Source organism: Streptomyces sp. AC558_RSS880 (assembly GCF_019049255.1).
Taxonomy (GTDB): domain Bacteria; phylum Actinomycetota; class Actinomycetes; order Streptomycetales; family Streptomycetaceae; genus Streptomyces.
Window position 1 is genome coordinate 1 of record NZ_JAGMUJ010000134.1, and the last position, 56639, is coordinate 56639.

50 protein-coding genes and 4 pseudogenes (1 of these 54 running past the window's edge) are annotated in these 56639 nt (G+C 71.2%); 21 read left to right on the plus strand and 33 right to left on the minus strand.

Annotated elements, in window-relative coordinates; translation table 11 throughout:
• The first annotated feature begins 145 nt into the window (after positions 1-145).
• The 4 genes from KUM38_RS32240 to KUM38_RS43085 all read left to right on the plus strand — a co-directional run bounded on the left by KUM38_RS32240 (position 146) and on the right by KUM38_RS43085 (position 3117).
• A protein-coding gene (locus tag KUM38_RS32240; RefSeq protein ID WP_374227115.1) for an IS5 family transposase occupies positions 146-941 on the plus strand; the annotation gives its coding sequence in 2 pieces (ribosomal slippage) (positions 146-478 and positions 480-941; 795 coding nt in all).
• 131 nt (positions 942-1072) lie between these two features.
• Positions 1073-1903 carry an aminoglycoside 6-adenylyltransferase gene (locus tag KUM38_RS32245; RefSeq protein WP_217134727.1) on the plus strand — a complete coding sequence of 277 codons (831 nt, stop codon included), beginning with the start codon at positions 1073-1075 and terminating at the stop codon, positions 1901-1903.
• A 454-nt stretch (positions 1904-2357) separates the two neighbouring features.
• Entirely contained in the window at positions 2358-2921 is a 564-nt protein-coding gene (locus tag KUM38_RS32250) for a DUF4240 domain-containing protein (RefSeq protein ID WP_217134729.1), read from the plus strand.
• A 61-nt stretch (positions 2922-2982) separates the two neighbouring features.
• Positions 2983-3117 carry a hypothetical protein gene (locus KUM38_RS43085; RefSeq protein WP_302181306.1) on the plus strand — a complete coding sequence of 45 codons (135 nt, stop codon included), beginning with the start codon at positions 2983-2985 and terminating at the stop codon, positions 3115-3117.
• A 99-nt stretch (positions 3118-3216) separates the two neighbouring features.
• On the opposite strand, the gene KUM38_RS32255 is transcribed toward KUM38_RS43085, so the two are convergent.
• Complete coding sequence (locus KUM38_RS32255; RefSeq protein WP_217134936.1) at positions 3217-3438, minus strand: hypothetical protein; 222 nt, start codon at positions 3436-3438, stop codon at positions 3217-3219.
• Between the two features lie 12 nt (positions 3439-3450).
• Between KUM38_RS32255 and KUM38_RS42435 the strand changes: the two are divergent.
• A pseudogene (locus KUM38_RS42435) lies at positions 3451-3618 on the plus strand (transposase); the annotation flags it as partial.
• Positions 3619-3771: 153 nt separating this feature from the next.
• Here KUM38_RS42435 and KUM38_RS32265 read toward each other — a convergent pair.
• Positions 3772-4434 carry a response regulator transcription factor gene (locus KUM38_RS32265; RefSeq protein ID WP_217134730.1) on the minus strand — a complete coding sequence of 221 codons (663 nt, stop codon included), beginning with the start codon at positions 4432-4434 and terminating at the stop codon, positions 3772-3774.
• A complete protein-coding gene (locus KUM38_RS32270) occupies positions 4431-5552 on the minus strand; it encodes a sensor histidine kinase (RefSeq protein ID WP_374227116.1) in 1122 nt (373 codons plus the stop codon). The genes KUM38_RS32265 and KUM38_RS32270 overlap by 4 nt, the downstream gene beginning before the upstream one ends.
• Positions 5553-6029: 477 nt before the next feature.
• Between KUM38_RS32270 and KUM38_RS32275 the strand changes: the two genes are divergently transcribed.
• Positions 6030-7520 (plus strand): dienelactone hydrolase family protein, encoded by a 1491-nt coding sequence (locus KUM38_RS32275; RefSeq protein WP_217134918.1) that lies wholly within the window; start codon positions 6030-6032, stop codon positions 7518-7520.
• A gap of 128 nt (positions 7521-7648) precedes the next feature.
• Here the strand turns inward: KUM38_RS32275 and KUM38_RS32280 are convergent, their stop codons facing one another.
• Positions 7649-8101, minus strand: coding sequence for a hypothetical protein (locus tag KUM38_RS32280; RefSeq protein WP_217134734.1), 453 nt, complete (start codon positions 8099-8101; stop codon positions 7649-7651).
• A 61-nt stretch (positions 8102-8162) separates the two neighbouring features.
• Here KUM38_RS32280 and KUM38_RS32285 point away from each other — a divergent pair, with 61 nt between their 5' ends.
• Together KUM38_RS32285 and KUM38_RS42440 are read left to right on the plus strand one after the other, a co-directional pair.
• Entirely contained in the window at positions 8163-9020 is an 858-nt protein-coding gene (locus KUM38_RS32285; RefSeq protein WP_217134735.1) for a hypothetical protein, read from the plus strand.
• 250 nt (positions 9021-9270) lie between these two features.
• Positions 9271-9495 (plus strand): annotated as a pseudogene (locus KUM38_RS42440) (DDE-type integrase/transposase/recombinase); the annotation flags it as partial.
• A 199-nt stretch (positions 9496-9694) separates the two neighbouring features.
• Here the strand turns inward: KUM38_RS42440 and KUM38_RS32295 are convergent.
• The 4 genes from KUM38_RS32295 to KUM38_RS32310 all read right to left on the minus strand — a co-directional run bounded on the left by KUM38_RS32295 (position 9695) and on the right by KUM38_RS32310 (position 13942).
• A complete protein-coding gene (locus KUM38_RS32295) occupies positions 9695-10174 on the minus strand; it encodes a hypothetical protein (RefSeq protein WP_217134939.1) in 480 nt (159 codons plus the stop codon).
• 228 nt (positions 10175-10402) lie between these two features.
• Positions 10403-11152 carry a hypothetical protein gene (locus tag KUM38_RS32300; RefSeq protein ID WP_217134736.1) on the minus strand — a complete coding sequence of 250 codons (750 nt, stop codon included), beginning with the start codon at positions 11150-11152 and terminating at the stop codon, positions 10403-10405.
• Positions 11139-12704 carry a VWA domain-containing protein gene (locus tag KUM38_RS32305; protein WP_217134737.1) on the minus strand — a complete coding sequence of 522 codons (1566 nt, stop codon included), beginning with the start codon at positions 12702-12704 and terminating at the stop codon, positions 11139-11141. Before KUM38_RS32305 ends, KUM38_RS32300 begins: the two co-directional genes overlap by 14 nt.
• Positions 12701-13942 (minus strand): hypothetical protein, encoded by a 1242-nt coding sequence (locus KUM38_RS32310; protein ID WP_308409107.1) that lies wholly within the window; start codon positions 13940-13942, stop codon positions 12701-12703. Before KUM38_RS32310 ends, KUM38_RS32305 begins: the two co-directional genes overlap by 4 nt.
• A 415-nt stretch (positions 13943-14357) precedes the next feature.
• On the opposite strand from KUM38_RS32310, the gene KUM38_RS32315 reads away from it, so the two are divergent.
• On the plus strand, positions 14358-15161 hold the full coding sequence (locus tag KUM38_RS32315) for an SAM-dependent methyltransferase (protein ID WP_217134738.1): 804 nt from the start codon (positions 14358-14360) through the stop codon (positions 15159-15161).
• Here the strand turns inward: KUM38_RS32315 and KUM38_RS43805 are convergent.
• On the minus strand, positions 15151-15585 hold the full coding sequence (locus KUM38_RS43805) for a helix-turn-helix domain-containing protein (RefSeq protein ID WP_374227112.1): 435 nt from the start codon (positions 15583-15585) through the stop codon (positions 15151-15153). The genes KUM38_RS32315 and KUM38_RS43805 overlap by 11 nt on opposite strands.
• Positions 15586-15909: 324 nt before the next feature.
• Here KUM38_RS43805 and KUM38_RS32325 point away from each other — a divergent pair, with 324 nt between their 5' ends.
• Complete coding sequence (locus KUM38_RS32325) at positions 15910-16521, plus strand: dihydrofolate reductase family protein (protein WP_217134739.1); 612 nt, start codon at positions 15910-15912, stop codon at positions 16519-16521.
• A gap of 651 nt (positions 16522-17172) precedes the next feature.
• A complete protein-coding gene (locus tag KUM38_RS32330; protein ID WP_217134741.1) occupies positions 17173-18234 on the plus strand; it encodes an ABC transporter permease in 1062 nt (353 codons plus the stop codon).
• Positions 18235-18773: 539 nt separating this feature from the next.
• Here KUM38_RS32330 and KUM38_RS32335 read toward each other — a convergent pair.
• The 3 genes from KUM38_RS32335 to KUM38_RS32345 form a co-directional block, all read right to left on the minus strand.
• Positions 18774-18998, minus strand: a complete 225-nt coding sequence (locus KUM38_RS32335) for a hypothetical protein (protein WP_254398092.1) — start codon at positions 18996-18998, stop codon at positions 18774-18776.
• A gap of 222 nt (positions 18999-19220) precedes the next feature.
• Entirely contained in the window at positions 19221-20696 is a 1476-nt protein-coding gene (locus KUM38_RS32340) for a cell wall metabolism sensor histidine kinase WalK (RefSeq protein ID WP_217134743.1), read from the minus strand.
• A complete protein-coding gene (locus tag KUM38_RS32345; RefSeq protein ID WP_217134744.1) occupies positions 20683-21363 on the minus strand; it encodes a response regulator transcription factor in 681 nt (226 codons plus the stop codon). Before KUM38_RS32345 ends, KUM38_RS32340 begins: the two co-directional genes overlap by 14 nt.
• A gap of 128 nt (positions 21364-21491) precedes the next feature.
• Here KUM38_RS32345 and KUM38_RS32350 point away from each other — a divergent pair, with 128 nt between their 5' ends.
• The gene (locus tag KUM38_RS32350) at positions 21492-23024 is read left to right on the plus strand and encodes a glycosyltransferase family 39 protein (protein WP_217134746.1); all 1533 of its coding nucleotides are present in this window, start codon (positions 21492-21494) and stop codon (positions 23022-23024) included.
• A 232-nt stretch (positions 23025-23256) separates the two neighbouring features.
• Here the strand turns inward: KUM38_RS32350 and KUM38_RS32355 are convergent, their stop codons facing one another.
• Together KUM38_RS32355 and KUM38_RS43090 are read right to left on the minus strand one after the other, a co-directional pair.
• On the minus strand, positions 23257-24201 hold the full coding sequence (locus tag KUM38_RS32355; RefSeq protein WP_217134748.1) for an NADP-dependent oxidoreductase: 945 nt from the start codon (positions 24199-24201) through the stop codon (positions 23257-23259).
• A gap of 97 nt (positions 24202-24298) precedes the next feature.
• Complete coding sequence (locus KUM38_RS43090; RefSeq protein WP_308409108.1) at positions 24299-24982, minus strand: NAD(P)H-dependent oxidoreductase; 684 nt, start codon at positions 24980-24982, stop codon at positions 24299-24301.
• Between the two features lie 30 nt (positions 24983-25012).
• Here KUM38_RS43090 and KUM38_RS32365 point away from each other — a divergent pair, with 30 nt between their 5' ends.
• A complete protein-coding gene (locus KUM38_RS32365; RefSeq protein ID WP_217134751.1) occupies positions 25013-25516 on the plus strand; it encodes a MarR family winged helix-turn-helix transcriptional regulator in 504 nt (167 codons plus the stop codon).
• A 112-nt stretch (positions 25517-25628) separates the two neighbouring features.
• Here the strand turns inward: KUM38_RS32365 and KUM38_RS32370 are convergent, their stop codons facing one another.
• Positions 25629-26267: a hypothetical protein gene (locus KUM38_RS32370; protein WP_254398094.1), complete on the minus strand. Its 639-nt coding sequence runs from the start codon at positions 26265-26267 to the stop codon at positions 25629-25631.
• 444 nt (positions 26268-26711) lie between these two features.
• Between KUM38_RS32370 and KUM38_RS32375 the strand changes: the two genes are divergently transcribed.
• Together KUM38_RS32375 and KUM38_RS32380 are read left to right on the plus strand one after the other, a co-directional pair.
• Entirely contained in the window at positions 26712-27212 is a 501-nt protein-coding gene (locus KUM38_RS32375; protein WP_217134753.1) for a cupin domain-containing protein, read from the plus strand.
• Between the two features lie 828 nt (positions 27213-28040).
• A complete protein-coding gene (locus KUM38_RS32380) occupies positions 28041-28289 on the plus strand; it encodes a hypothetical protein (protein WP_217134755.1) in 249 nt (82 codons plus the stop codon).
• A gap of 168 nt (positions 28290-28457) precedes the next feature.
• Here the strand turns inward: KUM38_RS32380 and KUM38_RS32385 are convergent, their stop codons facing one another.
• The gene (locus KUM38_RS32385; RefSeq protein WP_217134757.1) at positions 28458-29525 is read right to left on the minus strand and encodes an NAD(P)-dependent alcohol dehydrogenase; all 1068 of its coding nucleotides are present in this window, start codon (positions 29523-29525) and stop codon (positions 28458-28460) included.
• Positions 29526-29617: 92 nt separating this feature from the next.
• On the opposite strand from KUM38_RS32385, the gene KUM38_RS32390 reads away from it, so the two are divergent.
• On the plus strand, positions 29618-30211 hold the full coding sequence (locus KUM38_RS32390) for a TetR family transcriptional regulator (RefSeq protein ID WP_217134758.1): 594 nt from the start codon (positions 29618-29620) through the stop codon (positions 30209-30211).
• A 213-nt stretch (positions 30212-30424) separates the two neighbouring features.
• Here the strand turns inward: KUM38_RS32390 and KUM38_RS32400 are convergent.
• The 9 genes and pseudogenes from KUM38_RS32400 to KUM38_RS32435 form a co-directional block, all read right to left on the minus strand.
• Positions 30425-30645 (minus strand): annotated as a pseudogene (locus tag KUM38_RS32400) (IS256 family transposase); the annotation flags it as partial.
• A pseudogene (locus tag KUM38_RS43810) lies at positions 30641-30751 on the minus strand (aldehyde dehydrogenase); the annotation flags it as partial. The pseudogenes KUM38_RS43810 and KUM38_RS32400, both read right to left, overlap by 5 nt.
• Before the next feature lie 156 nt (positions 30752-30907).
• Entirely contained in the window at positions 30908-32038 is a 1131-nt protein-coding gene (locus KUM38_RS32405) for a helix-turn-helix transcriptional regulator (RefSeq protein ID WP_217134760.1), read from the minus strand.
• Between the two features lie 121 nt (positions 32039-32159).
• Positions 32160-32687 carry a hypothetical protein gene (locus KUM38_RS32410; protein ID WP_217134763.1) on the minus strand — a complete coding sequence of 176 codons (528 nt, stop codon included), beginning with the start codon at positions 32685-32687 and terminating at the stop codon, positions 32160-32162.
• Between the two features lie 659 nt (positions 32688-33346).
• Positions 33347-33787 (minus strand): VOC family protein, encoded by a 441-nt coding sequence (locus tag KUM38_RS32415; protein ID WP_217134765.1) that lies wholly within the window; start codon positions 33785-33787, stop codon positions 33347-33349.
• Between the two features lie 415 nt (positions 33788-34202).
• The gene (locus KUM38_RS32420) at positions 34203-35207 is read right to left on the minus strand and encodes a HEAT repeat domain-containing protein (protein ID WP_217134767.1); all 1005 of its coding nucleotides are present in this window, start codon (positions 35205-35207) and stop codon (positions 34203-34205) included.
• Between the two features lie 3 nt (positions 35208-35210).
• Positions 35211-35882, minus strand: coding sequence for a HEAT repeat domain-containing protein (locus tag KUM38_RS32425; protein WP_217134769.1), 672 nt, complete (start codon positions 35880-35882; stop codon positions 35211-35213).
• A gap of 719 nt (positions 35883-36601) precedes the next feature.
• Entirely contained in the window at positions 36602-37198 is a 597-nt protein-coding gene (locus KUM38_RS32430; RefSeq protein WP_217134771.1) for a hypothetical protein, read from the minus strand.
• Between the two features lie 480 nt (positions 37199-37678).
• Positions 37679-39673, minus strand: a complete 1995-nt coding sequence (locus KUM38_RS32435; protein ID WP_217134773.1) for an FAD-dependent oxidoreductase — start codon at positions 39671-39673, stop codon at positions 37679-37681.
• A gap of 291 nt (positions 39674-39964) precedes the next feature.
• Here KUM38_RS32435 and KUM38_RS32440 point away from each other — a divergent pair, with 291 nt between their 5' ends.
• The 3 genes from KUM38_RS32440 (at position 39965) to KUM38_RS32450 (ending at position 43720) form a co-directional block, all read left to right on the plus strand.
• Positions 39965-41863 carry an NAD-binding protein gene (locus tag KUM38_RS32440; RefSeq protein ID WP_217134775.1) on the plus strand — a complete coding sequence of 633 codons (1899 nt, stop codon included), beginning with the start codon at positions 39965-39967 and terminating at the stop codon, positions 41861-41863.
• Between the two features lie 493 nt (positions 41864-42356).
• Positions 42357-42974: a hypothetical protein gene (locus KUM38_RS32445; RefSeq protein WP_217134777.1), complete on the plus strand. Its 618-nt coding sequence runs from the start codon at positions 42357-42359 to the stop codon at positions 42972-42974.
• Positions 42975-43258: 284 nt separating this feature from the next.
• Positions 43259-43720, plus strand: coding sequence for a hypothetical protein (locus tag KUM38_RS32450; RefSeq protein WP_374227113.1), 462 nt, complete (start codon positions 43259-43261; stop codon positions 43718-43720).
• 259 nt (positions 43721-43979) lie between these two features.
• On the opposite strand, the gene KUM38_RS32455 is transcribed toward KUM38_RS32450, so the two are convergent.
• The gene (locus KUM38_RS32455; protein WP_217134782.1) at positions 43980-44222 is read right to left on the minus strand and encodes a DUF5302 domain-containing protein; all 243 of its coding nucleotides are present in this window, start codon (positions 44220-44222) and stop codon (positions 43980-43982) included.
• Positions 44223-44488: 266 nt separating this feature from the next.
• Complete coding sequence (locus KUM38_RS32460) at positions 44489-44971, minus strand: GNAT family N-acetyltransferase (RefSeq protein ID WP_254398097.1); 483 nt, start codon at positions 44969-44971, stop codon at positions 44489-44491.
• Positions 44972-45218: 247 nt separating this feature from the next.
• Here KUM38_RS32460 and KUM38_RS32465 point away from each other — a divergent pair, with 247 nt between their 5' ends.
• Complete coding sequence (locus KUM38_RS32465; protein WP_217134785.1) at positions 45219-45677, plus strand: SRPBCC family protein; 459 nt, start codon at positions 45219-45221, stop codon at positions 45675-45677.
• 217 nt (positions 45678-45894) lie between these two features.
• Here the strand turns inward: KUM38_RS32465 and KUM38_RS32470 are convergent, their stop codons facing one another.
• Positions 45895-46188, minus strand: a complete 294-nt coding sequence (locus tag KUM38_RS32470; RefSeq protein WP_217134786.1) for a WhiB family transcriptional regulator — start codon at positions 46186-46188, stop codon at positions 45895-45897.
• A gap of 341 nt (positions 46189-46529) precedes the next feature.
• Here KUM38_RS32470 and KUM38_RS32475 point away from each other — a divergent pair, with 341 nt between their 5' ends.
• Entirely contained in the window at positions 46530-46748 is a 219-nt protein-coding gene (locus KUM38_RS32475; protein WP_217134787.1) for an EF-hand domain-containing protein, read from the plus strand.
• Positions 46749-46953: 205 nt separating this feature from the next.
• Here KUM38_RS32475 and KUM38_RS32480 read toward each other — a convergent pair whose 3' ends face one another.
• The 5 genes in view from KUM38_RS32480 to KUM38_RS32500 are tightly spaced (at most 51 nt apart) and all read right to left on the minus strand, a layout consistent with a single transcriptional unit that may run on beyond the window.
• Positions 46954-48273, minus strand: a complete 1320-nt coding sequence (locus KUM38_RS32480) for a PLP-dependent aminotransferase family protein (protein WP_217134788.1) — start codon at positions 48271-48273, stop codon at positions 46954-46956.
• A complete protein-coding gene (locus KUM38_RS32485; RefSeq protein WP_217134790.1) occupies positions 48270-49382 on the minus strand; it encodes an alpha-hydroxy acid oxidase in 1113 nt (370 codons plus the stop codon). The genes KUM38_RS32480 and KUM38_RS32485 overlap by 4 nt, the downstream gene beginning before the upstream one ends.
• Entirely contained in the window at positions 49379-50500 is a 1122-nt protein-coding gene (gene hppD / locus KUM38_RS32490) for a 4-hydroxyphenylpyruvate dioxygenase (RefSeq protein ID WP_217134792.1), read from the minus strand. Before hppD ends, KUM38_RS32485 begins: the two co-directional genes overlap by 4 nt.
• Before the next feature lie 51 nt (positions 50501-50551).
• Positions 50552-50764, minus strand: coding sequence for an MbtH family protein (locus KUM38_RS32495; RefSeq protein WP_217134794.1), 213 nt, complete (start codon positions 50762-50764; stop codon positions 50552-50554).
• 44 nt (positions 50765-50808) lie between these two features.
• A protein-coding gene (locus KUM38_RS32500) for a non-ribosomal peptide synthetase (RefSeq protein WP_217134796.1) crosses the window boundary here: on the minus strand, positions 50809-56639 show its end. It continues 8329 nt past the right edge of the window; only the last 5831 of its 14160 coding nucleotides appear in the window; its start codon lies beyond the right edge, outside the window; it ends in the stop codon at positions 50809-50811.

The window sequence follows — 56639 nt, forward strand, 5'->3', positions numbered from 1 at the left end:
GCGTCTGCTCCAGCGAGCAACTCCCGTGGTCCTTCCTCACCCACACCGGCCTGATCATTCACCCCTCACCACCACAGAACTAACGAAAAACTCAGTAGAGGTCGTCTCACCTGGTGTGATCGTCAGGTTGGGTGCCGTGATGGCGATGGTGGAGCGTCTGGTGCCGGACGCGTTGGGGGAGTTGTTCCAGCGGGTGGTGCCGGCCGCTCCGGTGAGGCCGCAGGGTGGGGGCCGACGCCGGTATGGGGACCGACAGGTGCCGGCGGCCATAGTGTTCGTGGCCACGACAGGCTGCACGTGGCGGCAGCTGCCGCCGGGCTTCGGCCCGTCCGGGCCGACTACGCACCGCCGCTTCACCGAGTGGAGCCAGGCCCGTGTGTGGGGCAAACTCCACCGCCTGGTCCTGGACGAGCCCGGCGCCAGAGGCGAGCTGGACTGGTCGCGGTGCGCGATCGACTCGGTGAACATGCGCGCGACGAAAGGGGGGCTTGACGGGTCCGAATCCCGCAGATCGCGGCAAGAAAGGTTCAAAGATCCACTTGATCACCGAGCGGACCGGTCTGCCCCTGTCGATCGGTATCTCCGCCGCGAACACGCACGACAGCCAGGGACTCGAACCCCTGGTACGGGGCATACCCCCCGTTCGTTCCCGGCGCGGGCCCCGCCGACGGCGGCCCGCCAAGCTCCATGGAGACAAGGGCTACGACTACGACCACCTGCGGAAATGGCTTCGCTCGCGCAACATCACCCCGCACCTCGCCCGCAGAGCCATCGAGTCCTCCCAGAAGCTGGGCCGCCACCGGTGGACCGTGGAGCCAACGGTGGCGTGGCTGTTTGGGTGCCGTCGCCTGCACCGCCGCTACGAGCGCAAGGCCGAGCATTTCCTGGCCTTCACCGGTATCGCGGCCACCCTGATCTGCTTCCGCCGACTCGGCGGCTGAGCCGTCCCCTATGATCTCGATCATGGGCAACTTCTCCTGAGCGGACCGCGACGGTCCACAGACATCCGCCCGGCAGGTGCCGGGTCCCGTCAGCGTGCCCGCACGCTCACCTCAGGAGACACGACCACACCATGTCCATTCACTCTGCCCGTTCCGCCCTGGACGACCGCATCGCACGCCTGCGACAGCTCGCCCACGCCGACACCCGGCTGGAGGGCGTACTGCTCTACGGCTCGTGGACCGTGGGCGAGGCCGACGCCCATTCCGACATCGAGGCATACCTCTACATCCAGGACGACCGCCTCACCGACTTCGACGGCCCAGCCTTCCTGGCACAGCTCGCACCGCTCCAGCTCGCCTACACCAACATGTACGGCATCCTCGCCGTCGTCTTCGACGATCTGATGCGCGGCGAGTTCCACCTCACCCCCGCCGGTCCAGGCATCGACGAAGTCCCCTCCTGGCAAGGCCTGGTGCACCTGCCCCGCCCCGACAGCGCCGTCCTGCTGGACCGCACCGGCCGGCTCACCCGGGCCGCCCGGCAGCTGGCCACCTTCCAGCCGCCCGAGCCGGTGACCACCGCCCAGCAGCTCACCGACGAGCTGGCCAACTGGACGCTCATGCTCGCCCATGTACTGGCCCGCGGCGAGATCGCCCGCGCCCACGCCCTGTTGCACACCGTCATCGCACCCCAGCAACTCCAGCTCTGCCGCCTGTTGCGCAACAGCACGGCCCACTGGCTCACCCCCAGCCGCGCGCTCGAACAGGACCTGCCCGACACCGACCGCCACCGCTACACCGCCACCACAGCTGCCGCCCGCGACCAGGACGTGCGCACGGCGGCACGCAACAGCTGGCGCTGGAGCCGCGACCTGGCTTCCGAGGCCGCCGACCGCTGGACCATCCGCCTGCCGCACGAACTCCACGAACACATCAGCAGCCGCCTGAACGACCATCGCTGACCACATCCGTCTGGGGCCACCGGACCCGATCCAGTGGCCCCAGCCTGACGGCCCTGACGGCCCTGGCCACCGCACAACGCCAAATGGGATCACCTCTTATGACGACGAGTCGATCGGCCTGGCGGGCATCGCGGTCGATGCACTGTGCGGCCCGCAGGTGATGTCGGGCTCGTCCTGCGAGTCCAGCGGGCCGGAGATTTTGTGCTGAGCCGCCCGGTGATGGTGGCCGAAGCGTGGGCCGACTGTTGCCGGGATACCTCGGAGGGCTGCATTCCCCAACGAGAGTGGAAGACCTTCGAGTGGTAGGTACGGCGGGGCCGGCGGCGAGGACGCGATCGTGAAGCCGGGATGTGGCTCGACAACAAGCGGGCGGGGAAGCTGACCGAGCAGCGCCGTGCCGACCTCGACAATGCGCTGGTGAGGCTGTCAGAGCCTCATGGAACAGTTACTCGCCATGGACACCGACATGTTCTGGCGCCTCATCGAAAACGCACGCGCAGCCGACACTCCGCTCCACGAGGCACTCATCAGCCTGCTGGCCGCACGGGGTACGGAGCAGGTTCTCGCCTTCCAGGCTCGGTTCGACGTGCTGGATACCGCAGTAGACCGGTGGGACATATGGGCGGCCGGCTACCTCATCGGCGGGGGCTGCTCGGACGACCGGTTCATGGACTTCAAAGCCGGCCTGATCGCTCTGGGCCGCACCTGGTACGAGCGCGCCGCGGACTGCCCCGACGACCTTGCCGAACACCCCGATATCCGGCACGCGACAGTGGCTGGGGTCGACGAGGCCGTGTTCTACGAGGAGATGGGCTTCGTGACCGTGGCCGCCTACGGACGGATCACCGGCGACGAAGACGGCTTCTATCCCGCCCTCGACCGCTACCGCGCCCACCACGGCGTGGGCGAAGACCAGCCCCACGACATGGGCGCGGATTTCGACTTCGACGACGCCCAGGAGATGCGACGGCGTCTCCCCCGCCTGGCCGACCTCTTCCTCAAGGAGGCGCAGCGGTGAACAGCCGGCCGCCCTTCTTCCGCTACCACCCCGACCCGGTCGCCACCGGCGACATGGGCGCGTGACCGAACCTTTCAAACCACCGCAGGTCGACTTCGACGACCCGATCGCGGCCGCCGAGAGCGGCCGGCTGGCCGATCTGCTGCTGCGGCAGGTGGAAAGGGCCAAGCAGTGCCGGACCGCATCGAGGCCATAACACGGGACGGCGCGAGCTGGCCGTGGGGCCACCGTGGCGCGCGGCCACGTCAGCAGCCGGTACCGTTCGTGCCGGCGGCCCCCAGTATGGCTTTGGCCCTCACAGCTGCTCCCCTCGCAGGACCTTCGGCCCGTCGAGACGGTCACGCAGGTGAGCAACGGCCTTGTCCGGCTCGCCCTGGAGCACCAGATGCTCGGCGTACGCGACGGCGCCGTTCACCGTCCCGTCGTGGGCCTTGCTGCCGGCCAGGACACAGGCCTCATCCCCGCGGTCGTAGTCCGACAGGAGTTCCGCCAGGCGCCGCGTGACGTACCCGGTCACGGGCCCGGCGTGCGCATCGCCCGTAAGGGCATCGAGTCCGGCGAGCGATGGGGGCGACGCCGCTGGGTGATCGAGCGCACCATGTCATGGCTGTCCGGCTACCGGCGGCTCGGCCCGCGCTACGAACGCGATCCCCGCAACCAGCTGGCCCTTCTCGGCCTCGCCGCCGCCCTGTGCTGCTACAAGCGGCTCCTCAATCTCACCACGTGGGACACGGTCTGGATCCGGCGTTTACTGCGGCACCACACTTCTCGTAACAGCTACGCCGGACGATCGTGTAGTGCTGGTGGCGCCCAGGGCTGAGGACATCACCGTTGGGTCCGGGCGGCGGCGTCATGCCGGGTGGATGAGGCGGCTTTCGTAGGCGAAGATCACGGCCTGTATCCGGTCGCGGAGTTCGAGCTTTTGCAGGATCCGCCCCAGATGGGACTTCACGGTCGCCTCCGCGAGGTACAGGGCGGCCGCGATCTCGGTGTTGGACAGGCCGCGGCCCACCTGGACGAGTACCTCGCGCTCGCGGGCGCTGAGCCGTCTCAGCCGCTCGTCGCGGTCGGCGCTGCCGCCATCGGGGATGTGCGGGCAGAGGTTCTCCAGCAGGCGGCGGGTGATCCGCGGGGAGACCACCGCGTCGCCCGCGGCCACGCTGCGTATGGCGGTGAGCAGTTCCTCGGGCCTGGTGTTCTTCAGCAGGAAGCCCGAGGCTCCGGCGTTGAGTCCGGCGAAGGCGTATTCGTCGAGGTCGAAGGTGGTGAGGATCAGCACTCTGCTCTGCGGGGAGAACCGGATGACCTGTCGGGTCGCCTCGATCCCGTCGGTCCCGGGCATCCGGACGTCCATGAGGACGACATCGGGGCGCAGCTCCCGGGCGAGGCGTACGGCCTCCATGCCGTCCGCGGCTTCGCCGACCGGTGCCATGTCGGGCTGGGCCTCCAGGACCGTGCTGAAGGCCATACGGAGCAGCGCTTCGTCGTCGGCGATCAGGATGCGGATCGTCATGCGGATACCTCTCCGCTGCTGCTGAGGTCGAGACGGGTATGGACTCCCCAGCCGCCGCCCGGGAGCGGTCCGGCCTGCAGCTTTCCCCCGTAGGCGGCCGCGCGCTCGCGCATGCCGGGGATGCCGTGGCCGGCTGGCGTGGCGCCGGGGAGGGGCGGACAGGGGCCGCTGTCGGTGACGTCCACCGTCACGGTCTCGGCTGAGCACCGCACCCGGACCTCCGCGTGTGTGCCGGGGGGTGTGTGCTTGAGGGTGTTGGTCAAGGCTTCCTGCACCAGGCGGTAGACGGTCAGTTGTGCGGTGGCGGGAATGTGGGTGTGCCCGCCCTGGACCTCGAGTCGGGTGGGCAGCCCGGCGGCGCACATCTGGTCGGCGAGGGCCGCCAGTTGTGCGATGCCGGGCAGCGGGTGGCGCTCCGCGTCCGGTTCGTCGGTCCGCAGGATGCCCAGGGATCGCCGCATGTCGGTCAGAGCCTGCCGGCCTGTCTCGGAGATCTGGAGCATCGCGGTGGTTGCCTTGTCGGGCGACCGGTGCTGCGCGTAGACGGCGGCGTCGGTGAGCGCGACCATGACGGACAGGTTGTGGGTGACGATGTCGTGCATCTCCCGGGTGATACGTGTCCTCTCCTCGGCGACGGCCAGCCGCGCCTGCTGGTCCCGCTCTCGCTCCAGGCGTGCGGCCCGTTCCTCCAGGGCCGCGAGGTAGACGCCCTTGGTCCGCACATTCACACCCAGGACGGCGGCGGCGACGACCATCGCGGTCGCCGCGACGAACGTGGTCGGAAATGCTCCTTCCGCCGCCCAGCGCAGACAGGCCAGCAGGACCCCTGCCTCCACGATGGCACCGGCGACAAGTGTGCCGCGCCGGCCAGAGTTCGCGGCCACCGTGTAGAGCGCTATCAGCAAGGCGATGTCCGCCAGCAGTTGGACGTCCATCAGCCACTGGACGAAGGCCGCGGCTGCAACCGCGCCGAACACCATCAGCGGGGCCCGGCGCCGCCACACCAGGGGCAGCGCGAGGGCGGCGGTGAGGGCCACGGCCACTGGCAGTTCTTGGAGCAGGCGCGTGGTCAGGATGTTGACGAGGAGCAGCGTCGGCAGCAGCGAGTCCCACACCATGGGCGGCAGCCGGGAGCCCCGGCGCCGGGCGGCACTCACCAGGCGCACCGCACGTGCGGAGGCAAGGTCGGCGTACCTCGTCAGCCGCACCCGGCCCTGGTAACGCACCGGGTGGGCATTGCCGGACTCTGCGGCTGCCTCGGTCATCGCGCTTTCCTGTCGATTCAGCATCATGGTGGCTCCGGCCGGGGCCGCCACCGCGTGCAGCCCGAGCCGGGTCGGGTACGGGGAGCGAAGCCCCGCGCCACCCCGGCGTGTACCGCGGTCTCGTCACGGTCCACGGTAGGCCGCAGTCCCGCGGAACACATGAGTCCACCGTCTGATGGCACCGTGCCGAGATACGACCGCAGGAGGAGTCCCGCTACCTCCCGGAGTCGCAAAGCGGCCGCTGACCTGGCGTGCTCGATTGCGACTGCGGTTGCAGGGGACGTGCGTCTGATGGCGACTGCGGTCGCACGCGACGGCTACCCGGGATCGATGTGGCAGCGGGTACCCCGCGCCGAGGATGGCCGGGTGAACGAGATCATCACGGGACTGCACATGTCCCCCCTGGAAAGCCTTGCCTTGCTGGGTGCCGTCACGCTGGTGGTGGCGCGCTGGCTTCCCCCCGCCGCCCGCCCACGCGTCACGATCGCGGCGGGAGCGGTTTTCGTGCTGTCCGCGCTTGTGCTGAGTGTGGCGGGGATCCGCTGGCAGATGCTGCCGGTACTGGCAGGGGCGGCCTTGGCGTTGCCGTTCGCCGTCTCTCCTGTGCTGCGACGACGTACCGGCCGGCCGACTCGGCGGGCCCGATGGTGGCTGGCGTTGCCGGGATCGGTGGCCTGTATCGGCCTGATCGCCGCGGGCCCGGCGGCCGCCTGGGCCTTTCCCGTACCCGTGTTCCCCGAGCCGTCAGGCCACTTCGCGGTCGGCACCCGCGTGATGCAGTGGACCGACCCGCACCGTCCCGAGACCGCGACTGCCGACCCGCACGACCGGCGCACGGTCGTGGTCCAGCTCTGGTACCCGGCGCGGCAGAGCCCCGCGGGCGCGCAGCGGGCCCAGTACCTCGGACGCACGGAGCACGAGGCGCGCACCGTCTCCGACGCCCTCGCGCGCTATTCCAGCCTGCCCGGCTTCCTGCTCGACGGCGTCCCGCGTGCCCACACCCACTCGGTCTTCAACGCCCCGGTGGCCGACAGGGGCGGACGATTCCCGGTCGTACTGTTCTCCCCAGGGCTGGGGGGAGTACGCACCCAGAACACCGCCTGGGCGGAGGAACTGGCCGGCCACGGCTATGTGGTCGCCGCCCTCGACCACCCGTACGACTCCGCCGCCGTCGTCCTCGCAGACGGCCGAACGATCAACACCAAGATCGCCTCCACCGGCGACGACGACGAGGACGACAAGCGGGCCGTCGAAACAACGAGGGTTCGGGCCGCCGACCTCAGCTTCGTCCTCACTCAGCTGGGCCGTCTGGACCGAGGCGAGAGCGCGGGCCCGCTGACCGGACGTCTGGACACCGGCCGAGTCGCGGTGACCGGCCACTCCCTGGGCGGCGGTGCCGCCCTGCAGGCGGCCCGCCAGGACCTCCGGTTCGACGCCGTCATCAATCTGGACGGCTACCCCCGCGACCCCGACCTGCGCCCCTTCCACCAGCCCGCGCTCGCGCTCACCCAGGCCATCAGCCCGGAAACCGACGCGCGCTACATACCTCGCCTCACCAAGGTCCTCAAGCTCAGCACCGCGACGAGCTACCGGCTCACCATCCCCGGCGCCGCACACCTCACCTTCATGGACGGCCCCCTGTACCTGCCGCCGGTGCCCTCGATCGTCGGGTCCCTCGGCCGCACCGAGAGCCCCCGTGTCGTCGCCGCGACCACGCTCGCCTTCCTGGACACCACTCTGCGGCACAAACCCGGTGACCTGGCCGGCGTTCTGTCGGCCTACGGCGACCTCAGCGTCTACCGCCCGGGCAACAGCCGCTGATCAGCTGTGCCGCGGCAGCCGACGGGCACGGCCGTTCCCCTGTCGAGGACGAAGTTCTGCCGGGCGGTCGTCAGCCAGCCGAAGACGGTGGAGGGGCCACCGGCGCGAACCCCGGAGGAGGAGCCAGGTCAGGGGACGAGGACGAGGCCCGTCACGGCCATCGCGCACGCAGTGAAGCCCGTGATCACCATCCACACGGCCTGGCGGACATGCTCCTCGCGGCTTTTCCGCTCCCTGCGTACCGCGGACATCGTGCCCATGTGGACCTTCTTCGCCACACGCGGCAGCCGTACCAGCGGGTACGTCTCGCCCACGACATGCAGGGGGTTGGGCCCGACACCCGTGATGTGCCGGGCCTGTGAGCCGCCCGCCGCCGGGTACTCGTAGTAGGCGCGCAGGGTGTCGGTGTGGACCAGCGGCTCCAGTGCGACCAGGACCGCGGGGACCTCGACGCCCGTCTCCTCCAGTTCCCTCGCCTCACGGAGCGCGGCCCTCTCGCCGCCGAGGTTCAGCAGACCGAACAAGAGCAGGCCGCCGCCCGCCAGGACGAACGCGCCGAGCACCAGGATGACCATGTCCACAGCAAGGACCGTACGCCAGCGGGATACCCGCCGGGAACCCCCGCCCCTTACGATCGCACGCATGCCGATCACCTCGTCCGTACCCGTCCTCCTGGACGACCAGGGCACCGAGCTTCGCTCCGACGACGCCGGGCTGCTCATACGCCGCCCCCACGAGGAGGTCCGAATCCCCCTGGCCGCCGTCGCGCACGTGCACGCGAACGGACGGGTGGTGGCCGTGGAACTGACGGCCCCGGCCGGGACCGAGCCGACCCGGTACCGGATCGAGGGAGTGAGCCGCGCCTCGGGCACCGCCTTCGAGGAAGCGGTGAACGGCTCGCTGCCCGAACGCCCCGCCGACGAGGACCCGGTGGACGGCTCGACGCTCGTGACGGTCACGCCCCGGGCCGGCGCGCGCGCCGGCCGGGAGGAGGACGACGAGCAGGACGCGGAGCCGCTGCAGCCGGCCGAGCTCGTCATCCGCTGCACGATGGCCGCGGTCGGCCTCGGACTGGTCGCCCTCTCCGCGGGCGTGGTCGTCGCCGGGGACCATGTGAGCCGCGCGCTCGCGGTGCTGCTGCTCGGCGGCACCGGCCTGGCGATCGGCCGGGCGGCGGTCCGCACGGTGGCCATCCTGTGGAACAAGTGGTACCTGCCCCGCCACGGCATCACGATCGAGGCGCAGCCCGTCCTCATCCACGGCCGTGTCAACTACGGCTACACCGCCACCGACGGCAGGCTCCGCCCCGCCCCCACCCCCGACGGCGTGCGCGGGGAGGCGTACCACGTCGCCTACCATCCCAAGTACCCCGCTCGCGTGGTCGCGTGCCAGAGCCTGGGTGCCGTCTTCAAGTGGCTGCCTGTGCCGGTCGTCTTCACGGCCCTCACCGTCCTCTTCGGCTGGAGCGCCGTCGCCCTCGCCCTCCCCGCCTTCCGCTGAAGCGCCCGTGTACGAGCACCGTCCACCCCGCCGCAGGCGCCGCCGGCGCCTGCCTCGCGGCCATGGCCTCATGCTCTGGTGCCTCGAAAGTCCTCCTGGCCACCGGAGGGCGCTGTCGCGTTGGCTGACCGGGTGGGATGATCTTCTGGTTGATCGTGCTGGAGCAGGCTGTCCGTGGAGGCCGTGTCGCCGTCGTACAAGGGCCACCGGTATCCGGTCGAGGTCATCTTCCGCTGCGTGTGGCTGTACCACCGCTTCCCGCTGTCGTACCGACAGGCTTCGCTCCCACGGCGCGGCCCACCGCGAGGTCATGCCCTTCGTCGAGCACCGGCAGTCGTAGTACCTCAACAACCGGGCGGAGAACAGCCACCAGCCCACGCGGCAGCGCGAACGAGCGACGAAAGGCTTCCGCTCCGTGGGCGGAGCCCAGCGGTTCCTGTCCGCGTTCGGCGGCATCTCGCCCCACTTCCGGCCCCGCGTACTCGAGCAGGCACCCCAGCGCCCGCACGGACGGATGGGAGCCCCAGCAGCGCCGCGTCCGTTCTCCCTCCGCCTGCCGGGCCGGGGGCGTCGCCGGGAGTGTCCGGGGCCAGGACGGCGGCGGGGCGGGGCGTGCGGGCGGGCCAGGATCATCTTTTCCTGGTCGCCGGGATTGACCCTCGACGTACCCCAAGTCACCGCTGCCCTGAACTCGGCGCCTGAGTTCCGGACATACGCCGAGCAGACCGACAGCCCGGGGCAGCGCAAGGCTGCCCCGCTGCGACACGCATCAGCCCTCCGGGATGCCGGCCGGGCAGGCCGCAGCCCCGCGTGCGGGCCGAGCCTGCTGGATGTGCCGCTGGGCAAAGGGCAGAGATGCCGTCGAGGACGACGTCGAGGCGGCGGGTCCAGCGCTGCTCGGCCTGCGACCGGCGACGGCGCTGGTGTTCCGTGCCGAGGCGTTTGAGCTCGCGGCGTACGCGTTCTCCCATCGATGTCGGCTGTCCGGCTTTCAGCGCCGCCTGCTTCCAGGTCAGTCCGGTCGTCGCGTAGCAGTCGGCGACCTTGCGCTCGTCCGGGGACAATCCGGCCAGGACCCCGTCCACTTCCTCTCGGCCTGGCGACTCTTCTTCTGCCGTCGCGCTGCCCGCCAGGAGATCGGCCTTGTCCAGCACGAGGACGCCCTGTCAGGTTCGTCCCCACAGCTCGGTATCCGCCGATGTGGCGGCCCGGTGGGCGGTCCCGGACGCGTTCGCCGACGAGATCTCCCTGGTCGGCCGCGCGGACGGATCGCCGGGCGGCTGGAATTGTGACGGAAGGGGCCGGTGACCGACCTCCTGGCCCCGCGCCCGACCCGCACGCCCTGCGCGTCCTCGCCGAACTGAACTCCCGGTGAGCGGCGGTCACCAGAAGATCGCGATCGCCTCCAGCGTCACCTCGCGGGTGTCCTCCCGCCAGCCGGTCATCTTGCCGAGGCAGCGGGCCGTGAACGTGCCGTCCGGGATGGAGCGGCGCGCGTTCCCGGGGGCTACGACGCGCATGTGGACGGGGGGCTGCTCGTCGCCGTACTCGGCCCGCAGGACGAATCCCTCCGTCACGTCCGGCACGCGCGAGAACATGCCTTTGACCGAGACGAATTCGCCGATGCGGCTCAGGGTCACCGCACGGCCGTCGGCCAGGTTGTCGGCGAGGTTCCGGTTCGGGACGACGGTCAGTGTGGTCAGGTCGGCGTGGACGATGGCGTCGGCCCGGTCGAAGGCCTCCATGACCACGCCGATCACGTTGATCGGTTTGTCCTTGCGCACGAACTTGCGGAACGTCTCCTGGCTGACGTCCCGCTTCAGCCGGAACCGGAACAGCCACGTCAGCACCCGGCTCCAGAAGCCGACGCTCGTGTCGACCTTCGTCCGCAGCTCGACGGCCTCCTCCAGCGCGGACCGATAGTTGCCGAGCTCGTACAGGTCCATCACGGCCTGCTCGTCGAGGTACAGGCAGATGCTGTACGCCGACTGCCAGCGTCGCAGGTGCCTGCGCCGCTCCCGGGCATGGCGCGCCAGGATCACCGCGAGCACCACCACGCCGGCGGCCGTCACCAGCCAGACCGTCATCCACGGCCACCAAAGGCTCCACCACAGTGCGTCAGTGACAGCCACGGATCTCCTTGAAAGCCTCGGAAAGGGACGAGTCGGCGGCTTCCACCATCCGTCCGCCCGTCCTCGCCGCCGCGCGCCGCAGTTCGCCTGCGTCGGCCTCGCCGAAGTGGACGGGGTAGGTGGGGACGGCGGCGCGCACGGCGGCGGGCAGCGCCTTGTGGCGGCGTACGAACTCGGCGTAGGACAGGCCCGCGTTGTTCTCGCCGTCCGTCATCAGGACGAGTGAGACGGAGCGGTCGGGGTCGGCGGCCAGTTCAAGGGCGGCGGTGCGGTAGCCGTGGTCGAGGGCGGACCATACGGCGGTGGCGTCGCCGTAGCCGCCCCGGGCGACGGTGCCGGCGAGGGCGGTCAGATCCTTCGGGCCGGTGACGGTGACGGTCGTCTGCTCCAGCACCCGGCCGCCGAACCGGACGACGGTCAGTCGCTCGCCCCGGTAGAAGCGGGTGAACTTGCCGGAGGCGGAGGGGTCCGCGCCGCTGAGTCCGGCGAAGGCCTCGCGCAGGGCGGCCATCCGGGCGCCGCGCATCGAGCCGGAGAAGTCGAGCAGGAAGACCACCTGGCTCGTGGTGCGGCGGTCGGGGTCGCCGTAGTCCGCCAGCAGCGTTTCGACGACGGCCGGTTGGTCGGGGTAGAAGAGCGCGTTGCCGACCGGTTCGCGCAGCCGCGCGTCCCGGGTGACCGTCGTGGTCACGGGGCGGCGCACCGTGTGCCGCATGATCTGCCGCTGCACCGAGTCGCGCCGCAGCCACCGCGTGACCTTGTCGTACGCGGCGCGGTGGGCCGGGTTCAGCAGGAGCAGCGGGAAGTCCGCCAGGACCATGCCGTCCTCGGGGCGAATGACCTCCAGGTGGTCGTCGAGGCGGCCGGAGGCGTTGAGGGCGAGCAGATCGGACTCGTACGTGATGAGGGCGTTGGCCTCGTCCTGGTGGTCGACGTAGGTGTCGACGAGGGCGGGGCCGGTGTCGGCGGTGAGGGCCTGGCCGGAGCGGAAGCCGCGCAGCCGGTCGCAGGAGACGTCTTCGGGGCGTAGCGCGGCTCCGGTGCCGGCCGCGGCGGTGGCGACGCCGACGAGGGCGGCGAGCCCGCTGCCGGCGTGCCGGGGGTCGGCCATACCGAAGCGGACGGTGCCGGTGGCGGCAGCGTCCGCGATGTCCGCCCAGGTGAGCCGGGAGCCGGGCACCCGGGCGCGAAGCTCGCGTGCCACCTCCGGCTTCAGGCCGATGACGACGGGGGACGTCATGGTGACCGTGCGCTGCAGCCCTCGGATCGCACGTCTGTCGGTGAGACGCAGATAGTGGTCGGAGGACAGCCACGCGAGGTCGTACCGGTCGCGGTCCGGGGTCTTCGTCTCGGCGTCGGCCCGGGGGTGCAGGCGCAGGTCGACGCCGGTCTCGTCCTTCAACTCGTCCAGCAGAGGCTCCAGTACGGCGAGATCGGGGCCGGCGAGGACGCGCAGCCGGACCGTGTCGTCGCCGCCGTCGCCCGAGCAGGCGGTGAGGAAGGTGGCCACGAGCGCCAGGCAGAGCGCCAGCAGACCCACGCCGCGCCTCACGGGCTACCGGTCCGGTCCGGGCAATCGCCGACGATCTCGATCATCTTCTCCAGCAGGGGCAGGCTGGGCAGGACCGCGCGGGTGTCGTCGGAGGAGGTGGTGGGCACCGGGATGTGCCGCTCGGTGAGGAACCGGGTGAGTTCGTCGCTGCTCGCACCGCTGGCGGCGCTACGGGCCCGGAAGCCCAGCTCCATGGCGCGGTGCTGGAGTTCGGGGTCCTCGCTGACCAGTTCCCCGAGCCGCGCGCCGTCGCCGGTCAGTGCGACGAGTTGGGGTTCGGTGACGAAGCGCGTGGACGGGTAGAGCAGGACGCGCTCGTCGTCGGTCTCGCCCTTCTGCGCCTCGTGCCGTAGCTGGTGGGCGAGGAACTGGTGCTCGTAGATCACCGAGATCGGGGCGATGCCCTGCCCGTCGGGGGACAGGTACGTCTCGGCCCGTTCGGAGGACGGCAGGCCCTGTTCGACGAGGAGCGGCTTGATCTTCCGGGCGAGTCGCTCGGCCTCGGCCTCGCTGTCCGGTGCGTCGTTCCCGTGCTCGACGAAGGCCACGAGTCCGAGGTAGGTACCGGCGGAGTTGGCCTCGCAGATGTCCGAGGTCTGGGCGAGGATCTTGTTGCCGTTGCGGACGTGGTTCTTGTCGTCGATCTCGTCCCAGCGGTAGCCGTCCTCCGGATCACGCTGGACGCCCTTCCTCTTGCCGAGCGCGAGGTCGAGGAACTTCCGCATGTCGAGGGTGTAGTACATCGGCGGGCCGCCCGAGCCCGGCAGGCGCTTCGCGACGCCTTCCGCCGCGAGCACCTCGGCGTAGTCCCGGTAGGTGGCCAGCACGATGGGGCTGACGAAGGGGCGGTACAGCAGCACCGGACGGTTCGCCCGGGCGCGCTCCCGGTTGATCAGGTCGGCGGCCGGCTGGCCGGAGGGAAAGACGACGTCGTATCCGTCGTAGTCCTGCTTGGCGATCTCACGCGAGCCCATGCTCGTGATGTGCACGCGGAAGCCGTGCTTCATGAGGAGCCGCTCGACTTCGGGGTCCTGGAAGAAGTCCCTCTTGGAGGCCATCTTGGCCTCAATGGTGACCACCTGCCGCACCGGCAGCAGCAGGTTCCCGGAGGCCACGAGCAGGACCAGCCCGATGACCGGGACGGGCAGCGCCGCTGCCAGCGCTCTGCGCAGGTGACGGCGCGGGGGTCTGGTAACGGTTAACCGCGGCTCTTCGGCAGCGGGTCTGTTCTCGGGCACCTGTGTTCTCCCCCTGACACCTGCGTTCTCCCCGTGTGGCCGGGCCAGGATCGTCGGCGATGGTGGTGTACCCCGAATGACCTCTCAGGGAACGTCGGTTGAAAGTCCAGGGCATGGACGGCTGGTCCGGGGCGGGGTGTGGGGCGGGGCAGCAGAGCCCCCAAGAGCCGGGTGACTTCTGCCACGGTGAAGCGGAAGGTGCCGGTGGTGTCGTTCCCGCGGCCCCCTTCCGGTGGCCCGGGCTGCGACGACGGTCAGGAAGGCATGGGCGAGCACGGCCAGGGTGATGTGCCGGTACCGGCCCGGATGACGGCGGACCGTCACGGCCCTGGCGGCGTTCCTCAGCCCGAGCGAAGTCGAGTCGGTACCGCGGTAGTTGGTCTACGGGGCCACAGCTCTGTGTGAAGCTTTCCCCATGACTCACCCGCGTGAAGAAGTCAGGGCCAGGCTGCAGACCGATCGCCCGCACTCCGCCCGTGTCTGGAACTACCTGTTGGGAGGCAAGGACAACTACCCCGTCGACAGCGAGGCCGGTGAGGTCATCCTGAAGACCTTCCCGGAGTTCGCCGCCGTCGCGCGGCTGCAGCGGAGGTTCCTCGCGCGCGCCGTGCGCTTCCTTGCGGGCGAGGCCGGCGTCCGCCAGTTCCTCGACATCGGCACCGGACTGCCCACCGCCGACAACACACACGAACTGGCCCAGCGCATCGCGCCGGAGAGCCGCATCGTGTACGTCGACAACGACCCCCTCGTCCTGGTGCACGCGCAGGCCCTGCTCACCAGCAGCGTCGAGGGTGCCTGCGCCTACGTCGACGCCGACGTCAGGGACCCGGAACGCATTCTCGCCGAAGCAGCGAAGACCCTGGACCTCAGCCGCCCGGTCGCCCTGACCATGTTGGGCATCATGGGGCAGATCTCTGACGCCGAGCGCCCCGCCGACCTGGTGAGCACGCTGCTGTCGGCCCTGCCCTCGGGCAGCTACCTGGCCCTGAGCGACGGCACGAACACCAACGAGGCACTCAACACCGCGGTCGGGGTCTACAACGGGCAGTCGGCCAACACCTACCACCTGCGGTCACCGCAGGAGATCGCCTCCTTCTTCGCCGGGCTGGAGCTGGTGGAGCCGGGAGTCGTGCCCACGGCCGCCTGGCGCCCGGACGCCGACCGGGCCGAGGAGGACACGGCCGACGTCTCCGTCTGCGGTGTCGCGGTCAAGAAGTGACCCGGCCTGCCGCTCGGTAGTCCCTCGGAGGCACCCCGTAGCGCCGGCGGAAGGCACTGCTGAAGTGGAAAGGGCCGGCGCAACCGGACGCCTCGGCCACCCGGGCGACCGGCAGCACGGTGCTCCACAGCAGCCGCGCGGCGTGCCACAGGCGGGTCTGTCCTGTGTTTGGCTCTGTCTCACAGTCGACCGAATGTGAGACAGAGCCGAACGTCTCACAGTCCCCCACCCACATATCGTCGCTCCACGCTGAGGTGGTGGGGGCCAGGAACCGGGTGACCTGGCGGAGCAGGCCGGCGGCCTTGCGTGGACGCTTGTTGCAGTCGGGTCGCTGCGGCAGGGAGGCGAAGAGGTGCCGCGGGTGGGTGTGGGCGTGCCGGAGCCACTTGGCCTCGGAGGGGAAGCCGGGCATGGCCCGCATCATGACGAGGGTGAGCGGTTCGGCATCGCTCGGGCGAGGTGCGACGCCGACCGGCGGGCGCCGACCGGCGGGCGCCGACCGGCGGGCGCCGAGGTGCCAGGTCCGGACGGCCCTTCAACAGGTCGTCGGTCATTGCATGGAGCGCAGTCGCGAGAGTGTCCAGGTTGTTCGTCACAAAACGGTCTTGGTCGCTCTCGTCCCCGTCTTCACAGCCTCCCCTTGATCGTCCGAGGACGCGCCGCGGGGTGGCCGATGATTTTCCGCACGTCACGAAGTCTGAAAGGGCGGGGACGGATGTCTCCTCGCTCGAGAGAGAAGTGGTGTGCGATGAGGTTGGTACTGCAGGAGTTTCTGTCTCTGGACGGTGTCTCCCAGGGGCCCGGTTCCCCGGACGAGGACACCAGCGACGGGTTCACCCGGGGCGGCTGGTTCGTACCGCACCTGGACGAGGCGTTCGACCGGGTGGCCGCCCTCTGGCTCGGCAAGGCGGACGCGTTCCTGTTCGGCCGCCGTACGTACGAGAACTTCGCTCGGGACTGGCCGAAGATGACCGACCACCCGAGCGCCCGCATTCTGAACGGCTCACCGAAATACGTCGCCTCCCAGAGCCTGACCAAGGCTGGGTGGGAGCCGACCACGATCCTGTCCGGCGACATCCCCGCCCAGGTCGCCGAACTGAAGCGGCAGCCCGGCCGCGAGCTCCAGATCCACGGCAGCGCCCGGCTCGGCCAGTCCCTGCTGGCCGCCGGCCTGATCGACGAACTGCGGCTCGCGATCGCCCCGGTGATCGTGGGCAGCGGACGACGCCTGTTCCCGGACGGCGGCACCCCGGCCGGCCTGCGCCTGCTGCACCATGAGACGACGCCGAGCGGAATTGCGGTGCACGTCTACGAGTCGAGGGGCCTTCCGGAGTACGGGACGTACGGGGCCGACGCGTAGCCGCCAGACCGGATCGATCGAAACGGGTCGCCGGACGCAACATCTTCCCGAGCATCCACTGACCTCTTGGAATTGATCATCCAGTCTCCGGAAGCGCCAGGGCGCAGTCAGCACAGCATCGGCCCCGTCCGGCGAGTGCCGGACGGGGCCGATCAGCTGCGTGATCGTGAAGGGCGGTCGCCTACGCGGCGAAAGGCTCCATGAGGCTTCAGCCGAACGATCGTCCTCATGGGCTACAGGTGAGGCCCGGGGACACTGTCCCCTTCACCACCACGCCTTCCACAACCACACCCGGCTCCCGATTGTTCCCCTGCCCGGGCTCCCCCTTCGTAGCCGGCCGCCGAGGCGGACAGCCTTCGGTCTCGCTCAGGCTCGCGGTGATTTCAGCAACCTCTTCACCCGGGCCGCGCTCATCGCCGGGATCGGCATCCTGCTTATTCAAACCGGTGGCGCACCATGGTGGTGGGTCGGGTCAGCTGCGGCCGTCCTCGTCCTGAAGGGTCCAGCCGTCCAGGTTCACCGCACGGCGGTGCCCGTCTTCCCTCCGCACCAGGACGCCTGCGAGGGCGGCACACATACTCCTTCCGGGTGCTCCCACGGGTGACGGCGCTATTGGTGCCCTTTCATCTTGCTTATGGAAACGTCCTGACCATGGCCGACATGTCCCATGGTGCTCACGCCCAGCCTCCGACGCGCGGACAGCGGTGGTCCGAGTTCCGGCAGTCACCGTGGTGGCCGGCCGTCGTGCTGGTGCTCATCCTGGCGGCCGCGGCCGGTCTCTTCGCCGGTTCGTACACCTATTCCATGGCCAATCCGACCCCGCACTCGATCCCCACGGCCGTGGTCGGCTCATACGAACAGGCCCGCGGGCAGGCCTTTCTGGACGGCCTGGAGAAGGCACTGAACGCGTCCGTGAAGGTACACGTGTACGGCAGTGCCGCCGGGGCCCGTCAGGCCATGGACGACCAGGAGGTCTTTGCGATCTTCGATATCCGCGACGACGGGAGAACCGCGGTCCTTGACCTGTCGGGTGCCTCCGGGGCCTCGGTCGCGGAGGTGCTGGCCGACACGGCGCCGGCCGTGGGGGAGGAAACCGGCGTCGAGGTCACCGTCCAGGACCTCAATCCGCTGCAGGAGGGCGACCCACGCGGACTGGCGATCTTCTACATCTCGCTGGCCGCCGTCATCATCGGCTTCGTCGGGGCGATCCAGCTCAGCGTGCACGCACGGTCCCTGACGCCCTTCGAACGCATCCTGTTCACCCTCGCCTACGCGCTGCTCGGCGGATTCGCCGTCGCCGCGACCGTGGACTGGCTGCTCGGCGCGCTCGACCTGCCGTTCGTGGAGTCGTGGCTGATCCTGGCGCTCACCCTGTTCGCCAGCGGCATGGTTTTCACCATGTTCAACACCCTGTTCGGACGCTGGGCGATGCTGCCGACATGGGGGCTGATGATCCTACTGGGCAACCCCTCGTCCGGCGGCGCGGTGTCCTGGCCGCTGCTGCCCTCCCCGCTGGGCGAGATCGGCAAGTGGCTGCCGCCCGGTGCCTCGGTCAACGCGCAGCACACGGCGGTGTACTTCCAGGGGCACCAGCACGCGTTCCCGTTCCTGGTGCTGGGCGGATGGGCCCTGCTGTCGTGTGCGGTCTTCTGGATCTGGCGGCACCGGCATCCCGGCGGCCGCGAGCGCCATCCGGCGCACGCCGAGTCGTAACGGCCCCGGTCACCCTGCCGTCGGCTGCACCGCGCGGCAGGCCATCTGGAGAGCGAGCTGTGGCCGGGTCCGCCCAGGCCCACACCGAGCCGGTCCCTGCCGCGGCAGGGCGGCGACGGTGTTGCGGCGCTGGCGCGCTCAGGGCCGTCCTGGGCGTGCCCGTCCCAAGGGCTGAGGCCGCCGCCAATCGTCTGCACGGCCTTCGACAGCGCACGTCCGGCCGCGTCAGCTGAGGAAGCGTGAGAGCCAGGTGCCGCCGGCCTTCTGGTCGGGCACGGCCCGGTCGTGCTCCTGGTGCCTGTGCTGGTGTGCTCGGTTTGGCGTTCGGCGGTGAGGGCTCGCTGCTTGCAGTCGTCGCACAGGTGCGGGTGGGTCCCCCGTGGAGTGTCCCACCCGGCGGGTTCGACGGCCTTCCACCGTGCGTCGGTGAACCGGGCGTGGCAGTCGGCGCACACCGGGCGGCGGGCTCCACTCGGTGGAGTGGGTGCCGGGCATCGTCGGTGCGCACCACGGCATCGGGTGCGCCGCATCGGGTCCACTCAGTGGCCGGCCTCCCGGCCGCGGTGCGGTCCGGTCTCCTGCGGGCGGTGCGCCCGCTGGTCGTCCTGGCGCACCGGCCGCGCTCCATCGGCGTCGTCCTGTTCGGCGTAGCGGTCCGCGCGGGTGCGGGAGGCGTCGGCCGCCTCGGAGAACGCGTCCTGGAGGTGGCGCAGCCGCTCGGCTGTGAGATCGAGGGCCTCCACGTCCGTGCGGGACTCCCCCAAGGCCCGCAGCGCCGTCAGGTCGATCGTCTCCCGGCGTCCGGCCTCCGGCTCCTGGTCGTCGTGCTCGGGGTCGGCCGGGGGTCGCCGCTCCGGGTCGAGGACGGCGGTTGGTGGGCGACGGCGGGCGGGGAGATCGTGCAGTGTCCACCGGGCGGTGTGGAGGCGGTGGCCGGACTCCAGTGCGGCCGCGGTGAAGCGCGTCAGTTCTCGCGGTGAAGCGCGCTATTTCTCGGCTGGGGCGGGGGCTCGGGGAAGGCGTAGCTGGAAGCACGCTCCGAGGGTCCGGGGGGTGAGGGTGAGGGTGCCTCGGTGGCGGTGGGCCAGGTCACGGGCGATGGCGAGGCCCAGGCCGGTGCCGCCGTGGTCGCGGGAGCGGGCGTCGTCGAGCCGGACGAAGCGTTCGAAGATGCGCTCGGCGTCCTCGGTGGGCACGCCCGGTCCGTCGTCGTGCACCGTGAGGACGACCCAGGCGTCCTGGTTTCGGATGGTGATCTGGATGCGGTGCGCGGCGTGGCGGACGGCGTTGTCGATGAGGTTGCGCAGCAGCCGTTCGTACTCGTCGGGGTTTCCGTGTACGTGTGCGGGGGCGGCGCTGTCGCAGGTGAGGGTCAACGGCCTTTCGTTGAGGGGGTATTGCTCGGTCAGCCGGGAGGCGAGGATTGTCAGGTCGACGGTTTCGGGGCCGGCTACGGGGGCGCGGGTGTCGAGACGGGCGAGGAGCAGCAGGTCTTCGGCGAGGGCTTGGAGGCGGCGGGTCTGTCGTGCGGCGGTGGTGGCCGCGGCGGGCCAGTCGGTGCGTTCCGGGTAGGCGAGCGCGACTTCCAGGCTGGCCAGCAGTGTGGTGAGGGGGCTGCGCAGTTCGTGGGCGGCGTCCGCGACGAAGCGGCGTTGCTGGGCGGCGGCGTTGTCGAGGCGCTGGAGGGTGGTGTTGATGGTGGTGGCCAGGGCGGTGATCTCGTGTCCCGTGGCGGGGACGGTGACGCGTTCACGGGGGTCGCTCGCGGTGACCGAGGCGGTGAGGACGCGGATGGCTTCGACCGGCCGCAGTGCGATGCGGACGGCGAAGTAGGCGACCGCGGCGATCAGCACGAGGCTGACGAGCCCGGCCCGCAGCAGCAGGCGGTCGGTGGTGTCGGTGATCGCCTCGGCTGTGTGCGGGAGCAGCACCACATAGACCCGCAGCTCGGCGTCGGCGGCGACGCCCAGAGCGGCGGCTTTCTCGCTGCTCAGTTCATCGGCGCTGATATCGGCGGACATGACCAGGTGGGTCTCGCCGGCCATATCGAATCCGTCCCTGACACTGTGGTCGCGGCGCTCCGGTATGCGGAGGGGACGAATCGTCAAGAGCGCGGATTCCATGGCCTCTGATGGGGCGGGCAGCACATGGCGGGTGCCGGGATCGAAGGCTTCCATGCCTCCGCCGTAGGCGACAGCGGAGCGCCGGCCGCTCGCGACGACCTCGTACGGCACGGCGCTCCTGCGAACGGGAACCACACCCTCGTTCAGCTGATCGACGAGAGCCCGGAGCTGCGTCTGGGCTTGGTTCTCGGCGATCTGCGTGCTCTCGCGGTAGACGTCGCGGTGTACCCACCAGCCGACGCCGACCAGGATGACGGCGGCGGTCGAGGCGGCGGCCAGGGCCGCGCGGGCTCGTACCGAACGCGGCCACCAGCGGCGTCGCGGCTCAGTCGCGTTCACGGTCGTCCACCAGCCGGTAGCCGGTACCCCGTACGGTCTGCAGGGACTGCCGGTGGAACGCGGTGTCCACCTTCTTGCGGAGGGCGCTGACGCGCGCCTCCACCAGATTGGGATCCCAGGCTCCGTCGGGCCACGCGTGATAGAGCAGATCCGCTTTGGAGACCGCCTGGCCCGCCCGGCGGGCCAGCAGCTCCAGCACGGCGAACTCCCGGGGTGTGAGTTCCACCCGGGCCCCGGCCCGGCGGCAGACCCGGCCGGCGACGTCCAACGAGAGGTCGCCCACGGCAAGGACGGGCGGGGCGATCGTGGCGGCTCGTCTGACCAGGGCCCGCAGCCGTGCGACGAGCACCATGTAGGAGAAGGGTTTGGCCAGGTAGTCATCGGCCCCCGTGTCCAGGGCCTCTGCCTGATCCCAGTCCCCGTCCTTGGCGGTGAGTACCAGGATGGGGGTCGCGTTGCCCTCCCGGCGCAGCTGGGCGCAGACCTTGTAGCCGTTGAGTCCGGGCAGCATCAAGTCCAGTACGACAACGGCGTATTCGCCGGTCCGGGCCATCCACAGTCCCTGCCGGCCGTCATGGGCGAGGTCGACGCTGTAGCCCTCGGCGGTCAGACCGGTGTGCAGGGTGTGGGCAAGGTCCACCTCGTCTTCGACCACCAGGATGCGCATGTGGTGCAGCCTCCCACAGCGCCGGCCCGCCTTCCTGATCAGCCGGTCAGGTTGGATCAGCATCCGGTCAACAAGGTCCGGGCACGCTGGCGCAACGTCTTCGCCACTGCTGAAAGGCCCTGTCGCCGATGTCCGTTGCTGAACGTGGCCCCACCGTGGCCAGGACGGTTTCCCCTCCCGTACCCACCCGTCGACAATCACCGAGCCCGGCCAAAGCCGTTGTCGTCATCGCGCCCTTGTCGCTGACCATCGCTCTGGGGCTCTGGGGTATCCGCAGGAAGAACACCATGTGGGGGGACGAGTCCGTCACCTATCAGCTCGCGCACCGCGATCTTTCGCAGATATGGCTCACCGCCCAGCACGTTGATCTGGTCCATGCCCTCTACTACACCGTGATGCATGGGATCTTCGGTCTCTTCGGCGGAGGGCTGCTGACGTTGCGGCTGCCGTCTGTGCTGGCGATGTCCGTGGCGGCGAGCGGAGTCGGGCTTCTGGGACTACGCCTGGCGGGACCCCGTGCCGGGCTGCTGGCCGGGCTGGTGTTTCCGCTCCTCCCCCAGGTCCAGAAGTACGCGCAGGAAGGCCGCTCGTATGCCATGGTCTGTGCCCTGGTCACCTGGGCCACCTATGCGCTCGTGGTCAGCGTCCCGCATCGCGCCCGGTGGCGATGGGCTGGCTATGGCTCCACCATGCTGCTGGCCTGTCTGCTCCATGAGTTCGCGGTCCTCGCCCTGGTTGCACACGGCGTCACGCTGGTCGTCTCCCGTGTTCCACGACCGGTGCTCAAGGCGTGGAGTGTGACTGCCGCGGGTGTTGTGGCCGGGCTGCTGCCGCTGGCGATCTGCAGTGCGGGGCAGTCGGGGCAGGTGTCCTGGATCGACGGACCGGTGCGGCTTCCTGGTCTCCTGGTCATGGCGGTCGTGGGCGTGGCGTGTGCCCTCGCGCCCCTGGGGGCGAGGGGACCCGTGCGGCTTTCCGTGCTGGCTGTGCCGATTGTTGTGCTACCTGGCCTTCTGCTGCTGATCGTCTCACTGGTCAAGCCCCTTTTCGTCGACCGGTATGTGCTTTACAGCAATATCGGAATCGCCTTGCTGCTGGGCGCCTGGATGGATTACTTCCACCGGCTGCAGCGGTCCTCCCGCAACGCGTGGATCGCGGCGGTCGCCGTACTGGCCGCCGTACTGGCCGCGCTCGTCCCGCCGAGCCTCTCGCTGAGGACGCCCCAGAGCCGGAGCAATGACGTCACCGCCATCGGCGCCGCCGTACGCAAGGAAGGCCGTCCCGGCGACGGGCTGCTCTATCTCTCCGGCCAGCACCGGATCTTGACCGCGGCCAGCCCCGAGGACACCCGTTTCCTGACAGATCTCGCCCTGGCGCAGGACCCCGTCTCGTCGAACACACTTGCAGGTGTCGAGCTTCCCGCCCGGGATATCGCGGCACGCATGCTGGAGTTCGACCGGATCGTCGCGGTCCGCGCGGCGGGTGCGCACTCGCCGACCGATCCGCGGGAGGAAGCGAAAACAAGCACCCTGCGGCGCTACTTCCGCGAGTACGGAACAACCCATGTCAACGGGGCGCGAGTCACCGTCTATGTCCGAGACCACGACCCGTCCCCGAAGGCCGGTGCTGGATCCGACAGCCCGGAGCGAGCGGTGGGGTGATGAGGTGACGGCGGTGTCCTCGTCACGGAAGACGTCGAGCCGGCCGACCTCGATGTAGGCCGGCGGCAGGCCGGTCGCTCCTCGAGCCGGGCCGGAGCCGCCGTCGCCGCGGCGTCGCCTACGGCCGGTGGTGTGGCGTCCGCCATCGCGCCGGCCATCGGGGCCGGCGCCGCGGCGATTTCGAGGTCCAAGCTGAGTGCCGTGGTCCTTTCCTTTCGGTGGAGGATCGGTGTCAGGCGACGGACGGGACGACGATGACCTTGCCGTGCACCGCGCCCTGGGCGGCTCGTGCGTGCAGCGTCGACAGCTCGGCCAGCGGCACCCGCTCGGCGACGTCGACGCGCAGCTCGCCGCGGTCGGTCAACGCCACCAGCCGCGCCAGCTGGTCGGCGTCGCTGCGGACGAACAGGTCGATGCCCCGCACATCGCGCTCCTCGTCGCTGGGGGCGGGCATCCACACCGTGGTGCTCACGACGACCCCGCCGGAACGGACCAGGGTGACCAGCGCGGCCAGCTCGGCCGGGTCGACCGGTGCGAGGTTGAGTGCGACGTCGACCGGTTCGGTCACCACCGCGGTCACGCTGGTGGTGGTGTGGTCGACGACTTCGTCGGCGCCGGCGGACCTGACCGCTTCGCTGCTGCGCGGACCGGCTGTGGCGATGACGTGGGCACCGGCGTTCTTGGCCAGCTGCACGGCGTAGCCGCCGACCGCGCCGCCGGCGCCGTTGATCAGCACGCGTTGCCCGGCTGTCAGCTTGCCGTGGTCGAACAGAGCCTGGTACGCGGTCAGGCCCACCAGGGGCAGCGCGGCGGCGTCTGCCAGGGGGACGCTCTTGGGTGCTGACGTCAGGACCTCGGCCGGCGCGAGAACGTACTCCGCAGCGGCTCCCGTGCCGTCCATCGGCAGGAAGCCGACGACGTCGTCGCCGACCGCGATGCCGTCCACGCCCTCGCCCAGCGCGTCGACCGTGCCGGCGACGTCGATGCCGGGGGTGTGGGGCAGCACCACCGGGATGGGGCCGCGCATGAAGCCGCCGCGGATGTTGCCGTCGACGGAGTTGAACGATGTCGCGGCGACGCGGATCCGGACCTCACCGGCACCGGGGACGGGCTGCTCCACGTCCTCGTGGCGCAGGACGTCGGGGTCGCCGTACTCGTGGAAACGTACTGCCTTCATGTCGGTTCTCACCTTCACTGCGATCCATGGTGCTTCGAATTCGAAGCAACTGTTGGCGACAGTACCCCTGCTTCGAATTCGAAGCAAGTGTGGTCGGTCATCCCCGGTGCGAACGCATCGCCGCGGCGGGTTCGACGGCGGCTTGGTCGATGCAGGTGTGCAGCCCTCCTCCGTCGCTGCGAGCCGTGGCCTGCCAGTCGGCGGGACCGGCGACGACGATCGTGGGTACGGGGTCCGCGTGCACGCCGGTCAGCCGCCTCCGCAGGACCTGCGTGAGGTCGGGCGGCTGCCGGCGGGAGCTGCTGTTGAGCGCCGGGAGCACCGGCATGCCGGAGAGGACTCCGTCCTCGAGGACGGCGAGGAACGAGTCGAACAGCTCGCTCGGGGATGCGGCGAGCACCGGGGTCGCCACCACCAGCCCGTCGGCCGCCTCCCTCAGGTCGAGGCCGGCGCGACCGTGGGAGGTGTGCTGGGCGAGGGGTGCTGGTCCTCGCGTTGCGCGAGGAAGGGGATGCTCATGACCGGTCCTCGGGACGGGTGGGCGGCGGCGCCGCCCTCTTTTCGCAACCCTGCGCCGTACCACTGCCCGATCTCCGTGTTCTGCGGCGTTCGGTCGGGCCCAGCGCTGCCCACCCGGCTCGCTCAGGGGATCACGACATGGGGCCCGTGTGGTTCGCCCGTCCGATCCACGCCCGGGAGGGCACCGGGAGACTCGCGGCGGTTGAGTCCCAGCGTCGCCCGCGGTGGCTGGAACAGCAGCACACCACACGGCACACCACACTCTTCGAATTCGAAGCAGTAGACTCCGGTCATGCCTGATTCACCGCCGTCGCTCGACCCCGTGCAGCTCGGCGCCTACTTCGACCTCATCGAGGTGACCAGCCTGCTCCGGCATGCGGTCGAGCAGCAGCTGCGCGAGAGCGGCGATCTCAGTTATGTGCAGTTCCAGCTGCTGGCCCGCCTCGGAGACTCACCGACGGGCAGCCACCGCATGACCGACCTGGCCGACGGTGTGGTCTACAGCCGCAGCGGCCTGACGTACCAGGTGGGTCTGCTCGAGAGGGAGGGCCTGGTCGTCCGTGCTCCCTCGCTGGACGACGAGCGGAGCATCACCGTCACCCTCACCGATGCCGGACGTGAGCTGCTCGCGAAGGTGCTGCCGGGGCACGTCGAGGTGGTCAGCGGCCTCCTGTTCGAACCGCTTTCGCGCGACGACGTCAAGGCTCTCGCCGGCCTGCTGGCGCCAGTGCGCGACCACATGCGCTCGACGCCGCCTCGCTCGGCCGCGCCTCGCCGCCGCAAAGGCGGAGCGTAAGGACCCGACAGGCGCCGGAGCCCCGGAGACCGTAGCGGATCGCGAGGCGGCAGGACGCCGGGCAGCCGCGGCAGCCGCCGGTGCACCCGAACGGGGGCAGGAGGCTGAGTCGTCAGGCCGGTCGGCGTGCGAATTGCGCCGGTGTCGCCCGGTACTGCTTCTTGAAAGCGCGGACGAAATGGCTGCTGTCGGTGAAGTGCCGGTGCGCGGCGATGGTGGCCGGAGACAGGCCGGCGTCGGCGAGGCGGGCATCGGCCAGGTCCTTGGCCGCTTGGGCCAGTGCCGGGGTGAAGGTGGGCTCGCGGTCGTCGAAGTGGTCGAGGACCAGCCCCTCGGCCAGTTCGATCAGGGCGTTGCGGGACGCGTGCGTGGCCGCGGGGCCCAGGTCGCTCACGGTCCGCTGGACCATGCTGGTGTGTGCCATGAGGACCTGCGCCGCGGGCGAGGCGGCCTGGCCGGCGCGTGGTTTTCCGGCGACCAGGGACCGCAGAGCGTCGCCGGGGAAGATGAAGATGCGGTTGCCGCTCCCGGGTGTGGTGTGGAAGTGGTTCTCCGTCACGACGTGGTGCATGAAGCAGGTGCCGGCCGAGACGTAGGCGTCACCGCCTCGGTCGTGCGGGTCCCGCAGGGTCGTCGCACCGCGCAGCCCGACGCACAGCCTGATGTGGTCGTGCTCGTGCGTACCGACCGCCTGGGTGTTCACGGGTGAGGAGCCCCGGAGTTCGTTGACGGCGGTGTCCTGCAGGGTCACCGAGCGCATGGTTCCCTGGAAGCCGTCGACCGTGGAAGCACTGAACTCCGGCAGGGGTACAGGTCTCCCATGCGGTCGTTCCAGGTGTCGACGAACGACTCCCACGTTCCCCGACCGGTTCCTGTGGCGTCGGCGTCGACGGTGAACGTGCCCACCTTGTCGCTCGGACCGACGAAGCGCGGTCTGCCGCTCAGGTGTCCTCCGCGCCGATGAAGGCGTCGCCGGAATCCCATCCGATGTCGCAAACGTACATGCTTTCCACGCACGGCTGTTCCTACTCTTGACTGTGCTTCAACCGTCAACGATCTACCGCCTGCGGGTGTCGCCGGCCGAGCTGCCGACCCTGCACGTCGGCGCCGCCGCGGGCGTACTGTCCAGTGGCGAAGTCGTCGTCGCGCCCGGCGACCGACTCCCATCTGACCGACCTTCGAGGAGACGACCGCGATGATTCCCGATGACGATCCGTCCCGGTCACTGACCGTGGCGAACCCGGACGACCCCAGCACGACGTACGTCTCGCTCGTGGGCAACACGTACGCCATGCTGGTCACCGGCGAGCAGACCAACGGCCGGTACTGCCTGATCGACATGCGCGTGCCCGACGGCGGCGGCCCGCCGCCGCACCGGCACGACTTCGAGGAGATGTTCACGATCCTCGAGGGCGAGATCGAGTTCACCTTCCGCGGTGAGAAGTACACGGTGGGGGCCGGGTCCACGATCAACGTCCCGGCCAACGCGCCGCACAACTTCCGCAACGTCTCGGGTGCGCCGGCCCGCATGCTGTGCATGTGCACCCCCGCCGGCCAGGACGAGTACTTCCTGCGCATCGGCGATGTCGTCGCGGGCAAGGATGCGCCGCCGCCGCAGCTGTCGGAGGACGAGCTCGCGGAGCGTCGCCGCCGTGCGGCCGAGTTGGCCTCGGCCTACCGAAGCGAGTTCCTGTAGCCCGCGGGGGCGGCACGCCCGGCCGTCGGCCGACGCTCACCGAGCCTGGGCGGCCTTCGAGAGCCCTACGTGATTCGGGACCGGGCCGGGCCCGGTCCCGCTCCGGTCACGGATGTGGCCGTGCTGAGTGGTGCGACCGTGATGAGCGGTCCGGCGGCCCACCTGCGGACAGGCCGACAGCCTCGGCGAGGTGTGATCGCACTTCTCCTGCTACTCATGCTGCTACCGCCATGTCCAAGGAGCGCGGATGGGGAGCGGTGGGATTGGCGGGCCGGCCGCGGCGCGAGCCGGTGCACTGGTGGGCAGGGAGCCGGAGCGGGCGGTGCTCGATCGTATGTTGTCAGGCGCGGCGGACGCTCCGCCCGTGGCCCACCTGCACGGTCCCGGTGGCATCGGCAAGTCCTCGCTGTCGCGCTACGCCGCGTGGCAGGCCGAGCTCAGCGGCCGCCGCGTGGTGCGCATGGCCGAGGAAGCGGAGGGCCCGGCATCGGCGGCCGCGGTCGCGCACCGGGTGTGCCTCCAGCCAGAGGCGTTCCGCGTTCACCGCTACGCGGGCTCCTCCACGCCCGTGTCGTTCATGGCCATCCCGCGGCTGGATGCACCACTGCCCGAGGACCACGCCGTGCGACACCGGGCTCGCGCCGCGGTCACGCCCGTGGCGACTTGGCCCGCAACTGCCGCCACGAGTGGCCCAGGCGGCCGGCCGCCACGCGTGGCGTTCGTGGAAGGCGTGCTCGAGGCGCTGCGCACCTGGCACACGCCCCGCGCATTCGCACCGGCGTCCTCCTGGACTCCCCTCTCCTGCCGCCTGGTTCATCCGGCCCGGCCGTGGGCCTGCGTGGCGCCATCACCACCGCCATCGACGCGATACGGACCGACCCCGCGGGCGTCAAAGCCCACGAGGCCGCCCGGACCATCGCCAAGGCCGTGACCGACCGCAAGCCCCGCACCCGCTGTACCATCGGCCGGGACGCCGCCGTACTCACCCGTCTCGCGCGCATCCCGCCCGACCGGGTCCTGGACCGGGTGATCGCCGCCGACCTCCGCCCGCGTTACGGGAGCACAGCCTCGACGTGACGAACACTCAGGGCACCGGCTCGGCCGGCGGCGGAGCCGTCCTGGGCGTTTCGTTCGGATCGGTCGGCCGTTGACCCGGCTTCACTCGATGGCTGCGCGCCTGCGGCCTCCGCACGGGAAGGGCCGATGCCGCAGAGCGGCGGCACACTGTCGTTCCCGGCTGATTACTCAGCTTGCCCGGACGCTCGCTGCGAGGTCCAGGTCGGACAGGTCGAGTACGAAGCGGTAGCGGACGTCGTTGCGCCGGAGACGGTCGAGGGCCTCGTTCACTCGCGCCGAGGGGAGGAGTTCGATGTCGGCGGTGATGCCGTGTTCGCCGCAGAAGTCCAGCATGGCGATGGTCGCGGGCGTGCCTCCGCTGCCCGCGGAGCTGAGTTTCTTGCGTCCCACGAGCAGATCGGTGGTCTCCACCGTGACGGGTCCGAGGTGCCCGAGGTGGCTGAGCGTCCCGTCCAAGGCGACCAGGCGCAGGTAGGGGCCGAGGTCGTGCGGGGCGGAGATCGTGTCGATGACGACGTCGAACCGGTTGCGGGCGCCGGCCATCTGTTCCGGGTCCGCGGAGACGATGAGACCGTGGGCGCCGAGACGGCGAGCGTCGTCGGCCTTGTCCGGTGAGCGGCTGATGACCGAGGTGTCGGCGCCGAGCGCCACGGCGATCTTGACCGCGAGGTGGCCCAGGCCGCCCAGTCCGGCCACGGCGACGCGGGTTCCCGGCCCCACGCCGAGGGCGTGCAGCGGTTCCCAGACGGTGATCCCGGCGCAGAGCAGCGGAGCGGCGGCGGCCGGATCCAGTCCGGCGGGAAGGCGATAGGCGAAGCGGTCGCGAACAACGTACTCGCGGGAGTAACCCCCCAGGGTGGTCGACCCGTCGCGCCGGTCGGTGCCGCCGTAGGTCAGGGTCGGGAAGGCATGGCAGAAGTTCTCCTGACCGGCCCGGCACATGGCGCACTCGCCGCACGAGTCGACGATGTTGCCCACCGCGACGGGGTCGCCGACGGTGAAGCGGGTGACCGCGGGGCCGGTCTCGGTCACCACGCCCGTGAACTCGTGTCCGGGCACCAGCGGCCGGCCTCCTTCGCCGTCCCGGACGTCGATGGCGTGCAGATCGGAGTGGCAGACACCGCAGTAATCCACCCGGACCGCGAGATCGTCGGGGCGCAGATCACGTCGCTCCAGCGGCGTCCGCCGCAGTGTCGACGACGAGCCCTCCACCTGCCAGCCGACGGTGCTCCTCATGACTCCTCCTCAAAGACAGACTGTTCGGTCTATTAACGTAGCGGCTCCGGCCCAGAAAGCAAACCAACTGTTCTGTCTGATAGCTTGGGGACATGGCCGATCAACCCCTGACCGCGCGTGGAGCCGCGACGTACCAACGCATCCTCGAAGTGGCGACCAAGGAGTTCGCCGAGCACGGGATCGCCGGCGCTCGCGTCGAGCGGATCGTGACTGCGGCACGCACGAACAAGGCGCAGCTCTACGCCTACTTCGGCAGCAAGGAAGGGCTCTTCGACGCCATCTTCTTCGGCTCGCTGGAGCGGATCGTGAACGTCGTCCCGATCGACGCCACCGACCTCGCGGACTGGGCCGTACGCCTCTACGACGAGTACCTTCGCCGCCCCGACCTCATCCGGCTGGCCACCTGGGCGCGCCTGGAGCGACGCCCGGCCGGCCACCTGGTGGACGATCCCGATCGCCTCGACGACCAGAAGTTGCGTGCCATCGCCAAAGCCCAGGCCGCCGGTCTGGTCCGCCAGGGAGACCCGTTCGACCTCATGGCCATGGTGATCGCCATGTCCATGGCGTGGTCACCGGTCAGCAATGTCTACGCGGCGACGGCGCAGGAGCCCCCCGAACTGCACGACCAACGTCGAACTCTGCTCCGCGAGAGCGTCCGCCGCGCCATGGCTGCCGACCACATCTAGGCGGTTTCGTCCGGGTCATCGGGCAGACCAGAGGAAGATACCGGCGATGTGAAGTCCGGCCAGGTAGATGGTCACGGTCTTTCCGTGAATACGCCTTGTCGGCCGGCACCACCTCGGGCCTGGTGCGCGGCCGTCCACGGCGCCGCGGGACGCGTAGTCGGGCCATCACCTCCGTGAAGGCGGGTGCGTCGCCGACCTGGCCGGCGGTGAGGCGGAAGCCCCAGGGCCGGCACCGGCCGGGTCGTGCTTCTCATAGCCGAGGTGGTCGGTGATCTCGCCTTCGAGAGCGGACTCCAGCACGCGTTGGGTCAGCTGCTGTGCAACAGCCCGCCCTCGCCGGTCAACTGCAGGCCACTCGCACCGGCCCGGTCGACCACCTGCCCGACCAACTGCTCGTCCAGAACATCCGTCGACAACTCGGCCGGCCCGGACAGTCCTGGTGGCGACGAATTCTGGAATGCCCTCGGTGCTCGGTTCCCGGCCGTAACCGGACTTCTCGATGCCGCCGAAGGGCAGGCGCGGGCCGGAGGCGACCATGCCGGGGCGGATATCGTCGAGAACGGTGGGCGGGTAGTGGCAGCCTGGCCGTCCGGGACCTGACCGCTGGTCTTGAGTATGGTGCCGGCTGCGATGCCGGACTCGACCTGGTGAGGACGAGGAACGGGTCGGAGCCGCCGAGTTCGCGGACTTGCTTCTTCAGTTCCGGGGAGGACGTTGTGATGCGGACGCGGCCGGCGTTATGTCCGGTAAGGAGTGACGAGCGAAGAGGGTGGCGACCAGATCCCGCCGACTGCGGACGCCCGTCTTGTCGAACACCGCCTTCAGGTGGTCCTGAACCGTGTGCGGTGACAAGCCGGCACGGTGGCTGATGTCGGCTGTGGACAGCCCCCGCAGCACCAGGGCCGTGATGTCCCTCTCACGAGGGGTCAGCCCGTACGCTGCGACGATCAGCGCGATGTGCTCGGCGGGACCGGCCAGTTCGACAACGACAGCGGTACGGGCCGAGGTCGCCGTGGGTTCCTCCAGACGCCAGGCGTGCAACCGTACCCGGCCGTGTCTGCGGCTGTGCATCCACGAGGTGTGGGAGGCCGCGGCCCCCGCAGCCTGCACTGCCGCTGCCACCGCGTACACGGCGGGAGGCAGTCCGCGGTCACCGGGTGGCACGCCGTCGGTGTGAGCCAGGTCGTCACACCACATGGCCACGGTGGGCGTCACGTGAACCACTTGGTGGTCGCCGTCCAGTAGCACCAGTCCCGGCGCCACCCCCGAGGTGTTCTCCTCGGCGAGCCGCGTCAGGTGCAGCCGGCGCAGTGCGTCCCCCAACGGCTGGACCAGCGACGCCGCCACAGCCAGCTCCGGGGAGCCGAACGGGGGCGCGTCGTCTGCGCGGCCCATGATCAGGGCGCCCCACGCCCCGTGGCGGTCCCGCAGCAACACACGTAACTCGTCGCGGAAACCCAGGGGCCGCATGATGTCGCGGTACCGGGGACTGAGGTCGAGGTTCCCGTTCGTCTCTCGGCTGAGCAGGCCCACCGGCGTCGGTCTGGCCGCCAGCTCCGACAGGTCGTTGGCGTCCCCCTCGCGGTACTCGATGTCGAGCATGCGCGGCATCATGGCGGGCGGCAGGCCGTCTCGGTAGTCACCGCCGGTGTTCATCAACGTCTGTGGATCCACGGTCACACAGGCACATATGTCGAACCGCAGCACAGGCCGTACGACTCGTTTCACCGCCTCGAAGAACTCCTCGACACTCCGCGCGGACTGCGCCGCCCGCGCTGCCGCGTCCCCGATCCTGCCGACCTGCGTTGCTCCCCCGTAGCGCCTCATGATCCGAGGCTAAGCGTGTACGACGGTTCCCGGGCCCGGTTTGCGCAGGCATCTGTGCCTCCGCTTACCGTGCCCGGGAACCATTGGTGTCCGAGGCGCGCGATCGACGCCTCGATACGGGTCAGCGGTTGTTGTGCAGGACGAGGTTGAGCTTCGCCCAGTCCTTGCCGCCGTTCTCCCCGTTACGGAGCGTGATCTCGCTGACCGTCGAGGTCTGTCCCGCGGGGACGTAACGGTTGAAGTTGTACTCGGCGTCGAGGTCGGTGTTGGTGTCGTTCGTGCCCTCGTAGAACCGCAGGGTCACATGGATCATGACTCCGCCGGTGGCGTCCGTCTCCGCGGACACGTGCTTCTCCACACGGATCTCGCCCCCGCACGTGGCCTCCCACCACACCGACGGCGTGCGGACCTCGTTCACCCATCCTTCGGAGGCGACGTCGCCGTTGCAGTACGTACCGGCGGCGAAAATGCCCTCGTCGTCGCGGATCGTGTAGGTGCCGGTCAGAGCGATGTTCCGCCACACAGAGGCGGTGGCCGCGTTACCCGCCGCGGACGGGGCCGCAACAGCAGCCGGAGCTCCCGCCACCGTCAGGCCGGCGGCGACCGCAGCTGCGGCCAGCATCCCGATGGTCTTTCTTCGTATGGACATCTCTTCCCCTCGTTGTCGTCACCGAAAGCGCCGAAGGCGGCTCACCGCCATCGGCCGGGTAAAGAGTGCCGCAGCCGGCCGGCGTATCCCATCCCAGACAGTTGGGGGTCTCACTGCCGGCGCCCCGATCGCCCAGCAGCAGTCCGAGCGGCCCGGTCCATGCCGGGCGAAGGGCATCGTGTTGCCCCATGGTCGGCGGCCCGTCAGCTCTGCACCCACCGTCAGCGCCCCGCCGGCAGGCCGGGACGATGGCGAACTTCCGCTCGTCCGGGTGCCGGCTCCGGTCAGGGAGTCAAAGGCAGCGTTCGGCTCGCCCGCTCACGCTCGGATCGTTCCCGCCGTTCCGGACTCGTCGTGTGCTCCTCCCGGGGAACACGCGGGCTGCGGCCACCCCGCTCCGCGACTGGTGTCCGCTGCCGGTCCGCGGTTCCAGACCACGGGAATCTTGTCCAGGCTCGCCTCGACGAGCCTGCGCGATTCCTCTCTCGCTCGTGGGAGCCGGGAACGTACGGGTGCCTGCGGAAATCCTCGACGCCTCAGCGGCCGCCGCACACCCCGGACGCGATGTCCAAAAGCCACGCCCGGACGCTTCCGGCTTCCTCGCGCAGCTTGTCGCGTGGACGCCGGGCGGGACTGCCGCATGGTTCGGTTCCTCCTGTTCAGCGCAGTTGCTCGGCCAGTCCGATGATGATGCCCTCCGGGCCCCGGATGTAGCAGAGCAGATAGCTGTCCTCGAACCGGGCGATCTCACCGACGAGTTCGGCACCGTGGGGGCGCAGGCGGGCAACGGTGTCCTCGATGTCGTCGACGGTGAACATGACGCGGTGCGTGCCCAGGATGTTGTGCGGCCGGTTGCGCGGCCCGGCACTGATCACCGCCGGGCTGCGGTACTTCGCCAGCTCGAGCCGGCTGTGACCGTCCGGGGTCCGGACCATCGCGATGTCACACCGGACACCGTCGAGTCCGGTGCACTGGTCGGCGAAGAGGCCCTCGACCTGCGCCCTGCCCTCCAGCTCCATACCGAGTTCCACGAAGAACGCGACGGCGGCATCCATGTCCTCGACGACGATGCCGACGTTGTCCATCCGCTGGATCGCCATGCTGCTTCCTCCTTCTTCCTCGTGCGACCGGCGGCGGCCGCACGATGTCCCGGGGACGCAGCCGGTGGCACGTTCTCAACATTCGCAGACCGCCGGACTCCGAAGAATCCGGATCGCGCCCCAGCACCGCTGCAGCAGACCCGCGAGCCAGACCCCACCCACCGAGGGTGAGTGCGGCACAGGTGGCCACTCCCATGGAGACGACGGGATCGCCCCGGGCGGGCCGCCCATGAGTGGGGCGGACTGGGTCAAGCTGCTCAAGAGCCGGTTCCCGGAGCCGGCCGGAAGCGGAGGCGGGCCCGGTGGTTCCGGTCCTGGAGCATCTCGCGTTCGAACGTCACGTTGCAGGACTCGGCGGGCGCATCGTCCGCGCTGAGGTCGACGGCGCCCGTGGACTGTCCCTGGGAGAGATCCCTCATCGTGCGTCGCGCAGCCGAAGAAGGTACGCCGCGGTCAGCGCAACGGCACGGTCCTCGTCGTGCGACAACTGTACGAGGGCCTGTGACGCTGTGGCTCCCGGGATGTCCGCCAGCGCCTGCGTCAGCCACAGGCGTGCAGGCGCTTCGGTGTCGTCGTGGGTGAGGCGGTCGACGAGCCCGGTGGCGATCCGATCCGCCGCCGCGGGGTCGCTCGCCAGCGTGCTCAGCGCATCGGCCGCATCGGTGTCGTTCCTTCCCTCCACGATCATGTCGATGAGCGTCGGAACCGCATCGGCCGCTCCACGTGCCCCGAGCGCCAGAGCCGCATACCTGCGGACCGCGACATCAGGGTTCGTGAGGGCGTCCCGCAACCGGGCGCCGGCCTCATCACCGGGCATCTCGGCGAGGGACCGGACGGCACGTTCGCGCACCGCGGCCACCGGTGAGTCCAGGCCTTCCGCCAGCAGTGCCGTACCGTCGTCGCCGGAGCGCGCCAGCGCCCAGCGAAGGGCTCCGGCGACGTTCGGCTCCGTCTCGCAGAGGACCGCTTCGACCAGTGCTTCCACCGGCACCGGGACTTCGCCGGCCGAGGAAAGGGCCGCGCGCTGGCGAGTGTCGGAGCTCTTCGACCCGAGTGCCTGGAGGAGTGCGACGCTCCGGAGGACGTCCTCCCAGCCGGCGGGTTCCGCGGCATCGATCCGGCGGAGCCGTGTGAGCAGCTCGGTCTCGGCCGCGATGCGTTCGCGCGTCCGGCGGACGAGGTCATCGACGAGCGCCGAGGGCGTGAAGCCGGGATCGTCGAGCGCGCGCCCGATCTCACGCAGTGACAGTCCCAGCGATCGCAGACTCTCCACATGGAAGATCCGCCGGATGTCCTCGCCGGAGTACTCCCGGTAGCCGGAGCCCGTACGGCCCGAAGGACGCACCAGGCCGAGCGACTCGTAATGCCTGAGCATGCGGGCACTGACGCCGGACCGCCGCGCCACCTCACCGATCAACACGTCCTATCGTCCCTCCTGGCCGGCCCCGCCGAGGGCCACGACGCGCTTCGCCTCCTCGATCGCGAACTCGAATCCGGCGTCCGGGTCGCGCAGCAGCCGTTCCGTGGCGAGCGCGTGCGCGCGCACGTGCTCGCCAGGGGCCGTCGTCGCAGCGCGCAGAGCGGGCAGAACGACGTCGCCCAGCGCGACCAGCGCCCGGCTGAGGCTCAGCTGCGTCTCCCGTCCACCGCGCCCGAGTTGCGTCGCCAGCATCGCGGCCAGCCCGGACTCCTCGCCTTCCGGCACCAGCACGGCCGCGGCCCGCCAGGCGCTCCGCGCCACCTCGTCGTCGGCGTCGGACAGGAGTTCCCGTGTGATCGCCGGCCACGCCCGCCGGTCCCCGATCTTGGACAGCGTGTGCAGCGCCTGGCTCCGTGCCTGCGCACGTTCCGAGCGGATCTCGCGGAGCAGCCCGGGCAGCGTCATGGACACCGGATGGCGGGTGAGCGCCCAGGTCAGCATGTCGCGGACGAAGAACTCGGGCTCAAGCGCACATCGCTCGATGAGCTTGTCGACGAAGCACGGGTCCGGCGTCGTGCCGACCGCCAGAGCAGCCCGCAGTCGCACGGACGAACGGCCGTCCTCCAGCCCTCGGAGCGCTCGTGCCGCGTCCGTGTCCTGTCTCGTCGTGGTCATCGGGACCACCTCCTCGGCAAGCAGTGAACGCCTTGTCACCGTGTCAAGGTCAAACGGGTCCCTGCGCGATCACCGGTCATCTGCCGTGTGCCGACAGAACACCATCGCGCCATGCCCCGACAAGCCCAGGGCATGGCGCGACCCGGGCACCGGCTACGACAGGACCGCCATCGTCCGCCTCGCCACCCTGGGTGCCCCGAACGCAGTCCGGGGAGGACGCACGCCCGCTTCTGCGGTTCGGCACCGAGGCCCTCCTGGGCGCGGCCGCACCGTCAACGCGATCGGTTCGGCGGGCGCCCTCATCCGGCGAGCGGTCAAGACCCGCGGGCACTCCCCCGATGAGCGAGCCGCACCGGAGTGCGTCCGTGCGGCGATCACACGGACCGCAGACCGACCACCGGAAGCACGAATCGGCTCCTCGGCTCCTTGTTGCGTCCCGACCGCGATCGGGTGACCACTCCCCCTGGAACAGGCGTTCACCGCCCTCGCTCACGGGGCGGTGAGGTGCGGACCAACCCCGTGACCCCCGTCGAGCGGCTGTACGGGACCGAGCGATGACGGTGGTGGTGGGGGCGCGTCGGAGAGCGGTACAGCGGTGGGCCCTCGTGGAGGCCGGTGCCGTCCGGCTCCCGGACGTGCCGGACGACCACTGCGCGGAGCCTGGAGAGGTCCCCGTACACGCGGCGGGGACACGGGGACCGCAGGGCTCCGGGACGTGCTCAGCGCGCGCAATACCAGTCGGAGGCCGACGGCATGTGCGAGGACATCGAGCGGACCCGCTGCCACATGCCCGGCGTGTGCCCGGCGTAACGCTGCTGTTCGCCGTGCAGGGCGCTGAGTACCACGAGGCAGCCGGTCAGCGCCGGTACCGCCCACTGCGCGTAGACGAGGCGGCGCTGGGCCTTGTCGGTGTCGATGGGGTGCTTGGCCGCCTTCTCGGCGTCCTCAGGGTCGTCCGAGGAGGCCAGCTCCACCTGCTTGCCGAGGACACGGGAGTAGGCGGTGACGGCCAGAGCCGCACCGGTGACAACGGTCTTGGCGAGCGTGGCGGCGGCCGCGCCCTGCTGGGTGGCGACACGGGGAGCGTCCGCGGCCAGCATGCCACCGCTGCCGAACAGATGGATGCCGATGGCCGCGGCGTTGACCGGCGTCCACTTCGCCCAGCCGGACGAGGAGATCCGGGCGGTGGCCGTCCGTGTTCCGCCCTGGGACTCGGCCGCACCGTTGAGGCCGACGGCGCCCATCAGCGAACCGCCGAACCACGCTGCCAGCCCCAGGTCGTGCAGACTGCGCATGAGGGTGTTGCGCTCGGACATCGGGGACTCCTTCACAGGGATGGACTGGTGGAACGACCGAACAGCGGCCGTGTCCACTCTCACCCGCGGAGGGGCCGGGTGCCATCACGCTTGGTACGAACGGGCGCCCCCGGCAGAGCCGCGGACGGAGAGCGGCACCGCCGACGGCACGGTCGAAGCAGACCTCAGGGTCCTTGTCATCGTCGCCGAACACCTTGCTCGACGCCGGGACCCGGTTCCACACCGGGCGGGCGCCCACCGCATCAGCCGCTGCGCTGTCGAGGCCGGTCCCGGACGCCACGCTGTCCGGGCCGGCCCCGGCAGCCGTGGCCGCCGAACTCGACAGCCGCACGCCCGAAACGCTCGGCCGGGAAACCCCAGCCGAGCGCCTCCACCACTTGTTCGTGACCTGATCGACCGACCACGTGGTGCACCGGCCCCCGGAATCCGCCCGAGGCGCCGGGGACCGAGCCCACGTCGTGGTTCAGCGGGCCGCTCGGCTCATGCCGTGTGGATCTCCAAGGCGGCACGCACGGCGGACTCCACGGCTCCCTCGATCCACGCCGGCTTGACGGACGTGTGGTCCCCGGCGAAGTGCAACGGCCCCTCGCGGGCGGGGATGGCGGGCAGCAGCTCCGTGTGCTGCCCGGGCAGGAGCACGGACGCCTCCCCGTAGGCGTAGGGGTCGCGCAGCCAGCTCTGCGTGCGGCCCGCACCGGTGTAGAAGACCTCGATGCGCCGGCCGTAGACCTGCTGGAGGCCGCACAAGGCGTGCGGGTACCGTGCCTCGTCGTCCAGGGAGTCCCAGCGCAGCGCGTCGTCCGCCCAGCTGTAGGACGCCAGGACCACGCCCCCCGCGCTGCCGGGAACCGGATGGGAGGGGTGGAACATGAACCGGTTGGCGTTGTCCGACACCGATCCGCCCCCCACGACGTCGACCGCCTCCGGCTGGTCGCGCTCCAGCGCGCGGTTGGCGGCGTAGTGGACGCGCTGGCCCGCTGAGATGTGCCCGTCGGGCACGGAGGGATGGGCGCCGAGCAGGCTGCCGTCCGCGGCGGTGCGGCCGGTGCGGTAGGCGTCGTACAGGCCCGGCTCGACGGCGTTCAGCTCGCGCTTCCAGTCGGCCTCGTCGAACTCCCACCAGCGGCGGCTGAACTCCAGCAGCACCTTGGTCGCGCTGTCGTAGTGCAGCTCGCAGACGGCACGGCGCTTGCCGTACGACATGGGCGGCTCGATCTGCACGTGGCGCAGTCCGGAGAACGGCACCGTCACCACGGCGACGTCCGCGGTGAACTGCTCGCGCACGACGGGTCCGTCACGGCCCTCGGACACGGTGTCCACCCACACGTGCGGTCCCTTGCTCCGGACGTGCTCGGTGTCCGACGAAGGGCGGTCGGGGTGGTGGTACTCGATGCGCGTGACACGACGGTCGAACCGCACCTCCTTGCGCACCCGTTCCAGCAGGGCGTCCGGCAGTACGGCCGTGCCGCCCTCCAACTCGTAGAAGGGCGTGTCGGGGCTGATGAGGGAGGAGCCGATGAAGCTGTGGATGAAGGACAGGGGAAGGCGGGAGGTGAGGTTCTCCAAGGTGCCGATCAGGTCGATGGTCCGCTCGTCGAGGCCGGCGTGCTCGGTCAGGAAGCGGAACATCGACCAGTCACCGAACCGCTGCACCACGCGGGCCCAGCCCCGCAACTGCTCGGGGAGCGGCTTGCCGACCCGCTTGCCGTCGCGGTCGACACGACTGAACTCGTCGCGCACCGGGTCCAGCGCGGAGCGCAGGATGGCGGCGGCGGGGGTGTCCCAATGGGCCCGGGGGACGCCGAAGGACCGGTTCACGCGCCGGGGCGCGCGGGCGTAGTCGGCGCGCCGCACGCGGATGCCGTTGACGTGGATCCAGGTGCGGTGGGCGGGGCGTCCCTCGGTGTCGACGTCGACGTAGTGGAAACGCCGCTTCTTCAGGTCGAACCGGTCGATCAGCTCCATCACCAGGGGATGGCTGCCGGGGATGCGCATCGCGCCCGCTTCGGCGTACTGACGGGGATCGGCGAAGGGCTGTCCGGCGTGCTCGTGGCCGCCGTTGCGGAAGGTCTTGATGCGTCCGCCCGCGCGGTTGCCGTTGGCCTCCAGCACCGTCACCCGGTGACCGGCCTCCTTCAGCAGCCAGGCGGCCACCAGCCCGGCCGGACCGGCGCCGATGACCAGGACGTCCACGGGACGTGTCCGCCGGTGAGCCGGCAGTCCCTTCTGGAGGACGCGCTGGTAACGCGGGACGAGGGGACGGTCGTCGGAGTCCAGGACGAGCAGTGCGCGAGCGACGGCGAGGCACCGGTCGAAGTCGGGGCCGCGGTTCCCGCCCGGGGCGGCCGGCGCGGGCAGGGCCGCGGCGACACCGCCGGTCAGGGCCGTGGCCACCGTGGCCGTCCCGGCCGCCGCCGCGAAGGTCCTCCGGGAGAAGCCGCCGTCCGAGCGCACCACTGCGTGATCTTCAGTCATGGCGGCCTTTGTACTGGCGGCTGTGACCGGGCGTCCGCCTTTCGCCGCGCAGTTGACTCGAAGGAGCGAAGACGGCGACGAGCCCTGACGTCACAGCGGGTCCGCCGGTGCGGACGGCTCGGGGAACCCGAAGGAATGAATGCCGGGCAACCCCCCGGTGCCGACGCGATCGATTCCGCACACTGCCAGATGCGTATCCACATCCGTGCTCTCCGGCGGGCTCACGCGGCGCATCGCGTACACGGCGTCGCCCGGACTCACAAGGAGTGCGGTGCGACCAAGGGGGGAAGGGTGGCACAGCCGCGCGCTCGGTTCGGTGAGAGGGCCCGTTATTGGTTCGACAGCACGCTGACCCGCGGTGCCTCCGCCCTCGTCGGCTGGATGGCGCTGTTGTGTCTGGCCGTCGTCGTCCCGGCCAGTGCGGTGCTCGTGTGGACCGACCCCGACGCGCCGGCGTCCCTGACGGACAGGTTCGCGCAGGTGTGGCGCCTGACCGGGGAGACACTGCGGCTGGGCGGTTCGACGGGCACGCCGCTGCGGGTGACGATGTCGCTGCTGCTCGCCCTGGTCGCCCTGCTGTACGTCTCGACCCTCGTCGGTCTGATCACGACGGCGCTGACGGAGCGGCTCACCGCGTTGCGCCGGGGCCGTTCCACGGTGCTCGAACAAGGACACGCCGTGGTCCTGGGATGGTCGGAGCAGGTCTTCACGGTGGTGAGCGAGCTGGTGGCCGCTAATGCCAACCAGCGGCGGGCGGCGGTGGCCGTGCTGGCCGACCGGGACAAGACCGCCATGGAGGAGGCCCTGAGCACGAAGGTGGGTCCCGTCGGCCGTACGCGGCTGATCTGCCGCAGCGGCCCCACCACCGACCCGGCGGTGCTCGGCCTGACCAGCCCGGAGACGGCCGGTGTCGTGCTGGTGATGCCCCACGACGAGCCCGACGCCGACGCCGAGGTGGTCAAGACGCTGCTGGCGCTCAGGGCGGCCCTGACCGGAAAGGCCGTCCTTCCGCCCGTCGTCGCCGCCGTCCGGGACGACCGCTACCTCCTGGCCGCCCGTCTCGCCGCCGGGCCGGGCGGCGTCATTCTGGAGAGTGACACCGTCACCGCCCGGCTGATCGTCCAGGCCGCGCGCCGCCCCGGGCTCTCCCTCGTCCACCAGGAACTCCTCGACTTCGCCGGTGACGAGTTCTATCTGATCACCGAACCGGCCCTGGCCGGGCGTCCGTTCGGCGACGCGCTGCTGTCCTATCCGACGTCGAGCGTCGTCGGGATGGTGCGCTCGGGCACTCCCCTGCTCAGCCCGCCGGAGCGGACGCCCCTGGCCCCGGACGACCTGCTCGTCGTCATCTCCCGCGACGACGACACGGTCCGGCCCGGTGACTGCGCGGAGCTGGTCGAGAAGGAGGCGATGGTGTCCGGGCCGCCGGCACCCGTGCGGGCGGAGCGGGTTCTCCTGCTGGGCTGGAACCGCCGGGCGCCGCTCATGGTCGAGCAGTTGCGCCGCCGCGCCCGGCCCGGATCCGCCGTCGACGTGGTGGCGGACGGTGACGAGGCGACGGTCCGGCAGGTGGACGAGGCCGACGCGAACGGCGGCACCGACCTGGTCCTGACCCTGCACCACGGGGACGTCACCCGCCCCGAGACCCTGCGGCGTCTGGACGTTCACTCCTACGACAGCGTGATCGTGCTCGGCCGGGACCCCGCTCCCGGGCAGCCGCCGGACGACCCGGACGACCGCACACTCGTCACCCTCCTGCTGCTGCGCCAGCTGGAGGAGGCCACCGGACGCGAACTGCCGGTCGTCACCGAACTGATCGACGACCGCAACCGGGCGCTGGCCCCCGTCAGCCCCGGAGCCGACGTGATCATCAGTGGCAAGCTCATCGGCCTGCTCATGGCGCAGATCTCCCAGAACCGTCACCTGGCGGCGGTGTTCGAGGAACTGTTCTCCGCCGACGGCACCGGGGTCCGTCTGCGGCCGGCCACCGACTACGTACTGCCCGGGTGCGAGACGTCCTTCGCCACGGTCGTGGCCTCGGCACGTCATCGCGGCGAATGCGCCATCGGCTACCGAAGTCACGACGGCGCGTCGGCGAGTCCCGGTCACGGCGTGCGGATCAACCCGCCCAAGGCCGAGCGGCGCCGGTGGGCGACCACGGACGAGGTGATCGTCATCGGCAAGGACTGAGGGGTGGTACGTCCACACGGACAGATGTGCCTCGTCCGCGTCACGTCCGGGGTGACAGACCTGCCGGGGGAAGGCACCCGGCAGGCACGGCACCCCGACGGTCACGCAGGCGTCCACGGCCGCCGCACCGTGGTCTCCGGGCCCCGGACGGGTCGGTCCAGCCTCTCCTCCCCGCTCCGGGAAATGCACCCCAACGGCCCCATTTTCACCCTCCTGCTGAGCACGTCGCCACGGCTGTCATTAGCGTTGCCGTCAGACGGATGGCCCGTCATGAATGAATACGGACGAGATGCGTCACCACCAGAGCGAGCATGACGAACTTTCCCAGTGATTCCGCGGGCCTTCTCGTACGTTCTCGCCCGCGATCCCCGGAAATGCTCTGGCTCCTTTCCTCCTGTCGACCGGCCCCGCACGGCACCGTCCGGCCGCGTCGACTTCGGACAGAGCCCGGGCGGAACTGAACCTGTTCATTCCCAGAAACACGGAGGCGACCATGGGCTTCGCCGGCCGGCCCTTCATATTCTTCGCCGTCGCGGTTCTCGGCTGCTCTGCCGGGCTCACCCTCATCAGGTCCGCATCGGCCGACGTGACCCCCCGGAAGACAACCTCGACTGCGGCAGCCCACCCTGACCACGACTCCTCGGCGAAAAGCCGCGCCATCCGCGTAGAGGCCCGACTGCAGGTCGGTGAAGAGCTCGATCTGGGCGCAACGGGCCGCAGTGTCGGCGACCAGTTCGTCTTCAGCGGGAACCTGGTGTCGGCCGAGGGACCCGAAGAACACCTCGTCGGACGCATCGGCGGGTTCTGCGTCATCACCGACCTTGAACGCAACGCGGGACCATGCGCGTCAACCGCGGTACTACCGGAAGGTCAGATCACCCTCCAGGGCGAGCAAGCCGGTATTCCGGTACCGGTTCCGGTCGTCAACGCGATCACCGGAGGCACCGGGGAGTTCCGTAAGGCTCATGGCCAGGTGACACAGCGGGTGTTGACGCCGGCTACCTGGCAACTCACGTTCGACGTCTCCGACGTGCAGCCTCCTCGGACCGAGGACGGTCGCACTCCGTCCGAGGTGCCGACGCCCATGTCGCCTTCCCTCCCCGGCAAGTAGCCGCGTCGAGTGGTATCGACACCGCCCGGAACGCAATGACGAGAGCACCGGTCCCAGCCCGTGCCGGGTACCGAACAGTCCCTGTCACAGGCCCGTCCTGATCATCGCCCCGGACCACCAGGCAGAAGCGCGTCATCCGGATCGATGTCGGCATGTCCCTCAACCGACTGTGAGGTGCGCCGACTCCGAGGCGATGCGCAGCACTCCGGGAACACACACCCATCACCCCACGTGGAGACGCCGTGATCAAGAACTTCCGCACACTCACAAGCTGGGGCATCGCCGTGGCGGCCGCCGCCACGGCCACGATCGGCGCGACCACCGGTGGCCCTCCGAACCCGTCGCCGGCCGACTCGCAGGCCCGTCCGACGGCCGGTCAGGGGAAGGAAACGCAGACCGAGCCTCGGACGACAGAGCGCCGACGGATCGCCTCATCGGTTCTGGACAGGGACTTCAAGTTCACACTCACCGCTCTGAGGTCGCAGACCGACCCGCTCGCGGCATCCGTGCGCCTCCAGGTCTTCACCTTCAAGGACGGCGCGTGGAGAGAATCGGACCGTGCTCTGGTCGGCAAGGCGGATTCCTGGTTCTGGTTCCCGCTGACCGGCCGCCACGCGGTGTGCGAGTTCTCCACCTCCGGTACGGAGCCCGCGCCGGTTGCCGTCAGCATGCTGATCACGCCATCGATCGGCTGCTCACCGACCGAGAACTTCCGCATCGACAACGGGCAGATCGTCCCTGCCTGACAGCGGCCGACGGCTGCGATGCCGATCGTCCCTCTTCGACGGCACCGCCCTTTGCTGCGACCGGGCCGGTGATCCGCGCCGTCGCCACCTCAAGATCCATCACCACTGCTTCGACACCGGCGAGGCGATCCTGACGGGCGGCGGCCACGGCACCGTGACCGTGCCCGCCGCCTCTGTCACCCGGCGGGACCCGGCTCAACACCAGCGGCAAGGCGGTCGGGCGGTGCCTCGCCGAGTCCCGTCCGACGACGGTGTGAACTCAGCCGCCGCTCTTCCGCCGGAACGACCGCTGGCTCGCAGCCGGGCCGTGCGCGCCGCGGACCTTCGACGCGTCGGTGCTCGCAGCACGGGCCGCGGCCTGCGCCTGCTTGTCCCGCTTGCGTGCCAGGGCCTCCCGGAACTTGCCCTTCAGGTCGTACTGGCCGTCGTCGTCAGGCACCAGGGCGCCACTCTCGGTGCCGGCCGTCTCCGAACCTTCTTGCGACGGAGAATCTGCAGTCATCGTGACCTCCTGAGGTCGGGCAGTGAAAGCACAGCTTGTCATGCCGGACACCGCGCAGTCCGCCCGCGTCCGGCCGCGCCGCAGCCCGGCGTCCGTCGGCGGGTAAGGCGGCGGGGAGATCGTCACGTGCGCGGACGGCTGGGCAGGTCGGCGGATCCTCTCCCACCGGGTGCCCCCGGTGCTCCCTGTCGAAGGTCGACGTCAGCGTGCCGGGGCTGTCGATCGCCGCGGTCGTCCTCGCCCCGGAGCGGCAGCACCGGAAGAGCTCACGGAATCAGGAATTCCAGCTCGGGCCGGTCCCACGCCACCGCGGGTGGGCTCGCGGAGACGGTCCCGGTGGGCAGCGCGCCCACCCTGCGGTAGAACCCCTCGGCCGGGGGATGGGACACCACGCGGACACGGTCCAGCCCCGCCGCCCGCGCCCGGGCCCTCATGTGCTCGACGAGCAGCCGCCCGATGCCGCGGCCCTGCGCCCGGTCGGCGACGAAGAGCAGGTCCAGCTCCGGCGGCACGAGGACCAGCGAGTAGAAGCCGAGCACCCGGCCCGCGGGATCATCGGTGTCGACGGCCACGAAGACCTCATGGGCTTCGATGTAGTCGGGCCCGACACGGTAGCCTGCGACCATCGCCGCGTACCGGCCCTCATAGGCGCGCGAGCCGCGCACGAGCCGTGTGAGCTGCTTGGCGTCCCGGGCGACGGCCCGTCGTACGACGGCCCCACCACACACGGACGTAATGCTCGACTTCATGAGGAGAGTATTACGCATCCATTGCCCCGTGCACGGCGGCGCCCCGTCCACCGAGGACCCGTCCCCACCTGATCGACCCGCGAAGACCATCCCGCTTGGTCGACCGAATCGAACGCATCGGGGTCGACCTGTGGAGCGGCTGACCCGCTGAGAGGCCGGATGCCGGTCCGCAGGCGCCTCCGCGCCCAACACCCCGGTAGGTCGCGGCTCTCCCGGGTACTCGCCGCAGCGTGAAAGGAGGACCGATATGAGCACGGTCAAGGAAGCAGTGGAAGTCGAGGTCCCGGTCCACACCGCCTACAACCAGTGGACCCAGTTCGAGGAGTTCCCGAACTTCATGGAGGGGGTCGAGGAGATCACACAACTCGACGCCCGCCACAACCATTGGACCACCAAGATCGGCGGGGTGCGGCGGGAGTTCGACACCGAGATCGTCGACCAGCTCCCTGACGAGCGGATCACCTGGCGCACCACCAGCGGCGACGTCCAGCAGAAGGGCACGGTCCGCTTCCAGCGCGTGGACGACAGCCACACCCGGGTGGAACTCGTGATGGATGTCGAACCGAGCGGAGTCGCGGAGAAGACCGCGGACATGCTGGGGACGATCGACCGGCGCGTCAAAGGCGACATGCGGCGCTTCAAGGACTACATCGAGCGGCGGGGGGACGAGTCCGGGGCCTGGCGCGGCCGCATCACACCCGGCTGAGCGCCGTCGACCCGACGGCACCGCGGTGCGGGCGCCGGCCCCGCGTGCCGAGGGGCATCACGCGGGGCCGGAGGCCACCGTGATGCCCCCGGTCCCGTTCCCGGTCCCGTCTCCGGTGTCGGCTGCGGCTCGGACCTGCCGCAGCAACCGTTCCCGGGTGGCGTCGATCGACCACGACCGGTGACGTTCGTGCACCGTTTTCCATTTCACGGTCGGGCTACTTCCGTTCGACGAGCAGCGCCCGACGGATGGCACGGCGCTGCGCGGCGGTCGTGGCGCCCCAGATGCCCGCGTCCTCTCCGTGCGTGATGGCCCAGAGACGGCAGGCAAGCAGGACCGGGCAGCAGCGGCACACCGCGCGGGCCCTCATCACCTGCGGATCACGGTCCCGCTCGACCATCGGGAAGAACAGATCCGGGTCTTCGCCCACGCATGCGGCCTCGCGCCGCCATTCCCGTGCGGCACCGGGCGGGCCGGCGACGGCGTGGGAGAAGGGACGGTCGTCTGTCATGGCACACCTCCGCCTGCTGCCGGCCAAGCCGGCAGATGGCCACGGCACCAGAGCGCCGCAGGCCCGGCAGGGGTTGCACCGTCCACTGTACGCAGCAACCGGCGGGCAGGACAGGCAGCGCTCGTGCTGGGCGGAACCGTCCCTCGGTGCCGTGCTGTCGGATCTCGGGCCGGTGCGTGGGCAGCGGCCCGAGCGAGAGGGCGGCCCGCTACCCGGGCGCGCAGGCCGCGTTGTCGAGGTCCGGCATGTGAATCCGCGAGGTCCGGTGTGCGGGGGCCGTTCGCCCGGAGACCGACGGATAGGCTGGCGCCGTCAGTGAAGATCGCGGAAGGAAGACGCACATGGCGGACAGGGTGGAGAAGGCGGCGCGAAGTGTCTTCGAGCGCTACGACCTGGACGGTGACGGCTTGGTCACCGTAGAGGAGTACCGGCAGGTCGTGGCGGAACTGGAGGGCGCCGAGATCACCGAGTCGGAGGCCCGGGGAGTGATCGACGCACTCGACACCGACGGTGACCGCCGGATGTCCTTCGACGAGTTCTGGGCAGCCATGAACCGCTGACACCACCGCCCGGGCCCGGGCGGATTCGGGGCGTCCGTTCCCCGACCGCCCGGTCCCCCGGCGGGTGCGACAGTTGCTCGCCGGTCCGGTCCCCACAACCTCGAACGCACGGGGCCCTCACGGTCGGGCGGACGGTGCCCGTGGCTCGGGGTTCCGCGCCGAGGTGCGGGGCCGGTGACGGGTCCGCTTGCCGTGAGCGCCGTGCTCAGGCCGAGCGTACGAAGGCGGCGAACCGGTCGAGCGCCTCCTCGATGTCCTCCGGTCCGAGAGCGCTGCACGACAGGCGCAGACAGCGCAACGGTCCGGCGCCGGCTCCGCTCTCCGGCGCCGCCGCGTCGTAGAAGTGGTGCAGCGGCGTCCACAGCACACGGTGGTCGCGGGCCGAGCGCTCCAGCACCGCGTCGGTGACGTCGAACGGCACGTCGACGACGACGAAGAAACCGCCCTCGGGGCTGTTCCAACTCACCCCGGACGCCGACGGGTCGGGGAAGCGGCGGGCCAGCCCGTCGACGATCCGGTCGAGGCCCTCCCGGTACACCTCACTCTCCCGTTCGGTGGCGCGGACCAGGCTGCACCCGTGTTCCAGCAGCCTGCCCCCGGCCACGGCCTGGGCGATCGGCGAGGTGTTGACGGTGACCATGCTCTTGGCCCTGGCGAGCAGGTCCGCCAGGTACGGTCCCGACCCGACCGGTTGGTCGGCCACCGCGTAGCCGATCCGCACCCCCGGGAACACCGTCTTCGCCAGCGAACCGAGGTGGACGACGCGGCGTGCGGTGTCCAGCGCCTTCAGGGTCGGGAGGCGGTGCCCCCGGCGCGGGAAGAGGCCGTACGGGTTGTCCTCCAGGAGGAGGATGTCCTCCTGTTCCGCGAGGCCGAGGAGATCGTGGCGTACCGGCTCGGGCATCCGGATGCCCGAGGGGTTCGCGTGGTCGGGGACGACGTACAGGGCGCGCGGGCGCAGCCCGGCGGCGCGGGCCTCGCCGATGCGGCGCCGCAGGTCGTCCAGGTCGACGCCGTCCGGTCCCTCGGCGACCGGGTGCACCGGCAGGTCCAGGAGGCGTGCCGCCCCGGTGACGCCGACGTAGGCGGGCGTGACGGCCAGCAGCACGTCCCGGTCGTCGCGGCGCAGCAGCCGCAGGGTGAGGAACAGCGCCTCCTGGCAGCCCGTGGTGACGAGGACGGCCTCCGGGTCGACGTCGATGCCCTCGTCCACGGACAACTGGCGGGCGATCAGCTCGTGGATGATGCCCTTGGTGCGTCCGTACTGGAGCAGGGTGCGCCGGACCCGCTCCTCGCCGTACCCCTGTTCGGTGCGCAGGTGGTCGCTGAAGACCCGCAGCGCGCGGTGGACGTCCTCGACGTCGTAGAACCCCTCGTACGGTGTGCCGGCGGCGAGGGAGAGCGCGTCCGGGTGGCGGCCCGCGATCTCGTTGAGGAAGTTCATCGAGGAGAGCAGCGGGTCGCCCACCGAGGGGTGCAGCGCGGTGAGGTCGAGGCCGTCCGTGGCCGTGCTCGCCGTGGTCATCGCGGTTCCCCTCCCGGACCGACGACGGTGCGCAGCCGCGCCGCCGCGTCGAGGTCCGGGCAGCCGGCCAGCGCGAGGGCCGACTCCAGTTCCTCGCCGAGCAGGTGGAGGACCCTGAGCACGCCCTGGTGCCCGCCGGCCGCCAGGCCCCACAGCACGGGGCGGCCCAGCAGCACGCCGTCCGCGCCGAGGGCGAGGGCCTTCAGGACGTCCGTACCGTTGCGGACACCGCTGTCGAGGAGCACTTCGCACCGCCCCGCGACGGCCTCGGCCACGGCGGGCAGGGCGTCGAGCGCGGGCAGGGCGCCGTCGAGCTGGCGGCCGCCGTGGTTGGAGACCACCAGCGCGTCCGCACCGCAGGCCGCGGCGCGTTCGGCGTCGGCCGGGTCCAGCACGCCCTTGAGGATCAGCGGCAGCCGGGTGTGTTCGCGCAGCCAGTCCAGGTCGGCCCAGCTCAGGGACGGGTCGACGACGTTGGCGGTCTGCGCGGCGACCGCGCTCACGCCGCTGCTCGCGGTGCGCGGCACTCCGTCGGGGCGGGGACCGAAGTGCACGGGCGACACCCCGTCGGGCAGGGTGAAGGCGCCGCGCATGTCGGCCGCCCGGCGTCCCATCCTCGGTGTGTCGACGGTCAGCATCAGCGCGCGGCAGCCGGCCGCCTCCGCGCGCTCCAGCAGTTCCCCGGTGTGGCCGCGGTCGCGCAGCCAGTACAGCTGGAACCAGGTGGTGGCGCCGGTGGCGGTGATGTCCTCCACGGCGGTGCTGCTGAAGGTGCACGCGGTGAACGGGATGCCGGCGTCCCGGGCGGCGCGGGCGGAGGCCGGCTCGCCGTCCGGGTGCACGGCCCTCTGGTACGCCATCGGGGCCACGGCCACCGGGAGGGCGCTTTCCGTGCCGAGCAGGGTGCGGGTGGTGCCGACGGACGAGACGTCCGCGAGCACCCGGGGAACGAGGTGGAGCCGGTCGAACGCGGCGCGGTTGGCGCGGAGCGTGAGTTCCGCGCCCGCCGCCCCGCCGACGAAGCGCTCCACGGCGGCGGGCAGGACCGCCGCCGCCAGGGCCTCCGCGTCGGCGGGGGTGAGCAGGCCGGCGAGTGCCGGGTCGGTCATGTGGTCTCCCCGTCGGCGTGCGCGGCGGCCTCGTGCTCGGCCTTCTCCGCCTGTACGGCGTCGTACAGCGCGCGGACGTTGCCGCCGCCGAAGCTGTCCGCGCCGGCGCGCTCGATGATCTCGTAGAAGAGCGTGCGCTTGGGGTGGACGGTCCGGGTGAAGATCTGGAAGAGCTGGCCGCCGTGGTCCTCGTCGGCGAGGATGCGGCCCTTGCGCAGTTCGGCGATCGAGTGGCGGTTCAGCTGGAGGCGCTGCTCCAGCCGGTCGTAGTACGTGTCGGGGGTGCCGAGGAAGACGATGCCGCGCTCGAGCATCCGGTCGACGGTGCCGACGATGTCGGTGGTGGCGAAGGCCAGGTGGTGCACGCCGCCGCTGCCGTGCCGCTCCAGGAAGTCGCCGATGTGACCGGCGTCGTGCTCCGGGCTCGGGGCGAGGACGGTGAAGGTGAGGTCCCCGGCGGGGCTGCGGACGGCCTTGGAGTCCATGGCCTCGGTGCCCTGGACCATCAGCTCCTCGTACACGGACGCGTAGCCGAGGACCCGCTCGTAGTAGCCGGTGCTCTCGGCCAACCGGCCCATGGGGACGCTGACCGCCACGTGGTCGAGGACCGTCAGGCCCACCGGCGCCGGCTCCCCGGGGGCGGCGGACCCGGCCACCGGCTCGAAGCCGGGCAGCGGGACGGCCGTGTCCGTGTGGCCGGCGGGCCGCTGGACCAGGGTGTGGCGCACGTCGTCGAAGCCGGCGGCGATGACGGCGGTGACCCAGCCCTCCCGCTCGGCGGGCTCGGTGAGGGGTGTGGCGGAGCGGGAGACGGCGTCGGCGAAGGCCTCGCGGGCATCGCGGGCGATCAGCGCGATGTCGGCTATGCCGTCGCCGTGCCGGGCCACGTAGGCGGCGGCCGGGTGGCCGTCGTCGAGCGCCTGGGTCACCACGAGGACGATGTCGCCCTGGCGCAGCGCGAGGGAGCGGGAAGCGCCCTCGGGGCCGCCGCGTTCGGCGGTGGCGCACACCTGGAAGCCGTAGCCGTCGGTGAAGGCCGCCGCGGCGGCCTCGGCGTCGGTGACGTACAGCTCGACGTGGCCGACGCGCAGGGAGGTGGCGGGTGCGGTGTCTGTCATGTCGTTCTCCTCACGGGGCGTTCAGGGGCAGGGAGCGGGGACGCGGGGTGGTCACCGCTCGGCCATGGCGTCGACCAGGCTCTTGGGCCGCATGTCCGTCCAGTTCCTCTCGACGTGGTCGAGGCACTCCTGACGGCTCGCGGCCGGGAGGTCGACGGTCCAGCCGGCGGGGACGTCGGCGAAGACCGGCCAGAGGGAGTACTGCAGTTCGTCGTTGACGAGGACCAGGTACTGGGCGTCGTCGTTCTCGAAGGGGTTGGTCATGGGAGTGCTCCGTACGGGGGTGGGTGGGGTCGTTCGGACAGGGGTCAGGTGGTGTGGGGGCGGCCGGTGCCCTCCAGGCGCTCCGCGACGGCACGGCCGATCTCCGTGACGGGGCCGGGCAGGGTCATCTCGTGGTGGCCGCAGGCGACGGGGTGCGGGTCGAGGCGTCCGCCGACGTACGGCGTCCAGGACGCGGGGGCCGGCGCGTCCGTCCCCGGGTCCGGTTCGGCGGTGAACAGCAGGACGTCACCGTCGAAGTGGCGGGGGACGAACTCCCTTTGCAGCCGGGCGTGGCGGGCGGCGATGCCGGGCCACACCCGCAGCGTCCTCGGCGGGATGTCGGTGAGGGGCGCGCCCTCGCGCCGCAGGACCTCGCGGGCCGCCTCCGCGTCGACCGGGCCACCGTCCGGGAAGCCGGGCGCCTCGTGACCGAGGAACCGCAGCAGCCGGGCGAGGACGTCGCCGTCCGTCCGCTCCCGCGAGGGCGATGCGTCGGCCTCGGCACGCTCGACGGCGACGGCGGCGGTCGCGTCCGGCGGGTAGGCGTCGAGCAGGGCCAGCAGCGCGACCTCCTCCCCCGCCTCGCGCAGCCGCACCGCCATCTCGTGGGCCACCAGGCCGCCGAAGGACCAGCCCAGCAGGTGGTACGGCCCCTCCGGCTGGACCTCGCGGATCCGGGCCAGGTAGTCCTCGGCCATCTCGCCCACGGACGCGGGCGGTTCCTCGTCCCGGGCCAGCCCTCTGGCCTGGAGCCCGTACAGCGGCCGGTCCTCGCCGAGGGAGCGGAGCAGACCGGCGTACGGCCAGCTCAGCCCCGCCCACGGGTGGACGCAGAACAAGGGCGGCCTGGTGCCCGTGGCGCGTAGCGGCAGCAGGACCTCCAGGGCCCGCGTGGCCTCCTCGGCCCCGGTCCCGCGCCCGCCGCCGGAACGCAGCAGACGGGCCAGGGACTCGGGGGTGGGCGCGTCGAGCAGCGAGCGGATACCCAGGGCGGTACCGGAGCCGGTGGCCGAGCGGATGCGGCCCAGCAGCCGGACCGCGAGCAGCGAGTGCCCGCCCAGCTCGAAGAAGCTGTCCTCGGGGCCGACCCGGTCCACGCCGAGCACCTCGGCGAACAGCTCGCAGAGCAGCCGCTCCTCGGCGTCGCGCGGCGGGCGTCCGTCTCCGGGCGCGGTGAACGAGGGTTCGGGCAGCGCCCTGCGGTCCAGTTTGCCGTTCACGGTGAGGGGCAGGTCCGGCAGGGTGACGACGGCCGCGGGCACCATGTACTCCGGCAGGCGGTCCGCGACGTACCGCCGCAGCAGGGCCGGTTCGACGGACGCGGGGGCCGGGTCGGTGACGGCGGGCACGGCGTAGGCGATCAGCCGGGCCGTGCCCTGTCCGTCGGTCCGTACCACGACGGCGGCGCGGGCGATGCCGGGGTGGGCGCGCAGGACCGCCTCGACCTCGCCCGGCTCGATCCGTGCCCCGCGCACCTTGACCTGCTGGTCGGCGCGGCCCAGGTACTCCAGCGCGCCGTCGGCGCGCCATCGGGCCAGGTCGCCGGTGCGGTACATGCGGGCCCCGGCAGGCCCGAACGGGTCGGTGACGAAGCGTTCGGCGGTCAGCGCGGGCCTGCCGTGGTAGCCGCGTGCCAGCTGCACCCCGGCGAGGTACAGCTCGCCGGTGGCCCCCGGCGGCACCGGACGCAGCGCCGCGTCCAGGACGTACACCCGGGTGTTCCAGACCGGTCGGCCGATCGGTACGGGGCCCCGGGCGTCCGGCTCGCAGTCCCAGTGGGTGACGTCGACGGCCGCCTCCGTGGGGCCGTACAGGTTGTGCAGCGGCACCCCGGGCAGCACGGTGTGGAAGCGGGCCGCCAGGTCGGCGGGGAGTTCCTCGCCGCTGCACACCACCCGGCGCAGTCCGGTGCACCCGGCCGCGGCGGGCTCGTCGAGGAACGCGCCGAGCATCGACGGCACGAAGTGCGCCGTCGTCACGTGTTCGGCGCGTATCAGCTCCGCCAGGTAGGCCGGGTCGCGGTGCCCCTCGGGCCGGGCGACGACCAGGGCCGCGCCCGTGACGAGCGGCCAGAACAGCTCCCACACCGAGACGTCGAAGCCGGTCGGTGTCTTGTGCAGCACCCGGTCCCCGGCGGTGAGCCCGTACGCGTCCTGCATCCACAGCAGGCGGTTCACGACGGCCTCGTGCGAGACGGCGACGCCCTTGGGCCGGCCGGTGGAGCCGGAGGTGTGGATGACGTAGGCGGGGTGGCGCGGGTCGAGCGCGGTGTCCGTTCCAAAGGCGCGTGTCCCGCCTCCGGTGTCGGCGTCCACGACGAGGACGGGCGTGTCGCCGGCGGGCAGCGCGGACCGTGCCGCCACCGCCTCGGTGACCAGGATCCGGACCGGTGCGGTGTCCTCCAGCAGCAGGGCGACGCGCTCCGCCGGAAGGCCCGGGTCGACGGGGACGTACGCGGCGCCCGCCTCGAGTACCGCCAGGAGGGCGACGACCAGGTCGGCGGAGCGGGGCACGGCGACGGCGACACGGGTCTCCGGTCCCGCACCGGCCCGGCGCAGGCGCGCGGCGAGCGCGGAGGCGCGGGCGGCCAGCTCACCGTAGGTCAGCCGCCGCGTCCCGTGGACGACGGCCGGCGCGTCGGGTGTGCGGGCGGCCTGGGCGGCGAACAGTCCGGGGAGGGTGGCCGGCGCGACGGGCACCGCCGTGTCGTTCCACCGGGTGAGGACCCGTTCGCGTTCCTCGTCCCGGAGCACGTCGACGGCCGCCAGGCTCCGGCCGGGCTCCGTGGCGAACTCCCGCAGCAGCAGGCCCAGCCGGTCCGCCAGCGCGGTCACGGCCGCGTGGTCGAAGTGCGCGGGCTGGTGGCCGAGGCGCAGGGTGAGACTCCCGTCGGAGGGGTCCTGGGAGTCCTGGGACCCCTGAGTGACGATCAGGCTCAGCGGGTAGTGGGTGGCGTCCCGGCCCTTGACTCCGGTGAGCCGCGGCCCGGAGGTGTCCGCTCGCGGGGCGAACGCCTCCCGGTCGACCGGGTAGTTCTCGAAGACCACGAGGGTGTCGAAGAGCGCGGGGTGACCGGACAGCCGCGTGACCTCGCTCAGACCGAGGTGCTGGTGGCTCATCAGGGACGACTGGCCGGTCTGGAGTGCGGTGAGCGTCTGGAGGACGGTCGCCCGCGGGTCCAGCGCGACCCGGACGGGCAGCGTGTTGATGAAGAGGCCGACCATGGACTCGACCCCGGCGATCTCGGGCGGGCGGCCCGCGACCGTGGCGCCGAAGACGACGTCGTCACGGCCCGTCATGCGGGACAGCAGCACCGCCCAGGCACCCTGCACCAGGGTGTTGACCGTCAGGCCCGCCTCCCGGGCCAGCCGGTGCAGGGCCGCGACCGTGTCGGAGGGGACGTCCAGGGCGACGTGGCCGGGTTCGGCCGTGGACGCGCCGGCCGCCCCGGGGGCGAGCAGCGTCGGTTCGTCCAGCCCGGCCAGCTCGGCGGTCCAGGCGGCCCTGGCGGCCTCCCGGTCCTGGGCCGCGAGCCAGGCGAGGTAGTCGCCGTACGGGGTGACGGCGGGCAGTCCGGCCGTCCGGCCCCGCGCCGCGTACAGCGCGAACATCTCGCGGAGCAGCACGGGCACGGACCAGCCGTCGAGCAGGATGTGGTGCGGCGTCAGGACGAGGCTGTGGTGTTCCTCGTCGTGCTTGACCAGCGCGATCCTCAGCAGCGGGGGCCGCGCCAGGTCGAACCGCGCCGACCGCTCCTCCTCGGCGACGCGGTCGCGGCGGGCGGTGTGCTCCGTCGCCGGTGCGCCGGTCAGGTCCACGGTGCGCCAGGGCAGTCCGGGGTCTCGGACGACGACCTGGACGGGGGCGCCGGCGGCGTCGTGGACGAACCCGGCGCGCAGGTTGGCGTGCCGGCGCAGCAGCGCCGCCCACGCCTCGCGCAGGACCTCCTCGTCCAGAGGGCCTTCGAGGTCCAGTACGAGCTGGGCCGTGTAGACGTCGGTGTCCTGGGCGTCGTACAGCGCGTGGAACAGGAAGCCGTCCTGGAGCGGGGAGAGCGGGAGGACGTCCTCCAGGCCCGGGTGGGCGGCCTCCAGGGCCTCCACCTGTTCCTGGGTCAGGGACACGAGGGGGAAGTCGGACGGCGTGTGGCCACCGTTCTCCGCGCCCGTGCCCGCCAGGGTCTCCAAGGCCCGCAGCCACCGCTCGGCCAGCTCCCGCACCTCCGCCTCGTCGAGCAGCTCCCCCGCCCACGCGAACGTCGCCGACAGCACCGGGCCGTCCGGGCCGTCGACCGTGACGGCGTTGACGTCCAGGGTGTGTGCGAGCGGGGTGGCCGGATCGGCGTCGGGTCCGCCGGGCTGTGCGACCGGCGACCAGTCGGCACCGGACCGGGCGGCGGACACCGGTGTGCGTCCGAGGTAGTTGAAGCCGATCTGGGGCCGGGCGGAAGAGGCGAGCGCGGGCGCGGTGTCGGCGTTGAGGTGGCGGAGGAGGCCGTACCCCGCACCGTCGCCCGGAACCGCCCGCAGTTGCTCCTTGACCCGCTTCACCGCGTCCGCCGGATCGTCCCCGGAGGCGGTGACGTCGAGCCGTACGGGGTGGACACGGGTGAACCAGCCCACCGTGCGGGAGAGGTCCACGTCCGGCCGGTCGGTGTCGCGGCCGTGGCCCTCCAGGTCGACCAGCACACCGCCGTCGGCGTCCACGCCCCGCGCCTCGCGCCACTGGCGCACCGCGAGGGCCAGCGCACCCAGCAGCACGTCGTCGACGCCGCCGTGGAAGGCGGCCGGGACGGACGACAGCAGCGGACCCGTGTGCGCACCGGGCAGTGTCACCGTCAGCCGTCGTGCCGTGCCGGCGGTGTCGCGCGCGGGGTCCAGGGCCCGGCTGCCGAGCGTCGACTCACCGGCCCGCGACACCGTCCGCCAGTACGGAAGTCCGGAGGTCACCCGCGGGTCGTGCGCACGCTCGCGGAGCAGCCCCGCCCAGCGCCGGAACGACGTGCCCACCGGGTCCAGCCGCACCGGCTCACCCGCCGCCACCGACTCCCACGCCTGCCGCAGGTCCGGCAGCAGAATGCGCCACGACACACCGTCCACCGCGAAGTGGTGCACGGTCACCAACAGCCGGCCCGGCGTCTCCGCACCCGCGTCGAACCACACCACCTGCACCATCACGCCCGACTCCGGCGCCAGCCGCGCCACCGCGGCCCGCGCCTCGGCCACCACGTCGGCGTCGGCCGAGGACACCCGGCGCACGCACCGGCCGGCGTCCACCGACCCGCGCTCGCCCACCTCCGACGTCCAGTCCACGGACACCCGCAGCCGCAGTACGTCGTGGTGGTCCAGCAACGCCTGCACCGCCGCCGTCAGCCGCTCCTCCCCCAGCCCGGCCGGGACCCGGAGCAGCACCGACTGCTGGAAACCGGCTGCCGTGCCCCGCCACTCCCGCAGCCAGCGCATCACCGGAGTCGGCTCCACCGGACCCGTACCGTCGTCCTCGACGGCGTCCGCCGGTTCCTCGCCGACGGTGCCGCAGACCTCCGCGAGCGCGGCCGGCGTCCGGTGTTCGAAGACCTCGCGCGGGGTGAGGACCAGTCCGGCCCGCCGCGCCCGGCTGACCAGCTGGATCGACATGATGCTGTCCCCGCCCAGCGCGAAGAACCCGTCGTCCGCGCCGACCCGCTCGACGCCCAGCACCTCCGCGAACAGGGCGCAGAGGGTCCGCTCCGCGGGAGTGCGCGGTGCCCGTCCCGCACCCGCGGTGCCGGTGAAGTCGGGCACGGGCAGGGCCGCGCGGTCGAGCTTGGCGTTCGGGGTGAGCGGGAGCGCGTCGAGCAGGAGGACGCCGGAGGGGACCATGTACTCCGGCAGCC

Excerpts from the sequence above, each read along its gene's own strand:
- KUM38_RS32475 (WP_217134787.1), top strand. The coding sequence starts at position 46,530 with ATGGCGGACAGGGTGGAGAAGGCGGCGCGAAGTGTCTTCGAGCGCTAC.
- KUM38_RS32415 (WP_217134765.1), bottom strand. The coding sequence starts at position 33,787 with ATGGCGATCCAGCGGATGGACAACGTCGGCATCGTCGTCGAGGACATG.
- KUM38_RS32315 (WP_217134738.1), top strand. The coding sequence starts at position 14,358 with ATGACTCACCCGCGTGAAGAAGTCAGGGCCAGGCTGCAGACCGATCGC.
- KUM38_RS32455 (WP_217134782.1), bottom strand. The coding sequence starts at position 44,222 with ATGACTGCAGATTCTCCGTCGCAAGAAGGTTCGGAGACGGCCGGCACC.
- KUM38_RS32270 (WP_374227116.1), bottom strand. The coding sequence starts at position 5,552 with ATGGTGTGGGACTCGCTGCTGCCGACGCTGCTCCTCGTCAACATCCTG.
- KUM38_RS32470 (WP_217134786.1), bottom strand. The coding sequence starts at position 46,188 with ATGACAGACGACCGTCCCTTCTCCCACGCCGTCGCCGGCCCGCCCGGT.
- KUM38_RS32390 (WP_217134758.1), top strand. The coding sequence starts at position 29,618 with ATGGCCGATCAACCCCTGACCGCGCGTGGAGCCGCGACGTACCAACGC.
- KUM38_RS32385 (WP_217134757.1), bottom strand. The coding sequence starts at position 29,525 with ATGAGGAGCACCGTCGGCTGGCAGGTGGAGGGCTCGTCGTCGACACTG.
- KUM38_RS32460 (WP_254398097.1), bottom strand. The coding sequence starts at position 44,971 with ATGAAGTCGAGCATTACGTCCGTGTGTGGTGGGGCCGTCGTACGACGG.
- KUM38_RS32405 (WP_217134760.1), bottom strand. The coding sequence starts at position 32,038 with ATGAGGCGCTACGGGGGAGCAACGCAGGTCGGCAGGATCGGGGACGCG.
- KUM38_RS32445 (WP_217134777.1), top strand. The coding sequence starts at position 42,357 with ATGGGCTTCGCCGGCCGGCCCTTCATATTCTTCGCCGTCGCGGTTCTC.
- KUM38_RS32265 (WP_217134730.1), bottom strand. The coding sequence starts at position 4,434 with ATGACGATCCGCATCCTGATCGCCGACGACGAAGCGCTGCTCCGTATG.
- KUM38_RS32285 (WP_217134735.1), top strand. The coding sequence starts at position 8,163 with ATGCCGATCACCTCGTCCGTACCCGTCCTCCTGGACGACCAGGGCACC.
- KUM38_RS32365 (WP_217134751.1), top strand. The coding sequence starts at position 25,013 with ATGCCTGATTCACCGCCGTCGCTCGACCCCGTGCAGCTCGGCGCCTAC.
- KUM38_RS32425 (WP_217134769.1), bottom strand. The coding sequence starts at position 35,882 with ATGACCACGACGAGACAGGACACGGACGCGGCACGAGCGCTCCGAGGG.
- KUM38_RS32495 (WP_217134794.1), bottom strand. The coding sequence starts at position 50,764 with ATGACCAACCCCTTCGAGAACGACGACGCCCAGTACCTGGTCCTCGTC.
- KUM38_RS32465 (WP_217134785.1), top strand. The coding sequence starts at position 45,219 with ATGAGCACGGTCAAGGAAGCAGTGGAAGTCGAGGTCCCGGTCCACACC.
- KUM38_RS32485 (WP_217134790.1), bottom strand. The coding sequence starts at position 49,382 with ATGACCGACCCGGCACTCGCCGGCCTGCTCACCCCCGCCGACGCGGAG.
- KUM38_RS32350 (WP_217134746.1), top strand. The coding sequence starts at position 21,492 with ATGTCCGTTGCTGAACGTGGCCCCACCGTGGCCAGGACGGTTTCCCCT.
- KUM38_RS32435 (WP_217134773.1), bottom strand. The coding sequence starts at position 39,673 with ATGACTGAAGATCACGCAGTGGTGCGCTCGGACGGCGGCTTCTCCCGG.
- KUM38_RS32480 (WP_217134788.1), bottom strand. The coding sequence starts at position 48,273 with ATGACCACGGCGAGCACGGCCACGGACGGCCTCGACCTCACCGCGCTG.
- KUM38_RS32410 (WP_217134763.1), bottom strand. The coding sequence starts at position 32,687 with ATGTCCATACGAAGAAAGACCATCGGGATGCTGGCCGCAGCTGCGGTC.
- KUM38_RS32250 (WP_217134729.1), top strand. The coding sequence starts at position 2,358 with ATGGACACCGACATGTTCTGGCGCCTCATCGAAAACGCACGCGCAGCC.
- KUM38_RS32345 (WP_217134744.1), bottom strand. The coding sequence starts at position 21,363 with ATGCGCATCCTGGTGGTCGAAGACGAGGTGGACCTTGCCCACACCCTG.
- hppD (WP_217134792.1), bottom strand. The coding sequence starts at position 50,500 with ATGACAGACACCGCACCCGCCACCTCCCTGCGCGTCGGCCACGTCGAG.
- KUM38_RS32375 (WP_217134753.1), top strand. The coding sequence starts at position 26,712 with ATGATTCCCGATGACGATCCGTCCCGGTCACTGACCGTGGCGAACCCG.
- KUM38_RS32430 (WP_217134771.1), bottom strand. The coding sequence starts at position 37,198 with ATGTCCGAGCGCAACACCCTCATGCGCAGTCTGCACGACCTGGGGCTG.
- KUM38_RS32245 (WP_217134727.1), top strand. The coding sequence starts at position 1,073 with ATGTCCATTCACTCTGCCCGTTCCGCCCTGGACGACCGCATCGCACGC.
- KUM38_RS32325 (WP_217134739.1), top strand. The coding sequence starts at position 15,910 with ATGAGGTTGGTACTGCAGGAGTTTCTGTCTCTGGACGGTGTCTCCCAG.
- KUM38_RS32330 (WP_217134741.1), top strand. The coding sequence starts at position 17,173 with ATGGCCGACATGTCCCATGGTGCTCACGCCCAGCCTCCGACGCGCGGA.
- KUM38_RS32275 (WP_217134918.1), top strand. The coding sequence starts at position 6,030 with ATGTGGCAGCGGGTACCCCGCGCCGAGGATGGCCGGGTGAACGAGATC.
- KUM38_RS32355 (WP_217134748.1), bottom strand. The coding sequence starts at position 24,201 with ATGAAGGCAGTACGTTTCCACGAGTACGGCGACCCCGACGTCCTGCGC.
- KUM38_RS43805 (WP_374227112.1), bottom strand. The coding sequence starts at position 15,585 with ATGATGCGGGCCATGCCCGGCTTCCCCTCCGAGGCCAAGTGGCTCCGG.